This is a genomic window from Pseudomonas retamae, assembly GCF_043496865.1.
Lineage (GTDB): Bacteria > Pseudomonadota > Gammaproteobacteria > Pseudomonadales > Pseudomonadaceae > Aquipseudomonas > Aquipseudomonas retamae.
This window is the reverse complement of record NZ_JBIEIL010000001.1, coordinates 517,314-573,294: the sequence shown is the minus strand read 5'-3', so window position 1 is coordinate 573,294 and position 55,981 is coordinate 517,314. Positions and strand designations below refer to the sequence as shown.

Sequence of the window (55,981 nt, the reverse complement as noted above, 5' to 3'; positions counted from 1 at the left end):
CCAGATAGATCGCGAACTCTTCACCCCCCAGGCGTGCATAGTCGAATTCAGCCATCACGGTTTTGATATCAGCGGCGACGCGTTTGAGTACTTCATCGCCAATGTCGTGGCCATAGGTGTCGTTGACCTTCTTGAAATTGTCGATGTCGATCATCATCAGGAAATGATCGTGTTCCCGCGGTGTCGCTTGCAGGCGCTGCTGCGCATGCGTCATGAAGGCGCGGCGGTTGGGAATCTGCGTCAACGGATCGTTGTACGCTTGATCCAGCAACAACCTGGACATGATGTAGTTGCTGAACCGCGCCTCGCGAAATTTCAAAAACGCGTACAGGGTCAGCGCACAGAGGAACACGCTGTAGCAGGCCGTCAATACGCCGCGCAGTTCACTCAGTTCGGTGCTGGTACCGAGAAACGGGTTAAGGACCAGCCAAATGACAACCTGCACGGCAAAAAACGCCCAGCGCCGCAACGGCAACACCGAGACGCTGTACAGCAGACTCGCAGCAGCGAGCATCAGCCACGAACTGTGCACCGCAGGCGGCAGGCCGTCGACGATCATCCGCACGCCCACCGTCAGGACCAACGCCAACAGCACGGTCAGTACGTCGAAATGTGCAGCTTTGCGGGTAAACCCGAGGACTAGCGTCAGAACACCAAAGGCGCCAAGGAAGACCATCGAGCGCCAGGTGAAGCCTTGTCCCCCCAGGAAACTGACGATCAGGTCGAACAACAACCACATGAATATGTTGACGACATAAATCAACAGGCTGAAGGTTTTCAGCCGCTCGAACTCTCGCTGAAGAAACTCATTCCTCAACGGCGCCGATGCGCTTTCCTTCAGAGCCTGCGCTTCCAGGGTTTCGAACATGCTTGTCCTGCTGCTCGTTTTGTTGGCAGCGGCCATACGCCCCAAAGGCTGTAGCGCTGCGTGTTCGCTCAAGAGCAAAGCAGTCGGATGGGCAGTTGTCCAATCCCGGTTCGTGTGCACGTTTGTCAGTGCTGTTCGGCGCGAGTGAGCTTCCCGCTTATCCGATCAGCCGGTGACGGGCGCGATTAACCATACACAACGACCGCAGCGCCCGGCGCAACCAGACCAGATCATGCTCAGGCTTACGCGCCGCTGCGGCCGGCGCCTTGGTCTTGCCGACATGCCGGGCAAAGTCCTTTGCAAGCGTCTCTTCGGTTCCGATGCCCTTCAGCTTTTTCAGCAACTTGCCATCCTTGTAGAACAGCACCGTGGGTGTGCCGGTGACCAGCGGATGGCGCGGCGACTGGCGGGTGTCGAGCATGTAAACGTTGGCACGGTGGCGGTAGGGTTCGGCAGTCTGGCGAAAAATCGGCCCGGCCCATTCGCACGCGGGGCAGTGCTCGCTGGCAAAATACAGAATGACTGGACGCCAGGTTTTCAGGGCTTTGCGATAAACCGGTGCCAGCGTTGCCGCAGCGGTGGATGCGCTCATTGAAGGCTCCTTTTCAACGACGATGAGGTCTGGCGACGTTAAAGGAGGGTGTGTGATGACGTCTACTGTCAGAAATTACAGGTGCCCTTCAAACATCGCCTGATTATCAAACGCACCGAAATCGCGCGCCCCACCCAATTTGGGAACCTGATACCCGCCTGCAGTAGCGTTCGGTAGCGCAACCGTTCCCATCAGTCCGCCACCCTCAAGCAAGATTTCATTGCATCTCCTTGATTCTAAAAACCTTTAAAACCCGCGCAGATTTCTGATCAAGGCTGTGGCACACTTTCTGCTGTCTATTCCGTAGTAACAAACCGTGTTCCGGTATAGCGGAATAAACATCATTCTGGAGTGCTTGCCATGCATCGCCGTCCTTCGTTGTTCAAAGCGTGTGTTTTCGTTCTTGCAGCTTCATCCACCGTGATGGGCCTGGCCCAGGCTGCCGAGAGCAAGCTCGACAGTGTTCTGGCTCGCGGCAAATTGATTGTCGGCACGGGGAGCACCAATGCGCCGTGGCACTTTCAAGGTGCTGACGGCAAGCTGCAGGGCTTCGATATCGACATCGCCAGGATGGTGGCCAAAGGACTGTTCAACGACCCGAGCAAGGTCGAGTTCGTCGTGCAGTCGTCGGATGCGCGGATTCCCAATCTGCTCACCGACAAGGTCGACATGAGCTGCCAGTTCATCACCGTTACCGCCAGCCGCGCGCAACAAGTGGCGTTCACCTTGCCGTACTACCGCGAAGGTGTTGGCCTGTTGTTGCCGAACAACAGCAAGTACAAGGAAATCGAAGACCTGCAAGCGGCGGGCGACGACGTCACCGTTGCTGTGCTGCAAAACGTCTACGCCGAGGAACTGGTGCATCAGGCGTTGCCCAAAGCCAAGGTCGACCAGTACGACAGCGTCGATCTGATGTATCAGGCAGTGAACTCTGGCCGTGCCGACGCGGCGGCCACCGACCAGTCTTCGGTCAAATACCTGATGGTGCAGAACCCTGGCCGCTATCGCAGCCCGGCGTACGCCTGGAGCCCGCAGACCTACGCCTGCGCGGTGAAACGTGGCGATCAGGACTGGCTGAACTTCGTCAACACCGCGCTGCACGAGGCCATGACCGGGGTTGAATTCCCGACCTACGCTGCGTCGTTCAAGCAGTGGTTCGGCGTTGATCTGCCGTCGCCGGCGATCGGTTTCCCTGTCGAATTCAAATGATCCCGTGAGAGCGGGGCGATTGCCGTCGCCTCGCTCAAGGTACTGCTGACCATGAACTATCAGTTGAACTTTGCCGCCGTGTGGCGCGATTTCGACACCTTGCTGGCGGGGCTCGGTCTGGGCCTGCAGTTGGCGCTGGTGTCGATCGCCATCGGTTGCGTGATCGGCCTGCTGATGGCGTTTGCCTTGCTGTCGAAGCATCGCGCCCTGCGGGTGCTGGCCTCGGTGTACGTCACGGTGGTGCGCAACACGCCGATTCTGGTGTTGATCCTGTTGATCTACTTTGCCTTGCCGAGCCTCGGCATCCGGCTGGACAAGATTCCCTCGTTCATCATCACGCTGTCGCTGTATGCCGGTGCGTATCTGACCGAAGTGTTCCGAGGCGGCTTGCTGAGCATTCCCAAAGGCCAGCGCGAAGCCGGGCTGGCGATCGGGCTGGGCGAGTGGCAGGTCAAGGCCTACGTCACCGTGCCGGTGATGCTGCGCAACGTCTTGCCGGCGCTCTCGAACAACTTCATCTCGCTGTTCAAGGACACTTCGCTGGCGGCTGCGATTGCGGTGCCGGAGCTGACCTATTACGCGCGCAAGATCAACGTCGAAAGCTACCGGGTGATCGAAACCTGGCTGGTGACCACGGCGTTGTATGTCGCGGCCTGTTACCTCATTGCCATGCTGCTGCGTTATCTCGAGCAGCGTCTGGCGATCCGCCGATAGGAGCTTGCGATGTACGAATCACCTAGTTGGCTGCATGAGTTGTGGGTTGCCCGAGAGCCGCTTTTCCAAGGTTTTCTGACCAGTGTGCAAGTGTCGGCATTGGCGATTTTACTCGGTACCTTGCTCGGCGTTGTCGCCGGATTGGTGCTGACTTACGGGCGCTTGTGGATGCGTGCGCCATTTCGTTTTTACGTCGATCTAATTCGCGGTACACCGGTGTTTGTGCTGGTGCTGGCCTGTTTCTACATGGCGCCGGCGCTGGGTTGGCAGATCAGCGCGTTTCAGGCCGGCGCCTTGGGCCTGACGCTGTTCTGCGGCTCGCACGTCGCCGAGATTGTTCGCGGCGCGCTGCAGGCGTTGCCACGCGGGCAGATGGAAGCGGGCAAAGCCATCGGCCTGACGTTTTACCAATCCCTCGGTTACGTGCTGTTGCCTCAGGCATTGCGGCAGATCCTGCCGACCTGGGTCAACTCGTCCACGGAAATCGTCAAGGCCTCGACCTTGCTCTCGGTGATCGGCGTGGCTGAATTGCTGCTCAGCACGCAGCAGGTCATTGCCCGGAATTTCATGACTCTGGAATTCTATCTGTTCGCCGGTTTTCTGTTCTTCGTCATCAACTTCGGTATCGAATTACTCGGCCGGCACATTGAAAAGCGGGTGGCCTTGCCATGACTCAAGCTCAAGTTTCCCCACACGATCAGGCGCTGCTGGACATTCGCGGCCTGCACAAACAGTACGGCGCGGTCGAAGTGCTCAAAGGTGTCGACCTGAGCATGCAGCGCGGCAATGTCGTCACGCTGATCGGCTCCAGCGGTTCGGGCAAGACCACACTGCTGCGCTGCGTGAACATGCTCGAAGAGTTTCAGGGCGGGCAGATTCTGCTCGACGGTGAATCGATCGGTTATGACGAGGTCAATGGCAAGCGCGTGCGTCACGCGGAGAAAGTCATCGCCCGGCATCGCGCGATGACCGGCATGGCGTTCCAGCAATTCAATCTGTTCCCGCATCTGACCGCGTTGCAGAACGTCACCCTGGGCTTGCTCAAGGTGAAGAAGATGCGCAAGGACGAAGCCGTGGCACTCGCCGAGAAATGGCTGGAGCGCGTCGGTCTGCTGGACCGGCGCAATCACTTTCCCGGGCAGTTGTCCGGCGGTCAGCAACAGCGCGTGGCGATTGCCCGGGCAATTGCGATGAACCCGAGCCTGATGCTGTTCGACGAAGTCACCTCGGCCCTCGACCCGGAACTGGTCGGCGAAGTGCTCAACGTCATCAAGGGCCTGGCCGAAGACGGCATGACCATGTTGCTGGTGACCCACGAGATGCGGTTCGCCTTCGAGGTCTCGGACAAGATCGTGTTCATGAATCAGGGGCGGATCGAAGAGCAGGGGCCTCCCAAGGAGCTGTTCGAGCGCCCGCAGTCACCGCGTCTGGCCGAGTTCTTGAAAAACACGCGGTTCTAATTTTCGTTTTGTAATCAGGAGAAACACCCATGAGCATTACTCGTTATGGCACCGGCAGCACTGCCGCCGGCGGTCAGCCGCGTCCCTTCGCACGCGCAGTCGAAGCGGATGGCTGGCTGCACGTCTCCGGCCAGGTGCCAGCGGTGGAGGGCGAGATCATTGTTGGCGGCATCGTCGAGCAGACTCACCAGACCATGAAAAACCTGATCGCGATTCTCACCGAGGCCGGTTATGGGCTGGAAGATGTGGTGCGTGTCGGTGTGTGGCTGGATGATCCGCGGGATTTCAGCAGCTTCAACAAGGTCTTCGGCGAATATTTCAAACCCGAACACGCCCCGGCACGGGCCTGTGTGCAGGCAAGCATGATGGTCGATTGCAAGGTGGAGATTGATTGCATCGCGTACAGGAAGAAGGCCTGAACCACACCGATCGTTCCCACGCTCTGCGTGGGAATGCAGCCCGGGACGCTCTGCGTCCCATTGGAACGCGGAGCGTCCCTTGAGGCATTCCCACGCAGAGCGTGGGAACGATCATTAGCGGTAAACTCCCGGCGACTTTGAATGGGAACCACTGATATGACCGAAGACACCATCAAGCGCCGGGCTCGCGGTCTGGACCGGGCGTTCGATATCCTCGATTTCCTCAAGGAAATCGGCCAGCCGCTGCGCCCGAACGACATCGCCAACGGCATCGGCAGCCCGAAATCCACGGTCTACGAACTGGTTACCGCGTTACTCGAGCGCCGGATTCTCGAGCCGGTGGGCAAGGACGGTCATGTCTACCTGGGCCGGCAACTGTACTTTCTCGGCCAGGCGCATCTGCGCCATTTCGATCTCAGCCGCGAGGCCGATCACGCCTTGCAGGAGATTGTCAGCCAGACCCGCGAAACCGCGCAGATGTGCCTGCTCAACGGGCGCAAATACACGGTGGCACTGATGAAGGAGGGCGAGCGGCATTTTCGTATTTCCTCCGACATCGGCGAGAACGCGCCGATCCCGTGGACTGCCTCGGGGCGCCTGCTGCTCGCGCACCTGAGTGACCAACAGATCATCGACCTGATCGACGAGGACGATTACATCCTGCCTGACGGTGAACGTCTGCCGCTGGAGCGCTTTCTGGCGGAAATCCGTCAGGCCGGCATCGACGGTTTCTTCTCCTTCGACAGTGTCGCCGACACCTTCACCCATTGCTTCGCCGCCCCGGTCAAAGATCCGCAAGGCGTGGCGATTTGTACCTTGTGCATCGTCGCGCCACGGGCCGACGCGAAAACCCATTACGACGACTATCGCCGGGTACTGATCGAGAGCGCCAACAGCCTCGCCCGGCGCATCAACGAATAAGCGCGGCTGCCTGCGGCCGCGAAACGAGGAGTTCGACCATGACGACTGCCAACAATCATGCGGTGCAAAAGGGCGACGCGGCCATCGGCGCGCAGCTGGTGCGCGACGTCAGCCTGCCCGCGCTGGTGCTGCATCGCCAGGCACTGGAGCACAACATTCGCTGGATGCAGAAGTTCGTCAGCGACAGCGGTGCCGAACTGGCGCCCCACGGCAAAACCAGCATGACCCCGGCGCTGTTCAAGCGTCAGCTCGATGCCGGGGCGTGGGGCATTACCCTCGCCAGCGCGACCCAGACCCGTGCCGCCTTCGCCCATGGCGTGCGCCGGGTGTTGATGGCCAACCAGTTGGTCGGCACGCCGAACATGGCGCTGATCGCCGACTTGCTCGCCGATCCGGCATTCGAATTCCATTGCATGGTCGATCACCCGGATAACGTCGCCGACCTCGGCGCGTATTTCGCCTCGCGCGGGCTCACGCTCAACGTGATGATCGAGTACGGCGTCGTCGGCGGACGATGCGGTTGCCGCAGCGAACAGGAGGTCATCGAACTGGCCAAGGCGATCAACGCCCAACCGGCGCTGGCATTGACCGGCATCGAAGGTTACGAAGGGGTGATCCACGGCGACCACGCGGTCAGCGGCATCCGCGAGTTCGCCGCGTCTTTGGTGCGCCTGGCCGTGCAGTTGCAGGACAGTGGCGCGTTTGCCATCGCCAAGCCGATCATCACCGCGTCCGGCTCGGCGTGGTACGACCTGATTGCCGAATCGTTCGAGACGCAAAACGCCGCCGGGCGCTTTCTCAGCGTGCTGCGTCCGGGCAGCTACGTCGCTCACGACCACGGCATCTACAAGGACGCGCAGTGCTGCGTTCTCGACCGACGCAGCGATCTGCACGAAGGTTTGCGCCCGGCGCTGGAAGTCTGGGCGCATGTGCAGTCATTGCCGGAACCGGGTTTTGCGGTGATTGCACTGGGCAAGCGTGATGTGGCCTTCGACGCCGGTTTACCAGTGCCATTGCTACGCTACAAGGCCGGCGTGGTGCCCGTTTCTGGCGATGACGTGAGTGCCTGCAAGGTGACGGCGGTGATGGATCAGCATGCGTTCATGACAGTGGCACCGGGTGTTGAGTTGCGCGTCGGCGATATCATTTCCTTTGGCACCTCGCACCCGTGTTTGACGTTCGACAAGTGGCGGGTGGGGTTGCTGGTGGATGAGCAACTGACGGTGATCGAAAGTATGGAGACGTGTTTCTAAGGCTTCAGACCGAGGCGCGGCCAATCGCGAGCAGGCTCGCTCCCACAGAGGATCGTATTCCCATTGTGGGAGCGAGCCTGCTCGCGAAGGCGTCCGAACCAACACCTCCGAATCATCAGAGACACCACTATGAACACCTTAAGCCCCCTGGGCCCGAACACCCCGCGCATCGCCCTGATCGGCGAATGCATGATCGAACTGCAGCAGCGCGCCGACGGCAGCCTGCAGCAGAGCTTCGGCGGCGACACCCTGAACACCGCGGTGTACCTGTCCCGCGCCATGGGCAATAAGGCCAAAGTCGACTACGTCACCGCATTGGGCGACGACAGTTTCAGCGACGCCATGTGCCGCATCTGGGCTGGCGAAGGCATCCGTCTCGATCTGGTCCAGCGCCTGCCCGGTCGTCTGCCGGGTCTGTATTGCATTCAGACCGACGCCAACGGTGAGCGACGTTTTCTGTACTGGCGCAACGAAGCCGCCGTCCGCGAGTGCTTCACCACACCGGCCGCCGAACCGGTGCTGGCGGCGTTGCCCGATTATGACGTGCTGTATTTCAGCGGTATTACCCTCGCTGTACTCGGTGCAAAGGGCCGGGAAAGACTGATCGAAACCCTGATCAATGCGCGGCAGAACGATGCGCGCATCGTCTTCGACAACAACTACCGGCCGCGGCTGTGGGCCTCTGTCGAAGAGGCACGAGCGGCGTATCGCAGTATTTTGCCTTACGTTGATCTGGCGTTATTGACGGTGGATGACGAGCAGGCGCTGTTCGGCTTCCCGGACTGCGCTGAAGTGTTTACTGCCTACGCGCAGATCGGCACGCCAGAGGTAGTGCTCAAGCGCGGCGCCGAGGCTTGTCTGATTCGCTGCGAGGGTGAGGCATTCGAAGTGCCGGCGCAGAAGGTCGAGACAGTGGTGGATACCACCGCGGCGGGGGATTCGTTCAGTGCGGCGTATCTGGCCAGCCGTTTGTCCGGTGGCAGTCCTGTGGAAGCGGCGCAGGCTGGGCATCTGCTGGCGAGCCGGGTAATTCAGGTGCCGGGGGCTTTGATTCCGAAATAATCGTTTGAATGGCCGCTTGCTGCGCAATCGGTTCGCGAGCAGGCTCGCTCCCACAGGGGACCGCATTTCAGCCTCCACAGGGACTGCATTTCAGTGTCCAGAAGCAATGCATCACACCTAACACAGGTGGAATGCATTTCAACTGTGGGAGCGAGCCTGCTCGCGAAGAGGCCCGCAAGCCAACCACTAATCCCGGTAAAACACCTGCACCAGGTGATAACCAAATTTGCTCTTGATCGGCCCATGCACCGTACGCAGGGGCTTCTTGAAGATCACCGCATCAATCGCACCGACCATCTGCCCCGGTCGCACTTCGCCCAGATCGCCGCCGCGTTTGCCCGACGGGCAGGTGGAAAATTTCTTCGCCAGCACGTCGAACGCCTCACCCTTGGCGATGCGTTGTTTGAGCTGTTCGGCCTCTTCGGCGGTTTTCACCAGAATGTGGCGGGCTTGGGCTTTCATCGGGCGGTCCTGATAACGGGGTGACGGCGGGGCGCGGATTATGCCTCAAGTCACAGGGTTTGGCTGGTCATCGTGCGGATCTTGCTGGCCAGCAACTCGACCGCGAACGGTTTGGCGACCATGTCCATGCCATCCTCGAGAAAGCCCTGGCGCTCGGCGGCTTTCTGCGCGTAGCCAGTCATGAACAGCACCTTGAGGCCCGGCCGATGCTGACGGGCAATCTCCGCCAGCTGCCGGCCGTTCATGCCCGGCAAGCCGACATCGGTGACCAGCAGGTCCACGCGGCGGCTGGATTCGAGCAGGGGCAGGGCGGATTTCGCGTCGACAGCTTCGTAGGTTTGATACCCCAGCTCCCGGAGCAGATCGAGTACCAGCATGCGCACCGCCGGGTCGTCTTCGACCACCATCACGGTTTCCCCGGTGGCGATGGTCGGCGTTTGCTCAAGGGCAGGTTGCGTGGCTTGTTGCGCTTCAACGCCGTGCAGGCGCGGCAGATACAAACGCACGCAAGTGCCCTGGCCCGGCAAGCTGTCGAGGCTGACATGCCCACCGGATTGCTGGGCAAAACCATAAATCATCGACAACCCCAGGCCGGTGCCCTGGCCGATCGGCTTGGTGGTGAAAAACGGATCGAACGCTTTGGCGCGCACCGAGGGGGTCATGCCGGTGCCGTTATCGCTGACCGCCAGCATCAGGTAGTCGCCCGCTTTTACCGGTTCAAGCGTGGTGATGTCGCTGCCGTCGAGATAGACGTTGGCGGTCTCGATCAGCAACTCGCCGCCATCGGGCATCGCATCGCGGGCGTTGATCACCAGGTTGAGCAGGGCGTTTTCCAGTTGGCTGACGTCGGTGCTGACCGGCCACACCCCAGCGGTCAGTTGCAGTTTGAGTTCGATCGGATCGCCCTTGGTCCGGCGGATCAGATCCTCCAGCGATAGCACCAGCACATTGACGTCGAGGGTTTTGCGGTCCAGCGACTGGCGCCGCGAGAACGCCAGCAAGCGGTGAGTCAGTGCCGCCGCGCGGTTGGCCGAAGACACCGCCGCTTCGGTGAACCGCCCGATTTCGTCAGCCCGGCCGTTGGCAATGTAGCGCTGCATCAAGTCGAGGCTGCCGATGATCCCGGTGAGCATGTTGTTGAAGTCGTGGGCGATGCCACCGGTGAGCTGACCGACCGCTTCCATTTTCTGTGCATGGCGCAGGGCATCTTCAGCGCGCTCGCGTTCGAACATTTCGCTCTGCAAACGCTGATTGGCCAACGCCAGTTGCTCGGTGCGGGCGCTGACGCGTTCCTCAAGGGTTTCGTTGAGGTTGCGCAGGGCCTCTTCGGTTTTCTTGCGCTCGGTCTCGTCGATCACAAAGATATAGAAACCGTTGACCGCGCCGTCGGCGCCATAACGCGGCAGATAATTCATCAGCGCGTGGCGGCTGCTGCCGTCGCGGTGCGGCGTATACAGGCTGAAGGAACATGGCCGGCCCGCCAGCGCTTCGGCAATGTACGGCAGGCGCAGGAAATACGCCTCCTCACCAATCACCTCGCGGATCGTTTTCCCGTACAGCTCCTGTGGCGTGAGGCCGTACCAGTCCAGATAAGCCGCGTTGTTCAAGCGGAAGCGTTCTTCGCGATCGACGTAGCTGATCAGGATCGGCATGGCGTTGATGATCAGTTGCAGCTCGGTCTGACTCTGGCGCAATGCCTGTTCGGTGTGCTTGCGCTCGGTCAGGTCCAGCGCCGCACCGAGGAAGCGCGTCGGCCGGCCATGGTGATCCTTGTAACAGCGCCCGCGCGCAAACACCCAGCGCACCTCGCCGTCACTCTGCTGCAAGCGATATTCCTCGGCGTATTCGGTGCCGTGGGTGATGCAGTGTTTGATGCTGCGCGCAACCATGGCGCGGTCTTCGGGATGCACGCCTTGCAGGTAGTCGCTGATCGGCAATTGCCGGGCCTGTGCGGGATCGACCCCGTGCAGCTGAGCGAAATGCGCATCGGCGATAAAGCGGTCTTCGCCGATGTTCCAGTCCCAGGTGCCGACCGCGTCGGTGGCAGCCAGGGCCAGTTGCAGGCGCTCTTCGGTTTCACGTTGTGCCTGCAGGCTTTCTTCTGAGCGGCGCTGTAGCTCTAGCGCAACGCGGCGGCGCTCATTGGTTTCAATGGCGGTGACGAGAATCCCGGCGACTTGCGCGGATTCGTCGCGAATCGGGCTGTAGGTCAGATCAAGCCAGAAGTCGCTGTCCTTGCCGTCACGCTGCAAAGTGAAGCGGCGTTCGCTGTAGGTGCGTACCTGACCCTGCAGGACGGCAGAATAAATCGGGTCGGTAAAGTCGCGAAGCTCCGGCCAGACCTCATGCGCCGGCTGCCCGAAAGCCTGCGGATGCTTCTGCCCGGCAAGCATGGCAAAACCGTTGTTGTAGATCTGCGTTAGCTGCGGGCCCCACAGCAACACCATGGGCATGGGCGAGTGAATGACGATGTCGACCGCGGTGCGCAGGCTCTGCGGCCAGGTTTCGGCAGCGCCCAACGGGCCGCGACTCCAGTCGGTGCGGGTGAGCAGTGCCTGGGCATCATCGGGAATCGGTACAGCGTTCATTACATCGGTCCTGAGCATGGTTCGGTGAGGCGGCGTCTATCATTGTTGCAAACAGGCGTGCGTCAGGTGCAGGCCAATTTCTGTTCATTGAATGCTTCGCGGGTGATTTTTGCCATGGAAATCGATGCACTGTTAGCAATTTTGTCCAATAAAAACGGCTCAGACCTGTTTCTTTCAACAGGTGCAGCGCCCAGCGCGCGGATTGACGGCGTGCTCACGCCGTTGAGTGATCAGCCGTTCAAACTCGGCGATACCGCCGCCATCGCCGCCTCACTGATGGACGCCGAGCAGCAACGGGAGTTCGACCGGGATCTGGAAATGAACCTGGCAATCTCCCGAACGGGCATCGGCCGCTTTCGGGTCAACATTTTCAAGCAGCGCAACGACGTGTCGATCGTCATTCGTAACGTCAAACTGGATATCCCGCGGTTCGCCGATCTGAAGCTGCCGCCAGTGCTGCTCGACACCATCATGCTCAAGCATGGGCTGATTCTGTTCGTCGGCGCGACCAACTCGGGCAAATCGACCTCTCTGGCTGCACTCATCGATCATCGCAACCGCCATAGCACCGGGCACATCATCACCATCGAAGACCCGATCGAGTACATCCATCGGCATCAGCGCTCGATCGTCAATCAGCGAGAGGTCGGCGTCGATACTCGCAGTTTTCACGCGGCGTTGAAAAATACCTTGCGCCAAGCGCCGGATGTGGTGCTGATCGGCGAAATCCGCGACCGCGAAACCATGGAGCATGCCCTGGCGTTTGCCGATACCGGGCATCTGGTGTTGTCGACGCTGCATGCCACCAACGCCAATCAGGCGCTGGACCGAATCATCAATATGTTCCCGGAAGAGCGGCGGCCGCAGTTGTTGCATGCGCTTGGTAATAATCTGAAAGCCTTTGTCTCGCAGCGCTTGGTGCGCACTATTGATGGACATCGAAGAGCGGCGGTGGAGGTGCTTCTGGGGACACCAACAGTGGCGGACCTTATTCGTCAAAATGAACTTGGCGAACTAAAAAACATGATGGAAAAATCCGAAGATGCAGGAATGCAGACATTCGACTTTGCCCTCTACAAACTGGTTGAAGAGGGCGTTATCGATGTTGGCGAAGCATTGAAAAATGCTGATTCACTGAATAATTTAAGATTGCGAATCAAACTGGGTTCAGGCGATAAAAGACAAGAAGCCGCACCGGGAGAATGGGGCTTGATGGAATAATATCTGTTAGCGGAACACGTTTTTTTTCTTCCGATTTGTTGATTCGGAAACGTGAGCTAATAAACGTCTAATTGATTGATGTGCTGTTCTGTTTAAAGTTTGGTTAGCCATGTTGGCCTATAAAACTAAAACAGGATGAGTTGATGAAAATCAGAAATGATAACGCTGTAAGCTCGGTGATTGCCGCGCAAGACAGCAAGTTGTGTATTCAAGGCGACCAAACAGAGCGTGCAAAGATGACGTCGGTGCTCTACGCGTTGTATAAGGCGCGAAGAAGTGCCGTGCTGGTAAGCATGGATTCAATTACGTTGACCTTGCATGAGGGGTCATCGTTTTATTATATGCATAAGCCGCTCAGCAAAAAATTATCAGACTTGTTAAGTTCTTTCCATCCTGACGCGGAAGCAATCGTCACCCACGCTGGACTGGATCTTTGGCTGAATGACGGAAGTCCCGCTGAAACATTGCAACAGAAAATACAGGCTGATCCAGAAGCACAGTCGATCCTTAAAAAAATCATGCAAGCTGCACAGCTCACTGGCGGAGCTGTACGCTCGGTGGCAGACGAGGCCAGCTATGCCCAATGGTTGCAGTTCCATGGGCTGATTATCCCGGCCAGCGTCGAACAACTGGAGCAGTTGCTGAATTTTCTGCAATGGGAGTTTCGTGATCGTGAGCGCATCGACGAATATTGGCAACAAATAAACGGCCATAGTGGCGGCTCAGCTACATTGACCGAAGTGCAGTGCCAGGAAATTCGCGCATTGACCGCAAAATTTATTCCCGCAAACAAGAGTCTGCTGACGGTGCTGTATGAAAACGTCAAGCCGGTTTTACACGATGTTGTCGGTCCGGAAAACGCTGATGACATCCTGAACCAGATCACCCATCACGATTTTTCTTTTCAATTGGCGAAAAAATACATCGATGCCTTGGGATGGTGGGGCTCCGGCGCTGACGAAGTATGTAGTGGGGACGATTACGCCCAGGTTCTCTACACCGCAATTCTTATTCAGCTCGATCCGTTAATTGCTGAGAAGAAACGGCGCAATGTGATCGCCGGGTACGATCTCTATCATCCTGCGGTTGCTGCAGACAAGAAACTGCACGTCATACGAGAGGAGTTTGAAAGGCATCTGATTCGGCAAGGTACAGTCTCCCAGAGGCTAGCCCCTCTGGCGTCACACATGCTGTTATCGTGCGCAGCGCCAGGTCTGTTGATCAGTAACGTTCCGGAATGGCTCACCGCTGGCTCTATCGGTTGGGTCACTTTTTCTCAAGCGGTTGGCATGATTGAGTTGAGCGCCAAGGGGGCTTCACGTTTTGTGGACTACGAGGACGTCATGCTATTCGCCGATATGGGGTCCATCAGCCAGGCCCTGGGTGAACTACAAAGCCTGTCGGCGATTGATGTCATCATTGACTGGGCACTAATCAACGAAGTGATCGCCCATCATGATCTGGAGACTTCCACGACCGCAGCCGCCCAAACCGCTTTGCAGGCTTATCAAAGTCATGTGGGAACGATGGTCAACGGAGTGAAGGCTTTTTCCACGCCAGTACCCAATCGCAAGAAACTGGCGATGGCGGCGCTAAAACAAGTAATGCCTGACTGCGATTTTCTTGAAGAACCGCTGCTGCGCCCAGAACCATTTTCCAGTCTCAGGCAATCCATGCTGGATTTGCACATTCAAGGTGAACTGACTTCTGGAGTATGGGACTGGAATGAAAAGCCTCACATTCTTAGCCGATATCCACAGTTGATGGGTTTGGCTAATAATCAGACGATATTTAAAGCTGATGTGCGTAAGTATCACGGAGATATTCATCGGGCGATAGCTTCGAATATCAAACTCGCCTTGTCCGGAATACCTCGCCAGGATCGCGATATTATCGCTCGAAGCAAAATCACTTTCTTCACTGTGCGTGCACCGGTCACTGAGCTGGTTTACCCATCCAGCAATTACAATCTGATCGGTGTAGCAAACAAGGGGCCTACCTCAGTTGAAGTGCAATCCAAAAAAGATCAGGCAATAGGCCGCTTTGCTGTAATCATGATCGCTTCGTATGAGGGTGGAATACTTTGCTATGAATTATTCAGTCTCTTGGGTGAGTGTCGAAGAAACGACGCTCTGGGGGAGCTGATCATTGAAACGCAAAAAATGAACATGCCTTCGCGGCTGGACTTTAAAGGCAGTCCCAATGATGCTGTTTTTCCACTGCCTGCAACCCACCGAGTTCCAACTGATTTTCAAAGCTATACGCAAGGGTCACGTCCGCGTCCTGATGCGTCCGATATCATGGTCATAGAGAAACTGGGAGTGATTCCTGCGCCTGTGACCGCTGCACAGGAAAAACAAAGCCTCTATCAATTTTTCATGAGCGAGCCGATAAATAACATCGCGCAATTTGTGGTAACCCACCGACCCGTTGGAAGCGTGGAAGAGTTGACTATGGCCTTCACCGAGCTGACGGAGCGAGAGTCGATCGTTAAAAAAACAGAGGAGTGGGTAACATTTACCATTGATCTGCTGGTGCCTTTCAAGAGATGCATCGAGGATATTGCTTCCGGTGAACGTAACAAAGTCGTTGACGGTATCTACGCTTGTACGATGGATGCTATCGGCATCTTCTTCACGGTGTTGGGTGCGCCTGCAAAGATTCTGACCATAGCAGCAAGGACGGTTTCACTGACATCGAAGCTTGCCAGCGTGGTGAAATATTCATTGAAGCTGACAGTGTCTACGTTTAACCCTGTCGATGGCTTGCCAACAGCCGGGTATCTGGCTACCAAGTCACTTTTGAAAAGCGGGCTCGGGTTGACCAGAGAGGGTGTCAGGCTTTTTGACAAGGCTACCTCTCAGTTGCACAGACTGACCGGCAGACGCCAATCCGTAGACTTTATTCAACTGGCGAGTCTACCCCAAACTGGCCAGGGCAAATGGCGACCTCGTGCTGATGCGCTCGACGTATTTAGCGTATGCGCGCTGAACAGGAAAGATCAGTGGTACGCGATCAGCAGTCGGGGGACGCCTTGGGGCAAAAAACTGGCGAATTTCCAGTTCCAGCACACGTATTCTCTGCCTAGCGTCCGTTCTGAGAGTTACACACAACACATCATTAAAAATAGTTTGCCCATTGTCCGGAGTAAGATTGACGCGGCTGAAAAAGTGCTGGGGTATTCACAGCTGAATACCAAGACCGACCTTGCAATAGGTTTGTTTTTAGGCACTACTGCAAAAGGACGAGATGACTTTTCGATACTTTTGCGGGCCATCAGATTGAATGTCTACGATACTTCGTTGAGCAATTTTTTTCTGGATGTCGCAAAAGTTGACGAGCATACCGTTGATGTCATCCAAAGCCAGTACAGTGAGTGGAAGAATGCCGGTTTGCATGAGCGAGGAGAAATTCAATACCTGAACATCAATAGTCAGAATCTCAATCGCCGCTTCAATGATGCCGGCTTCAATTATGGTGAGGTCGCAGATGACCTGCTCCATGAAATGTTTCGTGCAGGTTCTGGCAAGACTGATCTGGTGGCTGCCAAGGCGCGGTTGCACAATCGAGTTCCTATGTTGGATGTGGCGCCGTTGTTGAATTTGGCAGCAGGACGCCTACCGAAATCGGGAGGAGGGTTCCACAGTGCTGCCGAAGCTCGCTCGAACGCGGATTCCCTTGCGCTTCTGACTGCTCTGCTGAGTCTGGTGGAAACAGACCTCGCCGCTTATTTCAGAAATATGGAAGTCCTGAAAGCCGCGGTCGCGGGCAATCCTGATCGCACTATAACTGGTGAGGTTTTGATTGAACTGAACACCGATTGATTTGCGTAAATTGCACTTGAGCGAGCCACTGTCTCACCCGGCCGTGCTCATTCATTGAGCTCCGGCCGATCCCGAAACTGCTCCAGCGCTTCGGGATTGGCCAGCGCATCGGTGTTCTTCACCGGCCGCCCATGCACCACTTCGCGCACCGCCAGTTCGACAATCTTGCCGCTGATGGTGCGCGGAATGTCGGTCACCGCAACGATCTTCGCCGGTACATGTCTTGGGGTGGTATTGGCGCGGATCACTTGGCGGATGCGCTGTTCGAGGTCTTCGTCCAGTTGCAGCCCTCCACGCAATCTCACGAACAACACGACCCGCACGTCATCCTGCCACTGCTGGCCGATGGCGACGCTGTCCATTATTTCGCTGAGCTTTTCGACCTGACGGTAGATCTCCGCCGTGCCGATGCGCACGCCGCCGGGGTTGAGCACAGCATCCGAACGCCCGTGTATCAACATCGCGCCGTGTGACGTTTGCTCGGCGTAATCGCCTTGTGCCCAGACACCGGGAAACAGGCTGAAATACGATTGGCGCAGCTTTGTCCCGTCCGGGTCGTTCCACAAACCGATCGGCATGGCCGGGAAATGCCGGGTGCAGACCAGTTCACCTTTCTCGCCAATGACCGCTTGGCCAGCCTCGTTCCAGACCTCGACTGCCATGCCCAGGCTTTTGCCCATGATTTCACCGCGTCTTACCGGCGACAGCGGATTGCCGTTGACGAAGCACGAGACAATATCGGTGCCGCCGGACATCGACGCCAGACACACATCGCTTTTGATCGCGCGGTAGACGTAATCGTAGCTTTGCGGCGACAGCGCCGAGCCGGTGCACAGCAGGGTTTTCAGGCTGCCCAGGTCATGGCTGTCGCGCGGGCGGGCACCGCTGCTTTCCAGAGTGGCGAGAAATTTCGGGCTGGTGCCGAACACGCTGATGTGCTCATCGTCGATCAAGTCGAGCAAGCGCTGGTGATCCGGTTGAAACGGCGAGCCGTCATAGAGCACCACCGCACTGCCGACTGCCAGTGCAGAGACCAGCCAGTTCCACATCATCCAGCCGCACGTTGTGTAATAAAACAGCCGGTCGCCGGGGCCGAGATCGCAATGCAGACCGTGTTCCTTGACGTGTTGCAGGAGCACGCCGCCGGTGCTGTGGACGATGCATTTCGGCACGCCGGTGGTGCCACTCGAATACAACACGTACAACGGATGGTTGAACGGCACCGGCACGAAATGCGCTTCGCCGCCCGCTGCGTAGAAGTCTTCCCACGCGCTCACTGCAGCTTGTGTCTGGTACACCTCTATGCGCGCTTGTGGATCGGCGTAGGGGACGATGATCAATTGTTTGAGCGTCGGCAGCTGTTCGAGGATGCCGTTGATCTTGTCGGTCTGGTCGATGGTCTTGCCGGCGTAGCGGTAAGCGGCGCACGTCAGCAGCACCTTCGGTTCAATCTGGCCGAAACGGTCGATGACCCCGTGAGTGCCGAAGTCCGGCGAGGAACACGACCAGATCGCCCCGAGGCTGGTGGTCGCAAGCATCGCCACCAGCGTTTGCCAGGTATTGGGCATGCACGCCGCGACCCGGTCACCGAGGCCCACGCCGGCCGCCTGTAAACTGGCCTGGAAACCGGCGACATGCTCGGCCAGTTCGGCCCAGGTCAATTGCTCGCGCTGACCGTTCTCCGCCACGCTGATCACCGCTACGGCGTCGTCGCGACGACGCAGCAAGTGTTCGGCGAAGTTCAGCGTTGCGCCGGGAAACCATTCGGCGCTGGGCATCTGCGCGCCTTCGCGCAGTACTGTGTCGGGCTGGGTATGGAAGCGGATATCGAAAAAATCGACAATTGCCTGCCAGAAATCCGCACGCTGCTCGATGCTCCATTGGTGCAGGGCAGAGTAGTCGTGAATGCTTAGATCGTGGCGTTGATTGATAGCACGGCGAAACGCATCCATGCGTGACTGGGCGATACGGTTGGCGTCGGGTTGCCAGAGGATGTCGGACATTGCTTGCCTCTTTTTATCGAATTGATGGAGCTCCCTGTGGGAGCGAGCCTGCTCGCTCCACAGAGGCGGCGTTATTGCGCGAGCCAGCCGCCATCGATATTCCACGCCGCGCCACGCACTTGACTGCCGGCCTCGCTGCACAGAAACAACACCAGCTCGCCCAGATGCTGCGGTGTGACGAATTCCAGTGACGGTTGCTTCTCGGCCAGCAAGTCATGCTGCGCCTGCTGCGGATCGACACCTTTGGCGGCACGATCGTCGATCTGCTTCTGCACCAGCGGCGTCAGCACCCAGCCCGGGCAAATGGCGTTGCAAGTCACGTTGCTGGTAGCGGTTTCCAGGCCGACCACTTTGGTCAGGCCGATCACGCCGTGCTTGGCCGCCACGTACGCTGCTTTACCGGTCGAACCGACCTGGCCGTGTACCGAGGCGATATTGATGATCCGTCCCCAGTTTTTGCGGCGCATGCCCGGCAGGCTCAGGCGGGTACTGTGGAACACCGAGGACAGGTTGATGGCGATGATCGAGTCCCAACGCTCGACCGGAAACTCCTCGACCGCCGCGACATGCTGAATGCCGGCGTTGTTGACCAGGATATCCACGCCGCCGAACTCGCGCTCGGCGTAGGCGATCATCTCGGCAATTTGCGCGGGGTCACTGACATCCGCCGGATGGTGGCCGACCTTGCCACCAAACTGGCCGACTTCGGCAATCACTGCCGACGCATCGCCAAAGCCGTTGAGAATCAGATTGGCGCCAGCCTTGGCCAGGCTGATTGCGATGCCCAGGCCAATGCCGCTGGTGGAACCGGTAACCAGTGCGGTCTTGCCGGAAAGAGTCGTCATGAGTGCCTCACACAATGCCAGTGGCGTAGAAGGTGCCGATCACTACGAAAACCGCCAGGGTCTTGATCAGCGTAATACAGAAAATGTCTTTATAGGCTTCGCGGTGGGTCAGCCCGGTCACCGCCAACAGGGTAATCACCGCGCCGTTGTGCGGCAGGGTGTCCATGCCGCCGCTGGCCATGGCGGCCACGCGGTGCAGCACTTCCAACGGGATGTTCGCCGCGTTGGCCGCGCTGATGAACTGCTCGGACATCGCCGCCAGCGCAATGCTCATGCCACCCGATGCCGAACCGGTGATGCCGGCCAATAGCGTCACGGTGATGGCTTCGTTGACCAATGGGTTGGGGATCTGTTTGAGCCAGTCCGCCAGCACCAGAAAGCCCGGCAACGAGGCGATCACTGCGCCAAAACCGTATTCGGACGCGGTGTTCATCGCCGCCAGCAGTGCCCCGCTGACCGCGCTCTTGCTGCCTTCGGCGAGCTTGCTGCGAATCGCCTGAAAGCCGAACGCCAATACCATCAGAATGCCGACCAGCAACGCCGCCTGTACTGCCCAGATCGCCGTGAGCTTGGCGATCTCGGTGGTGACCGGCGTGGCCATGCCTGGCAGCGCGAGGCTGTGGGTCTTGCCGTACCACTGCGGAATCCAGTGGGTGAACAGCAGATTCATGATGCCCACCGCGAGCAGCGGCGACAGGGCAAGCCACGGGTTGGGCAGTTTCAGGTCTTCAGCGGTTTCCGGCTCGTTGCGCAGTTCAGTGCCGTAGCCCTCACCCGCGCGCTGGGCCTTGTTGCGCTGACGCTGCAGGAACAGCATGCCGGCGCAAAACACGAAAATCGTGCCGATCACACCCAGCCATGGCGCGGCCCACGCGGTGGTGTTGAAGAACGTACTGGGAATGATGTTTTGAATCTGCGGGGTGCCGGGCAGGGCGTCCATGGTGAAGGAAAACGCGCCGAGGGCGATGGTCGCCGGGATCAGCCGTTTGGGGATATTGCTCTGGCGGAACATCTCCGCGGCAAACGGATACACCGCAAACACCACCACGAACAACGACACGCCGCCGTACGTGAGCAGGGCGCAAACCAGTACGATCACCAGCATGGCCTGGCGAGTGCCGAGCAGGCGAATCGCAGCAGCGACGATCGAACGAGAGAAACCCGACAGCTCGATCAGCTTGCCGAACACTGCGCCGAGCAGGAATACCGGAAAGTACAGTTTGATGAAGCCGACCATTTTTTCCATGAACACCCCGGTGAAGGCAGGCGCGACAGCGGAAGGATCGGTGAGCAGGACCGCGCCGAGCGCGGCAATCGGGGCGAAGAGGATAACGCTGTAGCCACGGTAGGCGGCCAGCATCAGCAGCGCGAGGGCTGCCAAGGCAATGATCACACTCATGGTGTGTCTCTCCAGATTTGTTATTTTTGTGGGTGGAACGGGTGTGGAGAGGTGTTAGCGAGATTTGTGCCAATTGGTTAAGTGGTTGAAATATATGATGTTATTGAGTGAAAGGCGGAAGTTTGAGAACAAGATGTCTCTATTTTGAGATAGCAGTGCATGATCCGGCGTCTTCGCGAGCAGGCTCGCTCCCACATTTGGGGCGCGTTTTATCCGTGGGAGCGAGCCTGCTCGCGAAGCTTTTGCAGTTGTCTCAATAAAGAGACCAGATCTCAAAAGGTGGATCAGGCAATCCCCAACGCCAGCATTTTCTTGTACAGCGTCGACCGCCCAAGTCCCAGTCGGGCCGCTGCTTCCGGCACTTTGCCCGCGCTTTGCGCCAGTGCGGCCTGTATCAATTGCCGGTCGAAGCGCTCCCGCGCCTGCGCGTAGGTTTCTACCGCCGCGGTTTCGGGCACGTGCGCGGACGTACGTTCAACCGGTGTCAAGGTGCCAATCGCTGCCCGCAGATCCTGCTCGGTCAGAATCAGGTCATCACTGAGTAGGGCCGCGCGCTCAAGCACATTACGCAATTCGCGAATGTTCCCCGGCCACGCATGTTGGCCAAGCAACGTCAGCGCATCCCGGTGCAGCTCGTGCTGACTTCGCAGTTCCTCAAGAATCGCCTCGCTGAGCGCCGGCAAATCATCAAGGCGTTCGCTCAGCGGCGGTACCTGGATCGGCAGCACATTAAGCCGATAGTACAAATCGGCGCGAAATTCGCCGCGCTTGATCGCCGCTTGCAGATCGGTCGACGTCGCCGCAATGACTCGTACGTCACTTTGAATCACTTCGTTGGAGCCGACGGGTTCAAACTCCTTTTCCTGCAGAACGCGCAGCAACTTGCTCTGCAGTGGCAGTGGCATGTCGCCGATCTCGTCGAGAAACAGCGTACCGCCCTGAGCGATCTGCAACTTGCCGGTGCGCCCCTTGCGATCAGCACCGGTAAACGCACCGGGAGCCGTGCCGAAAAATTCAGCTTCGAGCAGCGCTTCCGGGATCGCCGCGCTGTTGATGCTGACGAATGCCTTGTGCGCGCGGGGCGATGCGCTGTGGATTGCCTGGGCCAGCAGCTCTTTGCCGGTACCGGTTTCACCGAGCAGCAATACCGGCGATTCGGCACTGGCACTGCGCCGGGCGCGGCGTTTGACTTCGAGGCTGGCGGCGCTGGTGCCGATGAAATGGGCAAAGTTGTATTTGGTCTGCCGGGCGCGCAATAGCGAACGGGTCGAGGCCAGTTCTTCCTGCATGCTCAGGTAGCGCTTGAGCATTGGCGACAGCGTGCGCAACTCATCGAACAGGGCGAAACCGATCGCACCGATCACCGTGCCGGCATCGTCATGGATCGGCAGACGCATCACCACCAACGGCTCTTTTGGCGTGTCTTGCATGTCGAGCAGAATCGGCCGACCGGTGCGTACCACTTCGCGCAACAGACTGCTGGGAATTACGCTTTCGCAGGCCTTGCCGATCGCGCTGGCAGCCGATTCCAGGCCGAAACGCCGGGCATAGCGCTCGTTCATCCAGACGATATTCGCATCCCGATCGACGATCACCGTGCCTTCGCTCGACTGCTCGATGATCTCGAACAGCGAGCGGATCGCCAGCGTGCGAACGCGTTGGTAGTCCTTGAGGCTTTCGGTGGTGTTCATCTGTTGAATGATCCTGATGGTATGTTGCCTGGGCCGGCCCCTTCGCGAGCAGGCTCGCTCCCACAGTGAAACCGGTCGTCACCCAAAGCGTGAGCAGCCGCGAACCTTGTGGGAGCGAGCCTGCTCGCGAAGGCCGCGACGCGGTATCGGGTAGAACACCGATTATGCCTACCCCGGATGCGCCGCCGCCAACAGCTCTTTGGTGTAAGGATGCTGTGGCGCATCGAACACTTCATGGCTGGCGCCACGTTCCACGACTTTACCGTCCTTGATCACAATCATGTCATGGGCCAGCGCGCGTACTACGGCCAAATCATGGCTGATGAACAGGTACGTCAGGCCGTGTTTTTCCTGCAACTGGCGGAGCAGGGCGACCACCTGTTTCTGCACCGTGCGATCCAGCGCCGACGTCGGTTCGTCGAGCAGAATCAGCGCCGGTTTCAATACCAGTGCGCGGGCGATGGCGATGCGCTGGCGCTGACCACCGGAAAACTCGTGGGGATAGCGATGACGACTTTGCGGGTCGAGACCGACCTCCTTGAGCACGCGGATTACTTGCGCATCGCACTCATCCGCGCTCGATTCACAATGCACTTCGAGGCCTTCGCTGATGATCTGCGCGACCGACATTCGCGGGCTGAGGCTGCCGAACGGATCTTGAAACACCACTTGCATCTGCCGGCGCCATGGGCGCATCTGCTTCTGATTGAGCCCGTCGAGCGCTTCTCCCTGAAAACGAATGCTGCCTTCGGATTCGAGCAGTCGCAGAATCGCCTGACCCAGCGTTGACTTGCCTGAGCCGGATTCGCCGACGATACCCAACGTTTTGCCGCGCTGGATATTCATACTGATGCCATCCACCGCGCGCAAGTATTGCTTGCGCTGAAACAGCCCGCCACCGACGGCGAACTCGACCTTCAGATCAGCGACTTCCAGCACATTCTCGCGCTCGTCCCGTGGCAGGGCTTCGCCTTCGGGTTCGGCGTTGAGCAGCACGCAGCTGTAAGGGTGCTTTGGCTCGGTGAACAAGGTTTCGCAAGGTGCCTGCTCGACGATTTCGCCGGCCTTCATTACGCAGACACGTTGGGCGATGCTGCGCACCAGGTTGAGGTCATGGCTGATCAGCAGCAGCGACATGCCGAGGCGTTGCTGCAGGGATTTGAGTAGCAGCAGAATCTTGCGCTGCACCGTGACGTCGAGTGCAGTGGTCGGTTCGTCGGCGATCAACAATTCCGGTTCGCACGCCAAGGCCATGGCGATCATGACCCGCTGCCGTTGCCCGCCGGAGAGTTGGTGCGGGTAGGCTTTCAGCCGCTCTTTGGGTTTCTGGATGCCTACCAGACCAAGCAGTTCGAGAATCCGTTGCTGCGCCGCTTTGCCACCGAGGCCACGGTGCAACAGAAGCGTCTCGCCAATCTGCTTTTCGATGGTGTGCAGTGGATTGAGCGAGGTCATCGGCTCCTGAAAGATCATCGCGATACGGTTGCCGCGCAACTCACGCAATACCTTTGGATCAGCCCCCAGCAGTTCCTGCCCACGATAACGAATGCTGCCGCGGGTGTGCGCTTCGGATTCAGGCAGTAACTGCAGGATCGAATGCGCGGTGACTGACTTGCCCGAGCCGGATTCGCCGACCAGCGCCAGGCATTCGCCCGGCCGAATATCCAGGCACAGGTCACGCACCACGGTCTGGCCATGGAACGCGACATTGAGGTTACGGATTTCAATCAGATTGTCAGTCATGGGCACGCTTCAGGACCTTGGATCGAATGCGTCACGCAACGCTTCGCCGATGAATACCAACAGAGACAGGATCAGCGCCAGGGTAAAAAACGCCGTCAAGCCGAGCCAGGGCGCTTGCAGGTTCTGTTTGCCCTGGCCAATCAACTCACCCAGCGAGGCACTACCGGCGGGCATGCCGAAGCCGAGAAAGTCCAGCGCGGTGAGGGTAGAAATCGCTCCGGTGAGAATGAACGGCAGGTAGCTCAAAGTCGCATTCATCGCGTTGGGCAGTATGTGCCGGAAAATCACTTTGCGGTCGCTGAGCCCCAACGCACGGGCAGCTTTGACGTATTCCAGATTGCGCCCGCGCAGGAACTCGGCGCGCACTACATCCACCAACGCCAACCACGAAAACAGCGCCATGATCCCCAGCAACCACCAGAAATTCGGCTCGACGAAACCGGAAAGAATGATCAGCAGGTACAACACCGGCAACCCCGACCAGACTTCCAGCAGCCGTTGCCCAAGCAAGTCGACCCAGCCGCCGTAGTAGCCCTGCAACGCGCCGGCGGCAATGCCGATCAGTGCGCTGACAAACGTCAGCATCAAGGCAAACAGAATCGACACCCGCGCGCCGAAAATCACCCGCGCCAGCACATCTCGCGACTGATCGTCAGTCCCCAGCCAGTTGACCGATGTAGGCGGGCTGGGCGCGGGTTTATTCAGGTCATAGTTTGGCGTGTCGTCACTGAACGGAATCGGCGGGAATAGCAGCCAGCCGCCGTCCTTGCGAATCAGGTTCTGCACATAGTCGCTGCGATAATCGGCCTGGAACGGCAGCTGCCCGCCGAACTCCTGTTCGGTGTGACGCTTGAACACCGGGAAGTACCACTGGCCCTGATAACTGACCATCAACGGCTTGTCGTTGGCGATCAATTCGCCGCCGAGTGTCAGCAGGAACAGGCCGATGAACAGCCATAGCGACCACCAGCCGCGACGGTTTTTCTTGAAACGCTCGAAACGACGACGACCCAACGGCGAGAGCTTGAACATCAGGCGTTCCTCGCGGCGAAGTCGATACGCGGGTCGACCAGGGTGTAGCAAAGGTCACCAACCAGTTTTATCAGCAGGCCGAACAGGGTGAATATGAACAACGAGCCAAACACCACCGGATAATCCCGCGAAACCGCGGCTTCGTAGCTCATGCGGCCGAGGCCATCGAGCGAAAAAATCACTTCGATCAGCAGGGAGCCGGCGAAGAACACACTGATAAAGGCTTGAGGAATCCCCGATACCACCAACAGCATGGCGTTGCGGAACACGTGGCCATACAGCACACGCCGCTCACTCAAGCCTTTGGCTCGCGCAGTCACCACGTATTGACGGGTGATTTCATTGAGAAAAGAGTTTTTCGTCAGAATCGTCAGCGTCGCGAATCCGCCGATGACCAGCGCCGTCACCGGCAGCACCAGGTGCCAGAAATAGTCGGCGATCTTGCCCAGAGTCGACAGCGATTCGAAATTGTCCGAGACTAGCCCGCGCACCGGAAACCAGTTCAGCGAAGTGCCGCCGGCGAACACCACAATCAGAAACATGGCGAACAGAAACGCCGGCATCGCGTAGCCGATAATGATTGCGGTGCTGCTCCAGACATCGAAATGACTGCCGTGGTGTACGGCCTTGCGAATCCCCAGCGGGATCGACACCAGATAGGTAATCAATGTCGCCCACAAGCCGAGCGAAATGGTCACCGGCATCTTTTCCAGGATCAGATCAGTGACCGTGGCGCCACGGAAGAAACTCTTGCCGAAGTCCAGCTGCGCATAGTTTTTCAGCATCAGCCACAGGCGTTCATGGGCCGGTTTGTCGAAGCCGTATTGTTTCTCGATGTCCTTGATCAATTGCGGGTCGAGGCCACGGCTGGCGCGCGAAGTACCGCCCGTCGTCTCGCTGGCACCGCCACCGACATTCGCACCGCCGATCCCTTGCAGGTGAGCGATGGCTTGTTCCACTGGCCCACCGGGAGCGGCCTGAATGATCACGAAATTGACCAGCAGAATGATCACCAGCGTCGGGATGATCAGCAGCAGACGTCGCAGTATGTAACCCCACATCAATGCGGCCCTCCGGGTCTGCCGCGGGAAATTTTTTCAGCGGTCATCTGCTGGTTGGTCAACGGCGTGCGGCTGATCTCCCACCAGCTCTCGATCGCTTCGTCATTGCTGGCTTGAACAGTCGGTATGCCAAAGCGGTTCCACCATACGGTGGAAGTGCCGGGCGGATAATAATTGGGGATCCAGTAGTAGTTCCATTGCAGAACCCGGTCCAGCGCATGTGCATAGCGCAGCATGTCGGCCTGGGTCGATGCGCGAATCAGGCCGTTGATCAAGGTATCCACCGCCGGGTTTTTCAACACCATGTAGTTGTTGGCGCCGGGATCGTTGGCGGAGGCCGAGCCAAAGTAGTTCAACAGCTCACCGCCGGGGGATGTGGTGACCGGATAGCCCGTGACGATCATGTCGTAATCGCGACTCATCAGCCGGTTGACGTATTGCGACGAATCGATGCGGCGGATATTGAGCTCGATACCGATCTGTTTCAGCGTGCGTTTATACGGTAGCAGCAGACGATCCATGCCGTTCTGGCTGACCAGAAAAGTGAAGCTCAGCGGCTCGCCCTGGGCGTTGACCAATTGATCGCCATCAGGTTTCCAGCCGGCTTGTTCGAGCAGTTCAAGGGCTTGCAGCTGCTTGTCGCGGATCACGCCACTGCCATCGGTTTTCGGCGCTTCGAAGACTTTACTGAACACCTCGTCGGGAATCTGCCCCCGCAACGGTTCAAGGATTTTCAGTTCTTGCGCATCGGGTAACTCGGTCGCAGCGAGCGACGTGTTGGAGAAGTAGCTCTGCTGGCGGATATACAGGCTGCGCATCATCTGCCGGTTGCTCCACTCGAAATCCCAGAGCATCGCCAATGCCTGGCGCACACGCCGGTCGGCGAACATCGGCTTTTGCAGATTGAACACAAACCCCTGGGCCGATTGTGGCGCTTCGGTCGCCAGATGGGCTTTTTGCAGACGGCCGTCGCTCAGTGCGGGGCTGTCATAGCCGATCGAATAACCGGTCGCCGAGAACTCGCGGTTGTAGTCGTAGGCACCGCCGCGCAGCACTTGGCGAGCGACATCGGTGTCGCCGAAATATTCGATGCTGAAATGATCGAAATTGTATAGGCCGCGACTGACCGGCAGGTCCTTGCCCCACCAGTCGGGGTTGCGCTCAAAGGTGATGCTGCGCCCGGAATCGACCTTGCCGACTCGATAGGGACCGCTGCCCAGCGGTGCTTCATAACCGCCCCCGCCAGCGAAATCGCGGGTTTTCCACCAGTGTTCAGGGAACACCGGGAGCGTCGCTATATCGAGGGGCAGGGTGCGGTTTTCGTTGCTCTTGAAATCGAAACGCACGGTCAGCGGCGCTTCCACCTCGACGCCTTTGACGTCGGCGAACTGGGTGCGATAGCGCAGGCTGCCCTGGGTCATCAGAAGGTCATAGGTGTAGCGCACGTCTTCGGCGGTAATCGCTTTGCCGTCGGCGAAGCGAGCCTTGGGATTGATGAAAAAACGCAGCGACAGGCCATCGTCCGAGCGCTCCATCTTTTGCGCGACCAGGCCGTATACGGTGTAAGGCTCGTCCAGCGAGCGCTGGGCCAGCGGCGAATACAACAACCCATCGATCTGCGTGACACCGATGCCTTTGTCTATATAGGGAAGGACATGGTCGAAGTGGCCGATCTCGATGGCCGAGCGGCGCATCGTGCCGCCCTTGGGGGCCTGCAGGTTGGTGTAGTCGAAATGGCTGAAACCGGGAGGGTACCTGGCAGGCTCGCCATAAACGGTCAGAGCATGTTGCGGTGCGGCGTTCGCGCTTGCACCAGCCGTCAGCAGGGCGAGGGCGGCGAGCATCAATGTGGGGAAAACCAGTCGCATTGTCAGCCTTGGGACTTGAATCGATAAGCGCAAGTTGTACGCGAGAGGCGCGTCGCTCGCCAGCCGTATGTGTAACTGAAACACAACGGCCCGCCAGAAGGCGGGCCGTTGCGGGCAGTCGGACGACGAATCAGTCCTGACGGCTGGTGACTTCCAGCAGGTGATAGCCGAACTGGGTCTTCACCGGGCCTTGCACGACATTGATTGGCGCGCTGAACACGACGGTGTCGAATTCCTTGACCATCTGACCAGGACCGAAGGAACCCAGGTCACCGCCCTGACGGCTCGATGGGCAGCTGGAGTTGGCCTTGGCCACTTCGGCGAAATCGGCGCCGCCTTCGATCTGGGCCTTGAGTTCGTTGCACTTGTCTTCGCTGGAAACCAGGATGTGGCGGGCAGTGGCTTTAGCCATGGGAATTTCTCCAAATGTATTTCAGTAAAGTGCGGAGCCTACCGGATTCAGTAAGTGATTTCTCGGCAAAGTTCCGCGACTTTGTCAGTGGTGCCATTCAGAGACTGGCGGCTCGCAGACGCTCGGCATGTTCCACATACAGTTCGATCGGGTCGGGCAGCGCCGTCACCGTGCCGGCCGCACGGCGCAGACTGCCCAGGTGATCCAGCGGATAGTCCGAGCGAATTACCTGGCCCAGGTGAGAGCTGAAACGACCGACGAAACCATCGTTCTGCTCCGTCTCGGTCATGAAGTATTGCGAAAGGGCATGAAAGATACTTTGCGTCGGATCGAATGTCGACGGGTTGTCTGTCGCTATGACGCCGCTCCAGGAGTAATAACGCACCCCGTTGACCTGTTCAGGTCCATGACCACCCCATGTCTTGGGTAAACCCTGCGGGAAGCGGTCATTGAAATTGCCGACCCCCTCGGTCGTCAGTGCATTGAGTGCCGCCAATGCATTCTGTGGCAACGTCAGGTTGCCACTGATCAATGAAAGAAAGTTCGAAAACAAGGTCGCTACGTTCTGTGCCACGGTTTCTGGCAGTCTCCCCGGGACCAGTGCCTTGCGCAGAAAATCCGCCAGTTCCGATCCGTGATTCGGGCCACTGACCGACGTCACCGAAGCGACGGAGTGTGGGGCAAGCGCCGCCGCGTATCGAGCAGCCAATGCTCCCTGACTGTGTCCAACAAGATTGACTTTTTTCGCGCCTGTGCCCCGTAGCACACGATCGATCTGTGCAAGCAACTGCTCACCCCTTGTTTCGTTTTTATGGGTCGCCGAAAGGTGCGGGACAAACACCTGGCTGCCGGCTGTTTTCAGTGCGCTCTTTACGTCATGGAACAGCTCGAAATGGCCGATGCGCTCGAATCCGAACAGGCCGTGTACCAACAGGATGGGATAACGAGTTGAAGCATTCCGTTGCATGTTCTTACCTTTTTCACAGAAGTTCATCGGGGAATTCGGACGCCACTCTAAAACACTCGTCCCGTTGAAGAAGTAGGAAGAGGCATCTCTTGGCCGTTGAATCTGGACTAGAGGTTGTACGAATTTTCAGATACTTGTGAGATCCGAATCGGAAGTTGCCGCCATCTTTCGCATGCTTATTGTCGCTTTCGTACTGTTTGCCTACTCGGCGCGCAGCTTTTACTGGATCTCTGCGGCGAATCGGGCTGACAGCGGAAATTCGCCGAATCCCGTTCAATAGATGCTGTCGACGCCGCTTGCGAAGCGGCGTTTTTCCAAGGAATGGAGCCACTAATGAACACGCACGAAGTCGAGTTTTGCTACCGGATGCGCCACCCCGTTGGACCCTGTCAGCCCAGTGAACTGCTGCCAGCGGTAACCCTGGATTGCGTGGAAGGCACTGTGCTTGATCCTTCCATGAGCAGGGTCGTTGTCCGTATCGCTCCCTATGCTTCCATGGCCTGTGGCGACCGCTTGCTGCTGAGTTGGGACGGGCTGGATATAGAAGGCTTCGCTTACCAGCATGAAATGGTTCGCTATGTCACCGAAACCCAGGTCGGCAAGGATGTTGTCTTCGTCATCAAAGGGCTGCATGTCGCGGCGCTCGACGGCGGTTCGCTGGAGGTCTACTGGACGCGAGTCAGTGCCGGCTCTGCGGAACCCTCAGAGTCGGCGCGTTTGCAATTGTCGGTCGGTGATGCGCGGCCACATTTGCTCGCACCAATCGTAGAAGGCGTGATCAGCGGAACGCTGGACCCAGCGCGAATGCCGGAGGGTACGCTTGTCGTCATGCAACCATATGCACGAATGGCTGCTGGCGATCGGGTGACCTTGTTGTGGGGCGCCGATGCGGTCGCAGCTTCATTCAAGGACAGCTTGAAGGTCGAGGCCTTCGCGGTGGCCGACGCGCTGTCATTCTGGGTTGACGGAGCGTATATCGCCGGCCATTTCGGTGAGCAGGTCGTGGTGCGTTACCGGGTCGAAGACTCTTACGGTGCAGTGCGTGAGTCCGAAGTGACGAAGCTCCTCGTGACACCTTTCGTGCGTGGTGATCTTGACGCCCCCGATGTACTGGAAGCGCAGGATGGCGTGCTGGACAGCGAGGATTCAGTCGATGGCGTGACCATCGTGATCGGCAATGCCCTGACGCAGGAGGGGGAGTTGGTGTACCTCAAATGTGACGGAGAGTTATTCAATCATCGCGACGATCGCGAGATCACTCGCGAAACGGCGGGGAAGCCGCTGATTTTCATCGTGCCGCACCGGTTCTGGCGTGAGCATCATGGCACCACGGTGCGTGTCGCCTACGTGGTTGAACGTCTGGATGACATCAGTCAGGAGTCCACAGCAACTCAGGTACGGGTAGAGGCGTAGCGCTGATGTGGCCAGCCCCCGAGTTCCTATCAAAACCGGGGGCTGGTGAGTCAATCAGTTGCGGGTCTGCGCAGCAAGACGCTTCGCGGCGTCGAGCAGCAAGCGCTCCGTGTCACCGAAGCCGAGGCAACCATCGGTGATCGATACCCCATAGCGTAAAGACCCGCTCAGTGGCTGGCAGCCCTCGAACAGGTGGGATTCCAGCATCATGCCGATCAGAGCTCGGTCTCCCTGCAGCCGTTGTTCAAGTACTTCGTTGAAAACGCCAGGCTGACGCGAAGGGTCTTTCCCGCTGTTGGCGTGACTGCAATCGACCATGATCCGGCTCGGGATGTTAAGCCTGCTCAGATCCGCGTGAATTTTCGTCACGCTATCGCGATCATGATTCGGTCCTTTGTGCCCGCCGCGTAGCACCAGGTGGGTGTCAGGGTTGCCTGGTGTTTGAATGATCGCCGGATGACCTTGGCTGTCGACGCCGAAGTGGCGATGCGGGTGCGCTGCCGAGCGCATCGCGTCGACCGCAATTGCGGCGCCGCCGTCGGTGCCGTTCTTGAAGCCTACCGGCATGCTCAAACCGCTGGCCATCTCGCGGTGGATCTGCGACTCCGTAGTGCGCGCGCCAATCGCTACCCAGCTCAGCAAATCATCGAAGTACCCAGCGGCCATCGGTTGCAGCAGTTCTGTGGCCACCGGCAAGCCGAGCCGGATCATTTCCAGCATCAATTCACGTGACAGCGCAAGGCCGCCGGCCATGTCATCGCTGCCATCCAGGTGAGGGTCATAGGCCAGGCCTTTCCAGCCAACCGTGGTGCGCGGTTTTTCGACGTAGGCACGCATCACCAGAAGCATGTCGTCGCTGACCTGTTCAGCCAGTCGAGCGAGTTTGCCAGCATATTCGAGCGCGGACTGCGGGTCGTGGATAGAGCAGGGGCCGACAATCACCAGGAGGCGCTGGTCCTGGCCGTTGAGAATGGCGCGTACCGCCTGGCGTTGGGCGGCGACTTGCAGGCTTAAGATGTTGCTGAGGGGTAATTGCTGTTTGAGTTGCAACGAACTGGGCAGACGCAACGTCAGCGCTTCGTTGGCAGGGTTCAACGTGGACAGTGGCAGAGCGGAAACGGACGAGTTCATATTCGGTCTTCCTGGGCTGGCGGCGGTTTGTTACCGCGCGCTCGGCCCTACTGGGGTGTTCGACAATTGGCCGGATTGGCTACGTGTGTGTGCTTGCCACCTGAAGGTGACCGATCGGAGGCGGCAGGCTGTCCCGAGCGGAAGCTGGTAAATCGCCAGGCGCTAAAGCTGTCGTAACGGTAATAAGTGGCGTAATTCATGGGTGAGTCCTCAAATGTCTGGTGGTGTGGCTGGAAATTTGTGAAGCCTGAAAAAACAAAACCCCCGGTCGGGGAGCCGACCGGGGGTTGAGAAATCTCTGGTAGGCGACCCGTTTACATGGGCGCCGTCTGGGTATCAGGCGCGCCAGTGGCTAAACCAATACCCAAAATAGAAGCTGACCGGAGCGCAAGCACCCTTAATCCACGCAGCCGTAACCGAGCGCTGTGCGCTGACGGTATGAAGCTGTGAAAAGGCGTTGAGCATGGTCTGTCTCCGTTGAATGAGCCGAGCTTACTCGACGCTGACAGCCGGCAGCAATCAGAAATTGCTATGGCCTGTTCAAGATAACGCCTATTGTCGAAATGCCAGGTAACGTGACACGCGCAACGATAGCTGTTCACCGTGGACGAATTGCGTCGTCAACTGTGCTCGCCCGGGTCTGACAATGCGCAATAGAATGGCAACTGCCCAGATGTGGCGTTACCGGAGAAGGCATGATGAGCTTTGAATTACGTCTCGCCACCACCGATGATTTGACATTCGCCCGCGAATTGACCTGCCGCAACATGTTGCCTTACTACATAGAGCATGAACTGCCATGGCGGGACGATGTATTTGATATCGCGTGGTCGGAACGGCAGAACTGGCTGATAGTGCGCGGAGAAGTTTCTGTCGGGCACATCAGCTTGAGCCGGGATATGAGCGCGCTCTATATTCGCGAATTACAGGTCGATGAAGCGTTTCAGCGCCAAGGCGTCGGTTCCTGGGCAATTGATCAGGTTATCAACATGGCCAGGGGAGAGCGGCGGCGGGCTATCCGGTTGACCGTCTTTGAGAACAACCCAGCGAGAAACCTGTACGAAAGAAAAGACCTACAGGTTAAGGGAAAGGACGAGTGTTTTCTGCGAATGCAGCTTGATATCGGCACACCTGTGCTCTGAAACCCGCAGCCGGCAAGCCCTCAATGATGTATTGAAACTTTTTTAATGCTGCTTTCCGCTAGGTCTGTGTGGCGCTTTTTGCTAAGGTGTCCGGCATCCCAATATGACCATATCGCGAGGTGTCTGCTTGATTAGGGTGCTAGTGGTCGATGACCATGATCTCGTTCGTACGGGCATTACCCGCATGCTGGCCGACATCGACGGCTTGCAGGTGGTCGGCCAGGCCGAGTCCGGGGAAGAGTCCCTGATCAAGGCTCGAGAGTTGAAGCCCGATGTGGTGCTCATGGACGTCAAGATGCCCGGCATCGGTGGCCTTGAAGCCACGCGCAAACTCCTGCGCAGTCACCCGGATATCAAAGTCGTCGCTGTGACGGTGTGTGAAGAGGATCCTTTTCCTACGCGTTTGCTGCAGGCCGGCGCTGCAGGATATCTGACCAAGGGCGCCGGATTGCCGGAAATGGTTCAGGCCATTCGCCTGGTATTCGCCGGTCAGCGCTACATCAGTCCGCAAATCGCTCAGCAACTGGCGATCAAGTCATTCCAGCCGTCCAACGATTCGCCCTTCGATGCGCTGTCCGAGCGGGAGATCCAGATCGCATTGATGATTGTCGGGTGTCAAAAAGTGCAGATCATTTCCGACAAGCTGTGCTTGTCGCCGAAAACCGTGAATACCTACCGCTACCGTATTTTCGAGAAGCTTTCGATCAGCAGCGACGTCGAGTTGACGCTGTTGGCGGTGCGTCACGGCATGGTTGATGCCAGCCTCTGATATGACTGAAACATTCGATTCCAGTGCATTCCTGTCGACCGTCAGCGGACGCCCAGGCGTCTATCGCATGTTCGACAGTGATGCGCGACTGTTATACGTCGGCAAAGCCAAGAACCTGAAGAAACGCCTGGCCAGCTACTTTCGCAAAACCGGCCTGGCGCCTAAGACGGCAGCACTGGTCGGACGCATTGCGCAGGTCGAGACGACCATCACGGCGAACGAGACCGAAGCGCTGTTGCTTGAACAAACGCTGATCAAGGAATGGCGTCCGCCGTACAACATTCTGTTGCGCGACGACAAATCCTACCCCTACGTGTTTCTCTCCGATGGTCAGTTCCCGCGCCTGAGCATTCATCGCGGAGCGAAAAAAGCCAAGGGCAAGTATTTCGGTCCCTATCCGAGTGCCGGGGCCATCCGAGAAAGCCTGAGCCTTCTGCAAAAAACCTTTTTCGTTCGTCAGTGTGAAGACAGCTACTACAAGAACCGTGCGCGTCCGTGCCTGCAATATCAGATCAAGCGTTGCAAGGCGCCTTGTGTGGGGCTGGTCGAGCCAGAGGTGTATGCGGAGGACGTGCGCCACTCGGTGATGTTTCTTGAAGGTCGCAGTCACGCCTTGACCAATGAGCTATCGACGGCAATGGAAGAGGCGGCGATCAATCTGGAGTTCGAGCGAGCCGCCGAACTGCGCGATCAGATCGCACTGCTGAGGCGGGTTCAGGACCAGCAAAGCATGGAGGGCGGCACGGGCGATATCGATGTCATTGCGGCTTTCGTCAACCCCGGTGGCGCCTGCGTGCATCTGATCAGCGTCCGCGGCGGGCGCGTGCTGGGCAGCAAGAATTTCTTCCCGCAAGTGGGCATCGAAGAAGACGTTTCGGAAGTCATGGCGGCGTTTCTGGGCCAATACTTCATCAGCAGTCCCGAGCGCGATTTGCCGAGTGAACTGATCGTCAACGTGGTGCATGAAGACTTTCCGGCGCTGATCGAGGCCATTCATGAGCTGCGCGGCCGCGAGTTGGCGATCAGTCATCGGGTTCGCGGTACGCGTGCACGCTGGCAGCAACTGGCTGTCACCAATGCTGAGCAGGCGTTGGGAGCGCGTCTGGCCAACCGTCAGCACACCGCAGCGCGTTTCGAGGCGTTGGCCGAAGTGCTGAATCTGGATGAGCCGCCGCAGCGTCTGGAATGCTACGACATCAGCCATTCCAGCGGTGAAGCAACGGTGGCTTCCTGCGTGGTGTTCGGCCCTGAAGGCGCAATCAAGTCGGACTACCGGCGCTACAACATCGAAGGCGTCACGGCCGGTGACGATTACGCCGCCATGCACCAGGCACTGACGCGGCGCTTCAGTAGACTCAAGGAAGGCGAGGGCAAGCTACCGGACATCCTTTTGGTGGACGGTGGCAAGGGCCAGCTATCGATGGCGCGCGATGTGCTCAATGAACTGGCTGTGCCGGATCTGATCCTGCTCGGCGTTGCGAAGGGCGCAACCCGCAAGGCCGGCTTCGAAACGTTGTATCTGAATGATGCAGCGCATGAGTTCACCTTGCGCGGTGACTCGCCAGCGCTGCATCTTATTCAGCAGATTCGCGACGAGGCACACCGCTTTGCAATTACCGGTCACCGCGCGCGCCGTGGCAAAACCCGCCGTACGTCTACGCTTGAGGGCGTCGCCGGCGTTGGTCCGACCCGCCGTCGTGACCTGTTGAAACATTTTGGTGGATTGCAGGAGCTGTCTCGTGCAAGCATCGAAGAGATCGCCAAAGCCCCGGGGATCAGTAAAAAGCTCGCAGAGTCGATTTATGCGAACCTGCATAGCGAGTAGAATGCCCCCTCACCTCGTAGCCAGTTGTGCCGATGAATATCCCTAATCTGATTACCGTTCTACGCGTCCTGCTCATTCCGATCTTCATTTTGCTGTTCTATCTGCCTTATCAGTGGAGTTACATGGCCTCTGCCTCGGTGTTTGCCTTCGCGGCAGCGACCGACTGGCTGGACGGTTATCTGGCCCGTCGCCTGGAGCAGAGCACGCCGTTCGGCGCGTTTCTCGATCCGGTAGCCGACAAACTCATGGTTGCCGTGGCGCTGGTGCTGCTGGTACAGGAACATGGCAATCTCTGGCTTACGTTGCCGGCAGCAGTGATCATCGGTCGCGAAATTGTCGTTTCGGCATTGCGTGAGTGGATGGCCGAACTCGGCGCCCGTGCTCATGTGGCCGTTTCCAATCTGGGTAAATGGAAAACCGCTGCACAGATGCTCGCATTGGTGATCCTGTTGGCCAATCCCAAGGACTTCAGCTTCTGGGTCGTATTGGGTTACGCCTTGCTGATGGTCTCTGCGGGCCTGACGTTATGGTCGATGGTTCAATACCTTCGCGCCGCCTGGCCGCATCTGAAGACTGATGTGGAAAAGAAATAAAAGTTTTTTGAATCAAGGGGTTGACGGACCTTCTTAATTCTATAGAATGCGCATCACCAAGCGGGAATAGCTCAGTTGGTAGAGCACGACCTTGCCAAGGTCGGGGTCGCGAGTTCGAGTCTCGTTTCCCGCTCCAAGTTTTACGTATTTGTTGTTGTGCTACTGACAGCAAATGCTTTGAGGCCGAGTAGCAAAATGGTTATGCAGTGGATTGCAAATCCACCTACGCCGGTTCGATTCCGACCTCGGCCTCCACTTTAAACAAGCTCCGTAGATCCATGATTTACGGAGCTTTTTTATTTGCACCGCGCTGCAAGATTCAGTCTTGAAATACAGCCGTTGCAAACTTGCTTCAGCGGGAAGTGATGTATATATTTCCCGCACTGCTTCAGGCGCTGCATCCTGCCAGGATTGTTAGCATGAAGCAGGGCACAGCAGCACCGCGCTACCGCCCGAATGGCGAAACTGGTAGACGCATGGGACTTAAAATCCCCCGCTCGTAAGGGCGTGCCGGTTCGATTCCGGCTTCGGGCACCATGAATATGAAGGGCTTGCATGAGGTATCTCATGCAAGCCCTTTTTTTGCTTATCGGTTATCAGATTGAGCGCGAATTCATCTCTTTGGTGAGTCGAGTGGACTTTATCCTGCGCCTGCGTATCCAGCTCGCGAGCGCATGCAGCGGATGCAGAACCGCCGCAAGCACGCCCGCAACCAGAACTGAAAAAAGCGTAATCAGCGCAATGCTTTCGTGCGAGAACATGGTGGGTAACTCCTGTAGTCACTATGTTGGATCCCGCAGGCTAGACGCTTTCGTTGGTACTTGCGGTGAACGTATGTTCATCTTTGCCTGGCTGGATTGTGCTACGGGAATAACGCGTGGGGCTGGTTGGGAAGTTAAAAGCGATGTCCACCGGCAGGTGGCCGATCAGGAAGGGAAAAAAATCCTCGCACGCAAGCAAGCTGGCGGTGACTGCGGCGTCACCGCTCGTACAGCAAACCCCATGTCCGCTTGCTCAATCGCGGTCATCTGAAGCGAGGCAAGGGTCGATCGACAGGTTTCAACGTCGATAGCGTGTTGCGAATCAGCGGAGCGTCCTTTTCGATGTCGTTGAGCCGGTCGCGGATGCGCAGGGCGGTGGGATGGCCGCCTTGGTGATCGACCCAGTCGGCAATTTCCTTGCAGGCGGCGGCGAGCCGGGCCTGGCGAGCGTCGAGCAGGGTGAGGAGGGTGGTGATGGACTCTTTTTCGGACATGGAACACCTCCGTTCTATGTAGCTGAATGGCAGCAAAAAGCCCGCGTTGGCGAGCCTCATGCCGTGGGGCGCTGCTCCCTCAGCTGGTTTCAGTATAGACCCGCTTTTGATCGATATCAGGCGCAGGGCTGGCGGGGAACTGACGGGGCACTGACAGCGTTAAGCCGACTACATTCGTTTTGGGCGTCGTGCTCTTTGTCGTAGCCATCGCCGATGAAGCCGCCAGTGCGCGTGTCGCGGATTCGAAACCAGCTCTGCGCTTGAGCGGGTGGTTGTTGGCTATCGCCGGCGCGGCGGCCGTGAATGATGATCTTGTTGCAACGCTGCACGACGAAAACGTCTTCCATGGCGCCACCGCAACTGATTCGTGTCATACAACTATAGAAGCCTGTGGCGATTGCGCAAAAAATAGACAATTCAATGTGTCGGCTGCCGGTTCAAGCCAGGCCTCAACAACTGGCGTCCGCCATCTCAATCATCTGTTCAAGAAACATCGCCAGCGCCACTTCTTCGGCCCGCAGGCCCTTGCGTACGCGCGGTTTCGGCAGTTCGGCAAGGGCGCCGAGCATGAATTTTTCAACGACGCCGGGGTGGATGTAGCACTTGCGGCACACCGCCGGGGTATTGCCCAACTGTTTGGCGACGCTTTTCACCATATCCACTACGTGCCGTTTTGCCTCGGCCTCGGATTCCCATTGCAGTTCACGCAATGTCGACAGCGCCAAAGCGCTACCAGCCCAGGTGCGGTAATCCTTGGCGGTGAAATCAGCGCCGGTGAGCGTTTTCAGGTAGGCGTTGACGTCTGACGAGGTGACGGAGTGGCGCTGGCCATTTTCGTCCAGATACTGAAACAGGTTTTGCCCGGGAATCTCCAGGCAGCGCTTGATGATGCGCGCCAGGCGCCGATCCTTGACGGTGATCTGGTGTTCAATGCCGCTCTTGCCGCGAAACTGGAAGAGGATTGCACTGCCGTTGACCTCGACGTGACGGCTGCGCAGGGTGGTCAGCCCGTAAGAACGGTTGTCGCGGGCATATTGCGTGTTGCCGACCCGAATCAGCGTAGCGTCGAGCAAAGTGATGACGGTGGCCATGACCTTGTCGCGGCTGAAGCCGGGCGCCGCCAGCAGCGCTTCGAGTTGCTTGCGCAGCTTTGGCAGTGCCAGACCGAAATCGCGCAGCCGCGAATACTTGTCGGCGTCGCGCACCTCACGCCAGCGCGCATGGTATCGATACTGCTTGCGACCGCGCGCATCGCGGCCGGTGGCTTGCAGATGACCGCACGGGTCCGGGCAGATCCAGACATCGGTGTAGGCCGGCGGCACCGCGAGAGCGTTGATCCGTTTGATTTCATCCGGATCAGTGATGCGCTGGCCCGAGGGCTCGAAGTAGCAGAACTTGCCGCGCAGTTTCTTGCGAGTGATACCGGGCTGGGAGTCATCGACGTAATGCAGGTCGGATGGCAGTGCAGCAGTCAGCTCGGTGTCGGGCATGGCAAGGTCCTTGGGTGGCAGCGGTCAGTAAAATCATTGACCGCACGCCGTTGCCGTCGTGCCAAATGATTCAGGCAAGCACCGCGACCGCTTTGATCTGCGCCCACAACCGCTGACCCGGCTGCACGTTCAATTGGTCTCTGGAGTAACGGGTGATGCGTGCAAGCAGCGGCGTGCCGCCCGCATCAAGACGAATCAGCACGTGAGCGGCGTTGTCGGCTGCTTGCTCGCCTACCACCGTGACGGGCAATCGATTGAGAATGCTGCTGGCTTCGCTGTCATGCAGCGCCAGGCTGATGTCCCGCGCATGCACCTTGCAGCGCAGAGCCTGGCCGAGCGCCATGGGTGCATGCGTGACGCGAATGCTCATTTCGGTGGCCGGCAGTTGCAGACTCAGCAATTGATATTGCACATCGTAAGCGCTGACCTGGCCTTCGATAATCACCCCGGCGTCATCGCCCATTGCCAGCGGCAAATCCAGCCGTGCGAGGGTTTCGCCTATCGGGCCGCTGGCCAACACCTTGCCTTCGCTGAGCAACACCAGGTGATCGGCCAGCCGCACCACTTCGTCCTGGGCATGGCTGACGTACAGCACCGGAATGTCCAATTCGTCATGCAGGCGCTGCAAGTAAGGCACGATTTCGTTTTTGCGCTGGCTGTCGAGAGCGGCCAGCGGTTCGTCCATCAGCAGCAATTTCGGACTGGTGAGCAACGCGCGGGCGATGCCGACACGCTGTCGCTCACCGCCGGACAAATGCTCTGGGTGGCGTTCCAGCAGATGCGCGATGCCCAGCAGTTCGGTGGCTTGCGTTATCTCGACCTGACGCTGCGATTTGGCAATACGTTTGAGGCCGAACTGCAGATTGGCCATGACCGACAGATGCGCGAACAGGCTCGCTTCCTGGAATACATAGCCGATTGCTCGCTTGTGCGGCGGGACGAAAATGCCATTGTCGCTGTCCTGCCAGACCTCGCCGTTAACCTCAACAAAGCCTTGCCCGGCGCGTTCGAGTCCGGCGATACAACGCAGGCAGGAGGTCTTGCCGGAGCCGGAAGGTCCGTAAAGTGCAGTCACGCCGCGGCCCGGCAAGTGCAGGTCGACGTCGAGGCTGAACCCCGGCCAGACGGTTTTCAAACGAGCATCGATCATTACTCAGCTCCAGCCCGCTCGGGTCTTGCGGCTGGAGTACAGCGCCAGCAATACCAGGAACGAAAATATCAGCATTGCCCCCGCCAGCCAGTGGGCCTGGGCGTATTCGAGGGCTTCGACGTGGTCGTAGATCTGCACGGAAACCACACGTGTCTTGTCGGGGATGTTGCCGCCGATCATCAGCACTACGCCGAACTCACCGACGGTATGCGCAAAGCCCAAGATCGCTGCGGTGATAAAACCGGGTCGAGCCAAAGGCATCGTCACGCTGAAAAACGTGTCCCAGGGACCGGCGCGAAGGGTAGCGGCGACTTCGAGTGGACGTTGGCCAATGGCCGAAAAGGCGTTCTGCAGAGGTTGCACCACGAACGGCATGGAATAAATCACTGAACCGATCACCAGTCCCGTGAAGCTGAAAGTCAGCGTGCCCAGGCCCAGCCATTGGGTGAATTGGCCGAGAAAACCGTTCGGACCCATCATCAGCAACAGATAAAAGCCAATCACGGTGGGCGGCAGCACCAGAGGCAGGGCGACGATTGCCCCGATCGGGCCACGCAACCAGGAGCGGGTGCGCGACAACCACAGGGCAATCGGTGTGCCGATCACCAACAGGATCGCCGTGGTGACGGACGCCAGTTTCAGGGTCAGCCAGATCGCTGCGAAATCTGCACTCGTCAGCGCCATTTAGAGTTGGTAACCGTAGGACTTGATCACCGCAGCGGCTTTCGGGCCTTTGAGGTATTCGACCAGTGCCTGGGCGGCGGGATTGTCTTTGCCTTTGTTCAGAATCACCGCGTCCTGTTTGATCGGATCGTGCATGTCGGCAGGCACGACCCATGCCGAACCGCTGCTGACTTTCCCGTCCTTGTAGATCTGCGACAGGGCGACAAAACCCAGTTCGGCATTGCCGGTCGAGACAAATTGATAAGCCTGGGTGATGTTTTGTCCCTCAACCAGTTTGGCTTGGGTGGCTTCGGTCAGTTTCAGTTTTGCCAGTACCTGAGTCGCCGCAAGGCCATAGGGCGCCGCTTTCGGATTGGCAATGGACAGATGCTGGTACTGGTTTTTCTGCAGAACATCGCCTTTTCCATCGACGTAACCTTCTTTAGCCGACCACAGCGCCAGAGTGCCTACAGCATAAGTGAAGCGGGAGCCCTTGACGGTGTCGCCTTCGTTTTCGAGTTTTTCTGGGGTGGTGTCGTCAGCGGAGAGGAACACTTCGAACGGCGCGCCGTTCTTGATTTGCGTATAGAACTGGCCGGTGGCGCCGTAGGCTGCAACCAGTTTATGGCCGGTGTCTTTTTCGAAGTCGGCGGCGATGGCCTGGATCGGCGCGGTGAAATTCGCGGCCACGGCCACCTGGACCTCATCAGCCAAAGCACCACTGCTGGCGAACACTGCGATGAGAGACGCCAGGCAGGCGGGGGCAAAACGTGAGGCACGAATGGTCATGTAACAGCTCCGTTGTTGGCTCGTACGCTCGCAGCACTTTTATTGAGAGCTGCCGCGCGGCGACTGTGAGTTCGCTATATACGGAAATATATAGCGAAATCGAGCCAAACAGGAAATGTTCTGTATCTCGTCAAGGACGCTTGAGTTTAGCCAGTGCGCCTTCAGCCAACTGTCGGGTCAGTTCAGCACTGTCCATGTCCTTGCCGAGTGTGAACGCCTGACCGGCCCAGAGGTTGGCAAACTGTTCTTCTTTCGCCGCGCGCAAAGGCATCAGTGCTCCGCCAGCCAAGGGAAACGCCGGTGCTTGAGCCGACATCGGGCCGAGTTCGCGCATTACCCGATTGAGAATCCCGCGCGCCGGCCGGCCGGTAAAAAGATTAGTGATCGCGGTTTCGCTTTCCTTGGCGGTGTGCAATGCCTTGTGATGACTGGCGCTGATTTTTGCTTCGGGGGTAAACAGGTAAGCGGTGCCGACCTGTACGGCCGAGGCGCCAAGCATGAGTGCCGCCGCCACGCCGCGCGCATCGGCAATCGCGCCTGCGGCGATCACCGGGACTGTTACCGCATCGACCACCTGTGGCACCAAGGCAAACGTGCCGACCTGACTGCTCAAGTCATCGCTTAGAAACATGCCACGATGACCGCCAGCCTCATAGCCCATGGCGATGATCGCATCGCAACCGTGCTGTTCCAGCCAGACAGCTTCATCGACCGTAGTGGCCGATGAAAGGATTTTTGCCCCGGTAGCCTTGACCCGCTCCAGCAGAGATTTTTCTGGCAGGCCGAAATGGAAACTCACCACCTCGGGCCGGAACTCTTCCAGCACTTCGCAAGCTGCCGCATCGAACGGCGCGCGATTGGACACCGGCGTCGGTGCGTCAAAGTCTATGCCCAGTTCGCGGTAGTACGGCTCCAGCAGGTTTTTCCATTCGCGTGCGCGTTGCTCATCGGCCACCGGCGGCTGATGACAGAAAAAATTGACGTTGAATGGCTTGCTCGTGTGCTGGCGAATGGTTTTGAGCTCTTGGCGCAATTGCTCGATGCTCAGCATCGCCGCCGGCATCGATCCCAATCCACCAGCGTTGCACACGGCGATCACCATCGACGAATTCGTCGCGCCGGCCATCGGACCTTGAATGATAGGTAATTCAATGCCGAGCAAATCGATGATGCGAGTGTCTGGCCATTGGCTCATGGGGGAATTTCTCCGAACGAGGAAGCGGGCAGGGACGGCAAAAGCGGTTTGTAACAGCAAAAGCGCGTTTCGAGCCAGTTCGAAATTGAGAACAACCCGTGCAGTTTTTCAGCGCCGATGGAGCCCGCCACCGCCACCGCCAAATGAGCGATTCATCACACGCGATGAGTTGTGAAAATTGTTGGTCCGCTGGTTGCCGAAGTTACGCGCAGCGGAATCCCGGTCGAGGTTCTGTAATTGTGCATTGTTGTGGGTCGCAGGACGTGTCGTGCCGCCCCGGTTCACCGGTTGCCAGCCACCGTCGGTCTTTTTGTAGACGTTGCCGTCGCGCCCCGCATAGACGTTGTCGCCGACGTGCGCGGCCCCGCCATTGCGGCCGCGTACACCACCATATTGTGTGGTGTTGCCGGTGTTGGGGTTGTACACCGCACCGCGATTGGCGGTGACTTGCGTACCATTGCGCGCATTGCCGGCAGTGACCCGTTGGCCAGCAATGGCGCCGCCGTTCGGCCCGACCGCGACACCGCTGCGCCCGGCGGCGTAGTTGCCGGTATAGACGTTGTGTACGGCGCCTCTTTGTCCGGCGGCGGCGACCCCGGTGCGGGAGTTGTAGGAAGCGCCCACCTGACCAGCCCAGCGATTGCCCGTCCACGCGTTATAGCCGGCACCATACCGGCTGACCGTGGCCCGGTCGCCCCATTGATGGTAAATGTTGCCAGTGGTGCCGGCCCAGCCTCCCGGCCCCCACGCTATGGCACTGCCGCGATACCCATACGCCGCGCCGGCCCACGCCAGTGGTGCGGGATACAGATGGGGTCCCCAGGCGTAGCCCCAACCGTAATTGCCCCACCATGGATAGGCGCCCCAGCCCCAACCCATAGCGACGGTACTGCCGCCCCAGCTCCAGCCGAATCCAAAGCCGAAGGTCCAGCCGGTCCACGGCGTATAACGGATCGCAACACCGAAACCGTAGGTCACCGGCGGGCCGTACCAGACGTTGCCGACCCACGGCGTATACGGATAACCGGTGCCATAAACCACCACGCCCGTGGCGGGATCGACATTCGAGCCCTGATAGCCCGGTGTGTAACCAACCACCACCGTATCGCCACTGGATTCGTAGACTTTGACGTAGGTGAGGTAATGCATCGGTGAACTCGGCGGTATCGAGTAGATCACCGCCGGCACCGAGCTGGCGACGACCCAAGGCCCGTTGACCGTGGCCGCGCTGAACCAGATGCCGTTTTCCACCGCGTACCAGTTGTCGTTATCGATGCGAATGATTGGTGTGGCGCTGTTAACGACATACTGCAGCGCAGTGTTGTTGATAGCTTTGAGCTGCGGTTCGCCGTCGAACTGTGGCGCGGTCATTTTCACTGCGCTTTTCTTGATTGCCGAGGTCTGTGGAATGGTGGCGGCAATAGCGGCCTCTTGAGCTTGCGGCGTACCTGCTACTGAGCCTTTGACGTTTTCTTTCGGACTGTCATCGGGGATGTTGGCGAAGTCTGCCGGCAATTTGTCTGCCGGGGTAAATGTCCACGGGCCGTGCATGTCGGTCGCGCGAAACCAGCGTCCAGAGATCAGCACGTAACTGTTCTGGTCGCCGATTTCCTTGAAGATGTGCCCGGTGGTATTGCTGACATACAACAGGCCGGTGCCTTGTATCGGCGTCCACTGTGCGGCGCCGTCAGTGACCAGCAATTCGGTGGGTGCCGTCGCGACGAAAATTTTCGGCTGCGGCGGTTTGGCCAGGCTCGGAATCTTGTCTTTGGGGTCGCTCTGCCCGGTCAGCAGATCCACTTGCCGGGTTTTGATCGCGGCGTGTTTGGCAGCTTCCAGTTCTGCCATTGGCTGGGCGAGGCGTGTATAGGCGCCGCCAATTTGCCCGGCGACCATCCAGCCATCGAAGACGTGCAGGTAATGTTTGCCCTGCGCGTCCTTCAATAGCAACGGGCGGGTGTTGATCACCCGTTGCAGCGAAGTACCCTCAACCGGTCGATAAGCCGGGTCGCCGTCGATATAGACGAGCAGGGCGGGAACATCGGATGTGATGATGTCTGGAGGCGAATTTTCCAGCGGTGCGCTTTCGACCTTCTGCTCGGCCGACAGCACGCCGACAGCCGCTTCGAGCTGATCCAGCGAGATGGTTTTCTTGCGGTTCGCGGCGTCTTTTTGCAGCACGGCAATCCAGGTGTCGGCCTGGATGGCATCGGCGGGGAAATCGGCCTTGATGATTTTGTACTGATCGAGCGCGACCCAGCGTGTGGCCTTGTCGACCAGCGTGTGTGCGCTGAACTGGACGATGCCGTAAGTCGATTTGCCATCGGCCGCCGTGGCCTCGACGGCTGCGCGAGCGTTCAGCGTATAGCCGTCCCAGCTGTCGAGTTGCGGCTGATACACCGTCAGTTTCGCTTTGCCACTGCTGATTACCTGCGGCCATGTCGGCTCGCTCGTGGCGTCGGTGGCAGGTGCCGCCCAGGCATTCCCGAGTGCGGACAGGCAAAGCAGCAACAACACGAAAAACCAGCGCGGATAAGGCATTGTCAGCTCCATCGACAGACCGCTTTCTTGAGAAACAGCAGCGAACCCGCCACCGTCGAAAAAGCATAGTCGCCCGCCATGGAAACACCCGGCAGATTTGCCGTCTGGCCCATGGTCGAATGTGGCAATGTGTTTCGATGTGTTATTCCAGAACACGAACTTCAAAAAACAGTCATGCGAGGCAGTCATGTTCAACGCCATTGTGATCGATAAAGACGACAGCGGTTACCGCGCCAATCTGCAGCAGCTCGACGAAGCGCAATTGCCGGAAGGTGACGTTACGGTAGCTGTCGCCTACAGCACGCTGAACTTCAAGGATGGTCTGGCAATTACCGGCAGCAGCCCTGTCGTGCGCAAGTTTCCGATGGTGCCGGGGATCGATCTGGCCGGCACCGTGGAACACAGCTCCCATGCGGATTACAAGGCCGGTGATCAGGTGCTGCTCAATGGCTGGGGTGTCGGTGAAAGTCACTGGGGTGGTCTGGCGCAGAAAGCGCGGCTGAATGGCGACTGGTTGATTCCATTACCCACGGCTTTTACAGCGGCGCAGGCCATGGCGATTGGAACGGCCGGTTACACCGCGATGCTGTGCATTCTGGCGCTCGAACGCAATGGTGTGACGCCAGCCCAGGGTGAGGTGCTGGTCACCGGCGCCAATGGCGGCGTCGGCAGCTTCGCCATCGCGCTGCTGAGCAAACTTGGTTATCGGGTTGTGGCGTCCACCGGACGCGTGTCCGAGCATGAATATCTGCAGCAATTGGGCGCCAGTGAAATCATCGACCGCGCGACGCTGTCCGAAGCGGGCAAGCCGTTGGCCAAGGAGCGCTGGGCAGCGGTCATCGATTCAGTGGGCAGTCACACCTTGGCCAATGCCTGCGCCAGCACTCGCTCGGAGGGTACCGTCGCTGCCTGCGGACTGGCGCAAGGCATGGATTTCCCGGCATCCGTGGCGCCGTTTATTTTGCGCGGCGTGACCCTTGCCGGCATCAACAGCGTGACCCAGCCGAAAGCGCGACGGGTGCAAGCATGGGAGCGGCTGGCCAAGGATCTGGATTTCTCGCTGCTGAGCTTGATCAGTCGTGAGATCGGCCTGAGTGAAGCCATCGACGCGGCACCGCAGCTGCTGGCCGGGCAACTGCGCGGACGTGTTGTGGTTGATGTCAATCGCTGACATTACCGAGAGCCAGGCGCTAAGGCTGCGTTTCCCGCTCCAGCAACTGCCGCTTGCGCTCAACACCCCAGCGATAGCCTGAAAGGTTGCCATCGCTGCGGACCACGCGGTGGCACGGGATCGCCACCGCCAGGCGGTTGGCCCCACAAGCCTGGGCCACCGCGCGCATCGACGTCGGCGCACCGATGCGTTGAGCGATTTGCGCGTAACTGGCCGTTTGCCCCGGCGGGATTTCCCGCAGCGCTTGCCATACGCGCTCCTGAAAAGCCGTGCCGCGCACGTCAAGCGGTAGGTCCAGGCCCATGGCTGGCGCTTCGACAAACCCGACGACTCTGGCGATCAGTTGCTCGAACCCGGCATCCGCGCCGATCAGGTTGGCCTGGCGAAACTGATCCTGCAGGTCGCACACCAGTTGATGCGGATCATCCCCCAAAAGAATTGCGCAAACCCCCCGTTCGCTTTGCGCGACCAGAATCGCGCCAAGCGAACACTGGCCGACGGCGAAGCGAATATCGTTGTTCTTCCCCGCGGCGCGGTAATCGCCGGGTTTCATCCCGAGTAATTGGTCGGCTGACTCATAAAAGCGGCTATTGGAATTGAATCCTGCGTCGTACAGCGCCTCTGTTACCGAGCCACCGTTTGCCAGGTGCTGACGCAGTTTGCGCGCGCGATGAGCCGCGGCGTAACCCTTGGGCGTCAATCCCGTCGCGGCTTTAAATATGCGATGGAAATGAAATGGACTCAGGCCTGCGGTCCGCGCCAGTTCGCTGAGCCCCGGCAATGTCTCGGCAGCTTCGATATTCCGGCAGGCGATGGCGACAGTCGCTGCGTGCTGGGCGGCAACATCACTCTGATCCTTGCCAGCGCGTTTGCTGGCTCGGTAGCCTGCGGCCTCGGCCTGCTCGGCCGTATCGAAAAACTCGACGTTGTGCGGTTTCGGCAGGCGCGAAAGGCTGCTTGGCCGGCAATAGACACCTGTGGTTTTTACCGCATAGACGAATTGCCCGTCCGCTTTCGAGTCGCGGGCCACCACAGCGGCCCAGCGCGGATCGGTTTCGATGCTGATGGTGTTGGCGAGCGTGTCCATGGGGGTAATCCGTTGACCTGTTTGATTCAGGTTAACTGGTGTCGATTGCCTCGACACTCCGGGCCTTGCGGTCAAACTTTCAGGCGCTGCCGGCGACGCGAAAGGTCAGGTTGATGCGTCGTTCGCCCAAGCGCGGATGATAGCCCGGCTTGATCGGCAACACGCCGTGGAAACGCAAGCGATCAACGCCGCCCCAGATCACCATGTCGCCATGCAGCAGCGGGATTCGCTGGCACTTGTCACTGCGTTCGAAGCCGCCGAACAGAAACATCGCCGGTAAACCCAGCGACAACGAAACGATCGGCGCGGCGTAGGCCTTTTCGTCCTTGTCCTGATGCAATGACATTTTCGCGCCCGGGACATATTGGTTGATCAGGCAGGAATCGGCGGCAAAGTCAGTGAACCCCGCTTGCGTTGCTGCGGTGCGCGCCAGTTCGGCGAATACCGAGGGTAACGCAGGCCAGGTCAAGCCGCTCAGCGGATCGACGCTTGAATAGCGATAACCCTTGCGATCGGTGATCCAGCCCAGGCCGCCGCAGCTGCTGGTGCCGACCGACATGCTGAAGCCGCCGGGTGTGATCATGTGCCGAAGCGGGGCGGCAGCGAGAACACTGTCCAGCGCCGATAGCAGTTGATCAACCTCTGGCAAGGCAAACCCGCGCAACACCCACGCCTGCTCGCCGATCTGCTCGGCTCGGGCCTGCTGGATGGGTTCGTGATCAGCGAAGAGGTCGGGCTGCATGATATCGATTACAGCGCTTTGCTGACCTTGATGTCACTGACCGTTTCGTCTGTGTGCATTTTTTTCAGCGCCGCTTCTGCTTCCTCTTCAGTGCCGCGTTCAAGCTCAGCGAACTCGAAACGTTGCTCCCCGTCGAGCTTGTACTTGATGACGTATTTGGTCTTCTGCGCCACGGTCATGTTTCCTTTTCTGAATAAGGTGCGCGTCTCAGCTCAGTTTAGTGCTGGAGCGACGGATGATCTTGATCGAGTGCGTCAGCGTCGGCTTGCGCGTCACGCTGATCGCGCGGCGGTTGACCGTATCGATAGTGATGTTCCAGAAGCCGGTGCTCGGCGCGGTGATGCGGGCCGGGAACGTATCGAAGGCGCCGCCATGATAAGTGTGGCGGCCGCCATTTTTGAAGCTGCGGAAGTTGGCGTCGTTCATCAAACGAATGTTGCACATTTGCGAGCACTGGATGACGACGATGTCGTCTTCGTTGAGGTGTTCGCGCTGATGGATGAATTTCATGGGCGCCTCCAGAAGGGCTTTTGCTACAAAATCAAAACGATAGCTTGTCGATGAGCGCAGTTTATCAGCCCGCACGGGTTATTATCTGGCCGTCGGGCATCGGTTTGACAATTTTGAACAGATATTCGCAATCGGATGCGGGTTAAATGCAAAAGGCGTCGGAGAAAAACAGCGTTTGTGCTGTCGGACGGTCTTTAACGGAGGTTTTGTATGAAGTGGGGTGTGGTGTGTCTGCCGTTGATATTGGCTGTCGGTGGTTGTGCGAACGTTTCCGAGATCAATGAAACGTTGCCGACCATGAGCGTAATCTCCGGCAAGAAGCCCCAGGAATATGCCGAATGCCTTGCCGAAAAGCTGGCCGACAGCCGCGGCGCGCTGCAAGTGCAGCCGCACAAGGAAGGCGTGCGAGTGATCGTGCCGGGCAAACTGTCCACCGGTCCGGCGGCGGTCTTCGATATCGAAGACCGCTCTGGCGGCAGCAGCATCAAATTGCACGAGCGCATGTCGAATGTGCCAGTGCGTCCGCATGATGTGCAAAAAGCCGCCAACGCCTGTATTTCCGGCTGATAGACTTGTCGTCGTCAGCACCGATGCCGTCGCAGTGATGCTGTGACGGCATTGTCATTTCTGGAGTCGCGATGAAGCGAGAGCACGTTCGGGAGCGCCATGCAGAGGGCCTTATCTCTGCGACCCATGTCATCCAGAACCCGGCCAATCCGGGCGAATGGATCGTGTTTTTCAAGAAAAGCGCCGGCCGCAGTTATTTTCTGGTCGACGATAACGACGAAGTCGAATCGTTCAGCCGTCTCGACGATTTGATCGAGGTTGTCCGCGGGCTCGGGATCAAATTCGCCGAGATTCACATGTAGTGGTTATTTGCATACCACGATGACACTGCGGTTTTTGTAGTTGCCGACGTCTACGCCCAGGGTCTTGTCATCTTCCGTGGGGGCGGGCGTGCCGTCCGTGCCAACGATGCGATAACCGGTGCCGGCACACGACGCATCGGCCTTTTCGTAACACATCGCCCAGGAATTGGCTTCGCCGGAGCAATCGATCGCCAGGCCTTGTTCGCCGTTGTTCAGATAGGCGGGGCGTGAGGTGGCACAGCCGGCCAGGGTCAATACTGCGAGGAGAGACAGCAAGTTTTTCAGGGTCATGTTCAGGTCTTCACGAGAGGGGCTAGTCGCTCTGACAGCGCCGCGTTGAAAAGGTTATAGCGATTGGCCACTTCTTTGCACGCAGGCATGAAAAAGCCCTGCTCGATGGCAGGGCTTGGGGCGTGGCTCGGCCGATCAGTCCTGATCCTTGCCGCGGCGCTTGGCCGACGCTGGCGTGTCGGTGAATACTGACGCCACGTCGGTAGCCATTTGCTCGCTGTCGAAAGGCCCGGCGATGTGCTCGCCATTGGTGGTGGTCAGCGTCCACTTGCCGTCTTTCTTGTCGATCACATACCCGTTGACGATTTTTACCGCAGCCATCTATCTGTCTCGTTCGCTGGTTCAAAGTCGCCATGATACCGGCAAATGCGCACTTTGGGGGCTGATCAGGGTATGGTGATCCGGCTTGTCCGGTTCTTGAGCTACGCTGAGTACGCTGCTGAAAAACCGGATGGAACTATCGGCAAGAATATTTCTCTATCTTGGCATCGGTTAGCCAGTGCGGGGCATTGTAAGGTGCACGCCGCCTGATTAGACTGCGCCGAAACTCGTACACACAGCCTTTTCAAGGACTTATATGATCAAGAAATGCTTGTTCCCAGCAGCCGGTTACGGTACTCGCTTCCTGCCAGCGACTAAAGCCATGCCTAAAGAAATGCTGCCGGTGGTAAACAAGCCACTGATCCAGTACGGCGTTGAAGAAGCGCTGGACGCTGGTCTGACGGAAATCTCCATCGTGACCGGCCGTGGCAAACGTGCTCTGGAAGACCACTTCGACATCAGCTACGAGCTGGAAAACCAGATCAAAGGCACCGACAAAGAGAAATACCTGGTCGGTATCCGCAAGCTGCTCGACGAGTGTTCCTTCTCCTATACCCGTCAGACTGAAATGAAAGGTCTGGGCCACGCGATCCTCACCGGTCGCCCACTGATCGGTGACGAACCGTTCGCCGTGGTGCTGGCGGATGACCTGTGCGTCAACATCGAAGGCGACGGCGTGCTGACCCAGATGGTCAAGCTGTACAAGCAGTTCCGCTGCTCGATCATTGCGATCCAGGAAGTCGACCCGCAGGAAACCAGCAAGTACGGCGTCATCGCCGGCGAAATGATCCGCGACGACATCTACCGCGTACACAGCATGGTCGAGAAGCCAAAGCCGGAAGACGCGCCGTCGAACCTGGCGATCATCGGTCGCTACATCCTGACGCCGGACATCTTCGATCTGATCGAACAGACCGAGCCAGGCAAGGGTGGCGAAATCCAGATCACCGACGCCCTGATGAAGCAAGCCCAGAACGGCTGCGTGATGGCCTACAAGTTCAAAGGCAAGCGTTTCGACTGCGGTGGCGCCGAAGGCTACATCGAAGCGACCAACTTCTGCTTCGAGAACTTCTACAAGACGGGCAAGGCTTACTAAGAGCGCTTGACCGGTCTGCAGGAAAAACCCGCTTCGGCGGGTTTTTTCGTTTTGTGCCCCCATATCATCCGCAATGCTTGCCCAATCAGCGCCTGCGGGTATGCTGAGCGCCTGCCCAGGAGATAGAAATGGCCTACGATTTTGATCTGTATGTGATTGGTGCCGGTTCCGGCGGTGTGCGCGCAGCGCGGTTTGCGGCGGGTTTCGGCGCGAAAGTGGCGGTGGCCGAGAGCCGTTATCTGGGCGGCACCTGCGTCAACGTTGGCTGTGTGCCAAAAAAGCTGTTGGTGTATGGCGCGCACTTCGCCGAAGACTTCGAGCAGGCATCGGGTTTCGGCTGGAACCTGGGCGAAGCGAATTTCGACTGGGCGACGCTGATTGCCAACAAGGATCGCGAGATCAATCGCCTCAACGGCATATATCGCAATCTGCTGGTCAATAGCGGCGTGACGCTGCACGAAGCGCACGCAAAAATCATCGGCCCACATGAGGTCGAGGTGAACGGCGAGCGCTTCACTGCGAAAAACATTCTGATCGCGACCGGCGGCTGGCCGCAGATTCCGGAGATTCCCGGTAGCGAACACGCTATCGGCTCCAACGAGGCATTCTTCCTCAAAGAGGTGCCAAAGCGCGTGCTCGTGGTCGGCGGCGGTTACATCGCGGTCGAGTTCGCGGGGATTTTCCATGGCCTGGGCGCGGATACCACGCTGTTGTATCGCGGCGATCTGTTCCTGCGCGGTTTCGATGGTGCGGTGCGCAAGCACTTGCACGAAGAATTGACCAAGCGCGGCATGGACTTGCAATTCAATGCCGACATCGCGCGGATCGACAAGCAGGCTGACGGCAGTCTGAACGCCACCCTCAAGGATGGTCGCGTTCTGGAGTCCGACTGCGTGTTCTACGCCACAGGTCGTCGTCCGATGCTGGATAATCTGGGCCTGGAAAACACCGGTGTGCAGCTGGACGACAAAGGTTTCATCAAGGTCGACGACGAGTATCAAACCACTGAGCCGTCGATTCTGGCACTGGGCGATGTGATCGGTCGTGTGCAACTGACGCCGGTGGCGCTGGCCGAAGGCATGGCCGTGGCGCGGCGTCTGTTCAAGCCGGAGCATTACCGTCCAGTGGACTACAAGATGATTCCGACGGCGGTGTTCAGCCTGCCGAACATCGGCACGGTCGGCTTGACCGAAGAGCAGGCACGCGAAGCAGGCCATGAGGTGGTGATTTTCGAAAGCCGCTTCCGGCCCATGAAGCTGACGTTGACCGAGTGTCAAGAGAAGACCCTGATGAAGCTGGTCGTCGATGGCAAGACCGACAAGGTCCTCGGTTGCCACATGGTCGGCCCCGATGCCGGCGAAATCGTCCAGGGGCTGGCGATCGCGTTGAAGGCTGGCGCGACCAAACGTGACTTCGACGACACGATCGGGGTGCACCCGACGGCCGCCGAAGAGTTTGTCACCATGCGTACACCGGTCAGCGCTTAAGCGCCTTTCGGTTCTGGGGCTGCCGCAACGGCAGCCGCCAGACGCTGGCTTTCTTCCAGACTGGCCTGGGCCTTCGTCAATTCCTTTTCAAGTGATTGGTTGAGCTGCGTTTGCTCCTCGACGCTCTGCTTGAGTGCCTGGCTCTCCAGCGAGGCGACGCGCAGGCGTTCCTGGAGGAGGGTGCGTTCGCTGTCGACGCGAGTGGCTTGTTCGAGCAACTGATCCTGGCGCAGATTGCTCTGCTTGAGCTGATCCTGCAGCAGGCTCAGTTCGCGCTGGGTGCCACGGTTTTCGGTCAGCAAGCGTTCATTGTCGCGATGCAGTTGCGTGATCTCGTCCTGACGCATCAGCGCGCTTTGTTGTGCCTGACGCAGCTCGGCCTGAATCTGCTGCACCTGACCTTCGTGGCGGTTCTGTTCCTGCTCACGCTGTTCTTTGCTGGCGTTGCGGTAATGCTCCAGCGCATCGCGGGCGTGCAAGTGCTTTTCTTCCAGCGAGCGGATCTGCTCATCCTTGTCCTGCAGGCGCAATTCAAAGTCGGCCAAAGCCTGATTGAGACCGGCATTGCGCGTCTGTTCGGTTTGCAGCATCGAGCGCGTGCTGCTCAGTGATTCGGATTCGCGCTCCAGTGCAGCGCCTTGAATGTCGTGCTCGTGCTCGAGCTTTTCCAGTGCCTGACGCGTCTGCGCAAGCTCTGCTTCCAGTGCTTCCTGCTGCGCCTCGAACTGTTCGCGCGCCTGCTCGATGGGCTCCTGTGCCTGCTCTTTCAAACGTTGCGCGAGGCGAGAGACGAGGGCGGTCAGCTCATCATCGATCGGCTCAGCGGAGGCCTCAGCCGGTTGCGCGCCATCATCCAGCTCTTTCAGATAGCGGTGGATGGTGGTTTTCGAGCCGGTGTTGCCCATTTCGATGCGTACTGCGTCGATGCTCGGGTGTTCGCCGCGCGCCAGAATTGCGGTGCGCGCGATCTGCACCAGTGCTTTGGTAATGCCGCCACGGGCCATGTGAACTCCTACGGTTGCGTACTGTGGTACATGCCACTGATAACCGCAGTGTACCATGCCGAAATAAAAGTGAAATACATCGAAAATTACAGGCGGGATATTCTGGTATTACCCAATGTCACGCGGCAAAATGCTCGCCTGTCTCTTCAAATCAGTACGCCAGCGAGAAAACCGCCCATGAGCGATCTGGATCGCTATCTGCAAGCCGCCACCCGCGACAACACGCGCCGCAGCTATCGCGCGGCCATTGAGCATTTCGAAGTGAAGTGGGGCGGGTTCCTGCCTGCGACCGCTGACAGCGTTGCGCGTTATCTGGTCGCTCACGCTTCTGAGCTATCGATCAATACCTTGAAGCTGCGCTTGTCGGCGTTGGCGCAGTGGCATAACAGTCAGGGCTTCGCCGACCCGACCAAGGCGCCAGTGGTGCGCAAGGTTTTCAAGGGCATTCGCGCGTTGCATCCGGCCCAAGAGAAACAAGCCGAGCCGTTGCAGTTAGAGGATCTGCAGCGGGTCGTCGACTGGCTTGAGCAAGAGGCGCAAACCGCGCGCGAGCAAGAGGATCGGCCGGCACTGCTCAAGGCTTATCGCGACCGCGCGTTGATTCTGCTCGGGTTCTGGCGCGGTTTCCGTAGCGATGAATTGTGCCGCCTGCAGATCGAGCATGTGCAAGCGCACGCGGGTAAAGGCATCACCTTGTATCTGCCGCGCAGCAAGGGCGATCGGGAAAACCTCGGGCAGACCTATCAAGCTCCGGCACTGCTCAAGCTGTGTCCGGTGCAGGCCTATATCGACTGGATCACCGAGGCGGCGCTGGTGCGCGGGCCGGTATTTCGCAGCATCGATCGTTGGGGCAACCTGAACGAAGTGGGGCTGCACGCCAACAGCATCATCCCGTTGCTGCGCCAGGCATTGCAGCGCGCGGGGATCGCCGCCGAGGGTTACACCAGTCACTCGTTGCGACGCGGCTTTGCCACTTGGGCTCATCAAGCGGGTTGGGATCTGAAGTCGCTGATGAGTTACGTCGGCTGGAAGGACATGCAATCGGCGATGCGCTATGTTGAGGTCAGCCCATTCCAGGGAATGGCTCGGATTATGGATAAACCGGATCAACCGTAGAGATCGTTTTCTTCTATTAATACAGTCAGCTAATAGCGAAAACAAATCAGCAGCATCAGGTTTGCCAATGAGCCTTCCGTCGAGTGAGTGGGTAGGATTCACCCATCAACTTCATAACCCCTGACGGAGAGTCATCGATGCCTATCATCAACAGCCAAGTAAAACCGTTCAAAGCTACCGCATTCAAAAACGGCGACTTCGTTCAAGTCTCGGACGCTGACTTGAAAGGCAAGTGGTCCGTAGTGTTCTTCTACCCAGCCGACTTCACCTTCGTTTGCCCAACCGAGCTGGAAGACCTGGCCGACAACTACGCTGAGTTCAAGAAACTGGGCGTGGAAATCTACAGCGTTTCGACCGATACCCACTTTGCCCACGCTGCCTGGCACAACACTTCGCCAGCCATCGGCAAAATCGAATACACCATGATCGGCGACCCGACCCACGTCATCTCGCGCAACTTCGACGTGCTGATCGAAGAAGCTGGCCTGGCTGACCGTGGCACCTTCGTGATCAACCCTGAAGGCCAGATCAAAATCGTTGAACTGAACGATGGCGGCGTTGGCCGTGACGCTTCCGAGCTGCTGCGCAAGATCAAGGCTGCTCAGTACGTCGCTGCACACCCAGGCGAAGTTTGCCCAGCCAAGTGGAAAGAAGGCGAGGCCACTCTGGCTCCGTCCCTGGACCTGGTCGGCAAGATCTAAGTCTGTGACACGCAAC

At 58.5% G+C, this 55,981-nt stretch carries 53 protein-coding genes and 3 tRNA genes (1 of these 56 running past the window's edge); 26 read left to right on the top strand and 30 right to left on the bottom strand.

Features of this window, described 5'->3' with window-relative positions:
- Positions 1-868, bottom strand: partial view of a GGDEF domain-containing protein gene (locus ACGSLL_RS02390; RefSeq protein WP_394502778.1) — the 5' portion only. Its footprint begins 209 nt before the window's first position; 868 of the gene's 1,077 nt are visible here — the first part of the coding sequence; it begins with the start codon at positions 866-868; the stop codon falls past the left edge of the window.
- Positions 869-1,025: 157 nt separating this feature from the next.
- Positions 1,026-1,460: a thioredoxin domain-containing protein gene (locus ACGSLL_RS02385; protein ID WP_394502775.1), complete on the bottom strand. Its 435-nt coding sequence runs from the start codon at positions 1,458-1,460 to the stop codon at positions 1,026-1,028.
- Between the two features lie 360 nt (positions 1,461-1,820).
- Between ACGSLL_RS02385 and ACGSLL_RS02380 the strand changes: the two genes are divergently transcribed.
- The 8 genes from ACGSLL_RS02380 to ACGSLL_RS02345 all read left to right on the top strand — a co-directional run bounded on the left by ACGSLL_RS02380 (position 1,821) and on the right by ACGSLL_RS02345 (position 8,498).
- Positions 1,821-2,669 (top strand): transporter substrate-binding domain-containing protein, encoded by an 849-nt coding sequence (locus tag ACGSLL_RS02380; protein ID WP_093101834.1) that lies wholly within the window; start codon positions 1,821-1,823, stop codon positions 2,667-2,669.
- A gap of 51 nt (positions 2,670-2,720) precedes the next feature.
- On the top strand, positions 2,721-3,383 hold the full coding sequence (locus ACGSLL_RS02375) for an amino acid ABC transporter permease (RefSeq protein WP_024012746.1): 663 nt from the start codon (positions 2,721-2,723) through the stop codon (positions 3,381-3,383).
- Positions 3,384-3,392: 9 nt separating this feature from the next.
- Positions 3,393-4,055, top strand: coding sequence for an amino acid ABC transporter permease (locus tag ACGSLL_RS02370; protein ID WP_394502772.1), 663 nt, complete (start codon positions 3,393-3,395; stop codon positions 4,053-4,055).
- Complete coding sequence (locus ACGSLL_RS02365; protein ID WP_394502770.1) at positions 4,052-4,843, top strand: amino acid ABC transporter ATP-binding protein; 792 nt, start codon at positions 4,052-4,054, stop codon at positions 4,841-4,843. Before ACGSLL_RS02370 ends, ACGSLL_RS02365 begins: the two co-directional genes overlap by 4 nt.
- Before the next feature lie 29 nt (positions 4,844-4,872).
- Positions 4,873-5,262: a RidA family protein gene (locus tag ACGSLL_RS02360; protein ID WP_208937640.1), complete on the top strand. Its 390-nt coding sequence runs from the start codon at positions 4,873-4,875 to the stop codon at positions 5,260-5,262.
- A 156-nt stretch (positions 5,263-5,418) separates the two neighbouring features.
- Positions 5,419-6,183: an IclR family transcriptional regulator gene (locus tag ACGSLL_RS02355; RefSeq protein WP_394503086.1), complete on the top strand. Its 765-nt coding sequence runs from the start codon at positions 5,419-5,421 to the stop codon at positions 6,181-6,183.
- 38 nt (positions 6,184-6,221) lie between these two features.
- The gene (locus ACGSLL_RS02350) at positions 6,222-7,436 is read left to right on the top strand and encodes an amino acid deaminase (RefSeq protein WP_394502767.1); all 1,215 of its coding nucleotides are present in this window, start codon (positions 6,222-6,224) and stop codon (positions 7,434-7,436) included.
- Between the two features lie 129 nt (positions 7,437-7,565).
- Positions 7,566-8,498 (top strand): sugar kinase, encoded by a 933-nt coding sequence (locus ACGSLL_RS02345; protein WP_394502765.1) that lies wholly within the window; start codon positions 7,566-7,568, stop codon positions 8,496-8,498.
- Positions 8,499-8,684: 186 nt separating this feature from the next.
- Here the strand turns inward: ACGSLL_RS02345 and ACGSLL_RS02340 are convergent, their stop codons facing one another.
- Together ACGSLL_RS02340 and ACGSLL_RS02335 are read right to left on the bottom strand one after the other, a co-directional pair.
- The gene (locus ACGSLL_RS02340; RefSeq protein WP_007912322.1) at positions 8,685-8,960 is read right to left on the bottom strand and encodes a peptidylprolyl isomerase; all 276 of its coding nucleotides are present in this window, start codon (positions 8,958-8,960) and stop codon (positions 8,685-8,687) included.
- A gap of 50 nt (positions 8,961-9,010) precedes the next feature.
- On the bottom strand, positions 9,011-11,548 hold the full coding sequence (locus ACGSLL_RS02335) for a PAS domain-containing hybrid sensor histidine kinase/response regulator (RefSeq protein WP_394502762.1): 2,538 nt from the start codon (positions 11,546-11,548) through the stop codon (positions 9,011-9,013).
- Positions 11,549-11,662: 114 nt separating this feature from the next.
- On the opposite strand from ACGSLL_RS02335, the gene ACGSLL_RS02330 reads away from it, so the two are divergent.
- Positions 11,663-12,769 carry a PilT/PilU family type 4a pilus ATPase gene (locus ACGSLL_RS02330; protein ID WP_394503084.1) on the top strand — a complete coding sequence of 369 codons (1,107 nt, stop codon included), beginning with the start codon at positions 11,663-11,665 and terminating at the stop codon, positions 12,767-12,769.
- Between the two features lie 143 nt (positions 12,770-12,912).
- Positions 12,913-16,593 (top strand): hypothetical protein, encoded by a 3,681-nt coding sequence (locus tag ACGSLL_RS02325; RefSeq protein ID WP_394502760.1) that lies wholly within the window; start codon positions 12,913-12,915, stop codon positions 16,591-16,593.
- 47 nt (positions 16,594-16,640) lie between these two features.
- Here the strand turns inward: ACGSLL_RS02325 and ACGSLL_RS02320 are convergent, their stop codons facing one another.
- The 10 genes from ACGSLL_RS02320 to ACGSLL_RS02275 form a co-directional block, all read right to left on the bottom strand.
- Entirely contained in the window at positions 16,641-18,596 is a 1,956-nt protein-coding gene (locus tag ACGSLL_RS02320; RefSeq protein ID WP_394502758.1) for an acetoacetate--CoA ligase, read from the bottom strand.
- A 71-nt stretch (positions 18,597-18,667) separates the two neighbouring features.
- Positions 18,668-19,441 carry a 3-hydroxybutyrate dehydrogenase gene (hbdH, locus tag ACGSLL_RS02315; protein ID WP_394502756.1) on the bottom strand — a complete coding sequence of 258 codons (774 nt, stop codon included), beginning with the start codon at positions 19,439-19,441 and terminating at the stop codon, positions 18,668-18,670.
- A 7-nt stretch (positions 19,442-19,448) separates the two neighbouring features.
- Positions 19,449-20,840 (bottom strand): GntP family permease, encoded by a 1,392-nt coding sequence (locus tag ACGSLL_RS02310; RefSeq protein ID WP_394502754.1) that lies wholly within the window; start codon positions 20,838-20,840, stop codon positions 19,449-19,451.
- 284 nt (positions 20,841-21,124) lie between these two features.
- Positions 21,125-22,531 carry a sigma-54 interaction domain-containing protein gene (locus ACGSLL_RS02305; protein WP_394502752.1) on the bottom strand — a complete coding sequence of 469 codons (1,407 nt, stop codon included), beginning with the start codon at positions 22,529-22,531 and terminating at the stop codon, positions 21,125-21,127.
- Between the two features lie 168 nt (positions 22,532-22,699).
- Positions 22,700-24,274, bottom strand: a complete 1,575-nt coding sequence (locus ACGSLL_RS02300) for an ABC transporter ATP-binding protein (RefSeq protein WP_394502750.1) — start codon at positions 24,272-24,274, stop codon at positions 22,700-22,702.
- A 9-nt stretch (positions 24,275-24,283) separates the two neighbouring features.
- Positions 24,284-25,306, bottom strand: a complete 1,023-nt coding sequence (locus ACGSLL_RS02295; protein WP_394502748.1) for an ABC transporter permease — start codon at positions 25,304-25,306, stop codon at positions 24,284-24,286.
- Positions 25,306-26,367 carry a microcin C ABC transporter permease YejB gene (locus ACGSLL_RS02290; RefSeq protein WP_394502746.1) on the bottom strand — a complete coding sequence of 354 codons (1,062 nt, stop codon included), beginning with the start codon at positions 26,365-26,367 and terminating at the stop codon, positions 25,306-25,308. The genes ACGSLL_RS02295 and ACGSLL_RS02290 overlap by 1 nt, the downstream gene beginning before the upstream one ends.
- The gene (locus tag ACGSLL_RS02285; RefSeq protein WP_394502744.1) at positions 26,367-28,235 is read right to left on the bottom strand and encodes an extracellular solute-binding protein; all 1,869 of its coding nucleotides are present in this window, start codon (positions 28,233-28,235) and stop codon (positions 26,367-26,369) included. The genes ACGSLL_RS02290 and ACGSLL_RS02285 overlap by 1 nt, the downstream gene beginning before the upstream one ends.
- A gap of 130 nt (positions 28,236-28,365) precedes the next feature.
- Complete coding sequence (locus ACGSLL_RS02280) at positions 28,366-28,647, bottom strand: peptidylprolyl isomerase (protein ID WP_039758565.1); 282 nt, start codon at positions 28,645-28,647, stop codon at positions 28,366-28,368.
- Between the two features lie 97 nt (positions 28,648-28,744).
- Complete coding sequence (locus tag ACGSLL_RS02275) at positions 28,745-29,614, bottom strand: esterase/lipase family protein (RefSeq protein ID WP_394503082.1); 870 nt, start codon at positions 29,612-29,614, stop codon at positions 28,745-28,747.
- Between the two features lie 333 nt (positions 29,615-29,947).
- Here ACGSLL_RS02275 and ACGSLL_RS02270 point away from each other — a divergent pair, with 333 nt between their 5' ends.
- On the top strand, positions 29,948-31,027 hold the full coding sequence (locus tag ACGSLL_RS02270; protein WP_394502741.1) for a hypothetical protein: 1,080 nt from the start codon (positions 29,948-29,950) through the stop codon (positions 31,025-31,027).
- A gap of 54 nt (positions 31,028-31,081) precedes the next feature.
- Here ACGSLL_RS02270 and ACGSLL_RS02265 read toward each other — a convergent pair whose 3' ends face one another.
- Positions 31,082-32,158, bottom strand: a complete 1,077-nt coding sequence (locus tag ACGSLL_RS02265) for a 3-deoxy-7-phosphoheptulonate synthase (RefSeq protein WP_394502739.1) — start codon at positions 32,156-32,158, stop codon at positions 31,082-31,084.
- A 698-nt stretch (positions 32,159-32,856) separates the two neighbouring features.
- Between ACGSLL_RS02265 and ACGSLL_RS02260 the strand changes: the two genes are divergently transcribed.
- From ACGSLL_RS02260 to ACGSLL_RS02225, 8 genes are all read left to right on the top strand, one after another.
- Positions 32,857-33,300 (top strand): GNAT family N-acetyltransferase, encoded by a 444-nt coding sequence (locus tag ACGSLL_RS02260; protein ID WP_394503080.1) that lies wholly within the window; start codon positions 32,857-32,859, stop codon positions 33,298-33,300.
- Between the two features lie 127 nt (positions 33,301-33,427).
- Complete coding sequence (gene gacA, locus ACGSLL_RS02255; protein WP_016984198.1) at positions 33,428-34,069, top strand: response regulator transcription factor GacA; 642 nt, start codon at positions 33,428-33,430, stop codon at positions 34,067-34,069.
- A 1-nt stretch (position 34,070) separates the two neighbouring features.
- A complete protein-coding gene (uvrC, locus tag ACGSLL_RS02250; RefSeq protein WP_090283252.1) occupies positions 34,071-35,894 on the top strand; it encodes an excinuclease ABC subunit UvrC in 1,824 nt (607 codons plus the stop codon).
- Positions 35,895-35,926: 32 nt separating this feature from the next.
- Positions 35,927-36,487: a CDP-diacylglycerol--glycerol-3-phosphate 3-phosphatidyltransferase gene (pgsA, locus tag ACGSLL_RS02245; protein WP_016984200.1), complete on the top strand. Its 561-nt coding sequence runs from the start codon at positions 35,927-35,929 to the stop codon at positions 36,485-36,487.
- A gap of 60 nt (positions 36,488-36,547) precedes the next feature.
- Positions 36,548-36,623, top strand: a tRNA-Gly gene (locus ACGSLL_RS02240).
- Between the two features lie 45 nt (positions 36,624-36,668).
- Positions 36,669-36,742 (top strand) — tRNA-Cys (locus ACGSLL_RS02235).
- A gap of 195 nt (positions 36,743-36,937) precedes the next feature.
- Positions 36,938-37,024, top strand: a tRNA-Leu gene (locus ACGSLL_RS02230).
- A gap of 30 nt (positions 37,025-37,054) precedes the next feature.
- Entirely contained in the window at positions 37,055-37,519 is a 465-nt protein-coding gene (locus ACGSLL_RS02225) for a hypothetical protein (protein ID WP_394502735.1), read from the top strand.
- Here the strand turns inward: ACGSLL_RS02225 and ACGSLL_RS02220 are convergent.
- From ACGSLL_RS02220 to ACGSLL_RS02185, 8 genes are all read right to left on the bottom strand, one after another.
- The gene (locus ACGSLL_RS02220; RefSeq protein ID WP_394502733.1) at positions 37,512-37,742 is read right to left on the bottom strand and encodes a hypothetical protein; all 231 of its coding nucleotides are present in this window, start codon (positions 37,740-37,742) and stop codon (positions 37,512-37,514) included. The two genes, ACGSLL_RS02225 and ACGSLL_RS02220, sit on opposite strands and share 8 nt — an antisense overlap.
- A gap of 116 nt (positions 37,743-37,858) precedes the next feature.
- The gene (locus ACGSLL_RS02215; RefSeq protein ID WP_394502731.1) at positions 37,859-38,089 is read right to left on the bottom strand and encodes a hypothetical protein; all 231 of its coding nucleotides are present in this window, start codon (positions 38,087-38,089) and stop codon (positions 37,859-37,861) included.
- Between the two features lie 102 nt (positions 38,090-38,191).
- Entirely contained in the window at positions 38,192-39,232 is a 1,041-nt protein-coding gene (locus ACGSLL_RS02210) for a DNA topoisomerase IB (RefSeq protein ID WP_394502729.1), read from the bottom strand.
- 70 nt (positions 39,233-39,302) lie between these two features.
- Complete coding sequence (modC, locus tag ACGSLL_RS02205) at positions 39,303-40,382, bottom strand: molybdenum ABC transporter ATP-binding protein (protein WP_394502727.1); 1,080 nt, start codon at positions 40,380-40,382, stop codon at positions 39,303-39,305.
- Between the two features lie 3 nt (positions 40,383-40,385).
- Complete coding sequence (gene modB / locus ACGSLL_RS02200; protein WP_394502725.1) at positions 40,386-41,066, bottom strand: molybdate ABC transporter permease subunit; 681 nt, start codon at positions 41,064-41,066, stop codon at positions 40,386-40,388.
- Positions 41,067-41,834 (bottom strand): molybdate ABC transporter substrate-binding protein, encoded by a 768-nt coding sequence (modA, locus tag ACGSLL_RS02195; RefSeq protein WP_394502722.1) that lies wholly within the window; start codon positions 41,832-41,834, stop codon positions 41,067-41,069.
- 130 nt (positions 41,835-41,964) lie between these two features.
- A complete protein-coding gene (locus ACGSLL_RS02190) occupies positions 41,965-43,029 on the bottom strand; it encodes an NAD(P)H-dependent flavin oxidoreductase (protein WP_394502720.1) in 1,065 nt (354 codons plus the stop codon).
- Positions 43,030-43,137: 108 nt separating this feature from the next.
- Positions 43,138-45,570: an autotransporter gene (locus ACGSLL_RS02185; RefSeq protein ID WP_394502718.1), complete on the bottom strand. Its 2,433-nt coding sequence runs from the start codon at positions 45,568-45,570 to the stop codon at positions 43,138-43,140.
- Positions 45,571-45,757: 187 nt separating this feature from the next.
- Here ACGSLL_RS02185 and acuI point away from each other — a divergent pair, with 187 nt between their 5' ends.
- Positions 45,758-46,741: an acrylyl-CoA reductase (NADPH) gene (gene acuI / locus ACGSLL_RS02180; protein WP_394502716.1), complete on the top strand. Its 984-nt coding sequence runs from the start codon at positions 45,758-45,760 to the stop codon at positions 46,739-46,741.
- A 19-nt stretch (positions 46,742-46,760) separates the two neighbouring features.
- On the opposite strand, the gene ada is transcribed toward acuI, so the two are convergent.
- The 4 genes from ada to ACGSLL_RS02160 form a co-directional block, all read right to left on the bottom strand.
- Entirely contained in the window at positions 46,761-47,828 is a 1,068-nt protein-coding gene (ada, locus tag ACGSLL_RS02175; protein WP_394502714.1) for a bifunctional DNA-binding transcriptional regulator/O6-methylguanine-DNA methyltransferase Ada, read from the bottom strand.
- Between the two features lie 79 nt (positions 47,829-47,907).
- On the bottom strand, positions 47,908-48,570 hold the full coding sequence (gene alkB / locus ACGSLL_RS02170; RefSeq protein WP_394502712.1) for a DNA oxidative demethylase AlkB: 663 nt from the start codon (positions 48,568-48,570) through the stop codon (positions 47,908-47,910).
- Between the two features lie 8 nt (positions 48,571-48,578).
- Positions 48,579-48,749 carry a hypothetical protein gene (locus tag ACGSLL_RS02165; RefSeq protein WP_394502711.1) on the bottom strand — a complete coding sequence of 57 codons (171 nt, stop codon included), beginning with the start codon at positions 48,747-48,749 and terminating at the stop codon, positions 48,579-48,581.
- A 28-nt stretch (positions 48,750-48,777) separates the two neighbouring features.
- Positions 48,778-49,080: a DUF1883 domain-containing protein gene (locus tag ACGSLL_RS02160; RefSeq protein WP_007912251.1), complete on the bottom strand. Its 303-nt coding sequence runs from the start codon at positions 49,078-49,080 to the stop codon at positions 48,778-48,780.
- A gap of 210 nt (positions 49,081-49,290) precedes the next feature.
- Between ACGSLL_RS02160 and ACGSLL_RS02155 the strand changes: the two genes are divergently transcribed.
- Together ACGSLL_RS02155 and ACGSLL_RS02150 are read left to right on the top strand one after the other, a co-directional pair.
- On the top strand, positions 49,291-49,647 hold the full coding sequence (locus ACGSLL_RS02155; protein ID WP_090283264.1) for a hypothetical protein: 357 nt from the start codon (positions 49,291-49,293) through the stop codon (positions 49,645-49,647).
- Positions 49,648-49,718: 71 nt separating this feature from the next.
- Positions 49,719-49,949 (top strand): hypothetical protein, encoded by a 231-nt coding sequence (locus ACGSLL_RS02150; protein ID WP_039762740.1) that lies wholly within the window; start codon positions 49,719-49,721, stop codon positions 49,947-49,949.
- 3 nt (positions 49,950-49,952) lie between these two features.
- Here the strand turns inward: ACGSLL_RS02150 and ACGSLL_RS02145 are convergent, their stop codons facing one another.
- Both ACGSLL_RS02145 and ACGSLL_RS02140 read right to left on the bottom strand, forming a co-directional pair.
- On the bottom strand, positions 49,953-50,240 hold the full coding sequence (locus ACGSLL_RS02145; protein WP_394502707.1) for a hypothetical protein: 288 nt from the start codon (positions 50,238-50,240) through the stop codon (positions 49,953-49,955).
- 135 nt (positions 50,241-50,375) lie between these two features.
- Entirely contained in the window at positions 50,376-50,561 is a 186-nt protein-coding gene (locus tag ACGSLL_RS02140; protein WP_008082671.1) for a hypothetical protein, read from the bottom strand.
- Positions 50,562-50,817: 256 nt separating this feature from the next.
- Between ACGSLL_RS02140 and galU the strand changes: the two genes are divergently transcribed.
- Positions 50,818-51,657: a UTP--glucose-1-phosphate uridylyltransferase GalU gene (gene galU / locus ACGSLL_RS02135; RefSeq protein ID WP_394502704.1), complete on the top strand. Its 840-nt coding sequence runs from the start codon at positions 50,818-50,820 to the stop codon at positions 51,655-51,657.
- A gap of 128 nt (positions 51,658-51,785) precedes the next feature.
- Positions 51,786-53,144, top strand: a complete 1,359-nt coding sequence (gene gorA, locus ACGSLL_RS02130; RefSeq protein WP_394502702.1) for a glutathione-disulfide reductase — start codon at positions 51,786-51,788, stop codon at positions 53,142-53,144.
- On the opposite strand, the gene ACGSLL_RS02125 is transcribed toward gorA, so the two are convergent.
- Entirely contained in the window at positions 53,141-54,148 is a 1,008-nt protein-coding gene (locus ACGSLL_RS02125; RefSeq protein WP_394502700.1) for a DNA-binding protein, read from the bottom strand. The two genes, gorA and ACGSLL_RS02125, sit on opposite strands and share 4 nt — an antisense overlap.
- 177 nt (positions 54,149-54,325) lie before the next feature.
- On the opposite strand from ACGSLL_RS02125, the gene ACGSLL_RS02120 reads away from it, so the two are divergent.
- Both ACGSLL_RS02120 and ahpC read left to right on the top strand, forming a co-directional pair.
- Complete coding sequence (locus ACGSLL_RS02120) at positions 54,326-55,264, top strand: site-specific integrase (RefSeq protein WP_394502698.1); 939 nt, start codon at positions 54,326-54,328, stop codon at positions 55,262-55,264.
- Between the two features lie 137 nt (positions 55,265-55,401).
- Positions 55,402-55,965 (top strand): alkyl hydroperoxide reductase subunit C, encoded by a 564-nt coding sequence (gene ahpC, locus ACGSLL_RS02115; RefSeq protein ID WP_016774916.1) that lies wholly within the window; start codon positions 55,402-55,404, stop codon positions 55,963-55,965.
- The last annotated feature ends 16 nt before the right edge of the window (positions 55,966-55,981 follow it).

Excerpts from the sequence above, each read along its gene's own strand:
- ACGSLL_RS02305 (WP_394502752.1), bottom strand. The coding sequence starts at position 22,531 with ATGAACACCACCGAAAGCCTCAAGGACTACCAACGCGTTCGCACGCTG.
- ACGSLL_RS02300 (WP_394502750.1), bottom strand. The coding sequence starts at position 24,274 with ATGACTGACAATCTGATTGAAATCCGTAACCTCAATGTCGCGTTCCAT.
- ACGSLL_RS02265 (WP_394502739.1), bottom strand. The coding sequence starts at position 32,158 with ATGAACTCGTCCGTTTCCGCTCTGCCACTGTCCACGTTGAACCCTGCC.
- ACGSLL_RS02280 (WP_039758565.1), bottom strand. The coding sequence starts at position 28,647 with ATGGCTAAAGCCACTGCCCGCCACATCCTGGTTTCCAGCGAAGACAAG.
- ACGSLL_RS02215 (WP_394502731.1), bottom strand. The coding sequence starts at position 38,089 with ATGGAAGACGTTTTCGTCGTGCAGCGTTGCAACAAGATCATCATTCAC.
- ACGSLL_RS02125 (WP_394502700.1), bottom strand. The coding sequence starts at position 54,148 with ATGGCCCGTGGCGGCATTACCAAAGCACTGGTGCAGATCGCGCGCACC.
- ACGSLL_RS02355 (WP_394503086.1), top strand. The coding sequence starts at position 5,419 with ATGACCGAAGACACCATCAAGCGCCGGGCTCGCGGTCTGGACCGGGCG.
- ACGSLL_RS02140 (WP_008082671.1), bottom strand. The coding sequence starts at position 50,561 with ATGGCTGCGGTAAAAATCGTCAACGGGTATGTGATCGACAAGAAAGAC.
- pgsA (WP_016984200.1), top strand. The coding sequence starts at position 35,927 with ATGAATATCCCTAATCTGATTACCGTTCTACGCGTCCTGCTCATTCCG.
- acuI (WP_394502716.1), top strand. The coding sequence starts at position 45,758 with ATGTTCAACGCCATTGTGATCGATAAAGACGACAGCGGTTACCGCGCC.
- ACGSLL_RS02325 (WP_394502760.1), top strand. The coding sequence starts at position 12,913 with ATGAAAATCAGAAATGATAACGCTGTAAGCTCGGTGATTGCCGCGCAA.
- ACGSLL_RS02145 (WP_394502707.1), bottom strand. The coding sequence starts at position 50,240 with ATGACCCTGAAAAACTTGCTGTCTCTCCTCGCAGTATTGACCCTGGCC.
- ACGSLL_RS02225 (WP_394502735.1), top strand. The coding sequence starts at position 37,055 with ATGCAAGCCCTTTTTTTGCTTATCGGTTATCAGATTGAGCGCGAATTC.
- modB (WP_394502725.1), bottom strand. The coding sequence starts at position 41,066 with ATGGCGCTGACGAGTGCAGATTTCGCAGCGATCTGGCTGACCCTGAAA.
- ACGSLL_RS02190 (WP_394502720.1), bottom strand. The coding sequence starts at position 43,029 with ATGAGCCAATGGCCAGACACTCGCATCATCGATTTGCTCGGCATTGAA.
- ACGSLL_RS02275 (WP_394503082.1), bottom strand. The coding sequence starts at position 29,614 with ATGCAACGGAATGCTTCAACTCGTTATCCCATCCTGTTGGTACACGGC.
- ACGSLL_RS02385 (WP_394502775.1), bottom strand. The coding sequence starts at position 1,460 with ATGAGCGCATCCACCGCTGCGGCAACGCTGGCACCGGTTTATCGCAAA.
- ACGSLL_RS02290 (WP_394502746.1), bottom strand. The coding sequence starts at position 26,367 with ATGTGGGGTTACATACTGCGACGTCTGCTGCTGATCATCCCGACGCTG.
- ada (WP_394502714.1), bottom strand. The coding sequence starts at position 47,828 with ATGGACACGCTCGCCAACACCATCAGCATCGAAACCGATCCGCGCTGG.
- ACGSLL_RS02380 (WP_093101834.1), top strand. The coding sequence starts at position 1,821 with ATGCATCGCCGTCCTTCGTTGTTCAAAGCGTGTGTTTTCGTTCTTGCA.
- ACGSLL_RS02335 (WP_394502762.1), bottom strand. The coding sequence starts at position 11,548 with ATGAACGCTGTACCGATTCCCGATGATGCCCAGGCACTGCTCACCCGC.
- ACGSLL_RS02270 (WP_394502741.1), top strand. The coding sequence starts at position 29,948 with ATGAACACGCACGAAGTCGAGTTTTGCTACCGGATGCGCCACCCCGTT.
- hbdH (WP_394502756.1), bottom strand. The coding sequence starts at position 19,441 with ATGACGACTCTTTCCGGCAAGACCGCACTGGTTACCGGTTCCACCAGC.
- ACGSLL_RS02120 (WP_394502698.1), top strand. The coding sequence starts at position 54,326 with ATGAGCGATCTGGATCGCTATCTGCAAGCCGCCACCCGCGACAACACG.
- ACGSLL_RS02340 (WP_007912322.1), bottom strand. The coding sequence starts at position 8,960 with ATGAAAGCCCAAGCCCGCCACATTCTGGTGAAAACCGCCGAAGAGGCC.
- ACGSLL_RS02375 (WP_024012746.1), top strand. The coding sequence starts at position 2,721 with ATGAACTATCAGTTGAACTTTGCCGCCGTGTGGCGCGATTTCGACACC.
- ACGSLL_RS02295 (WP_394502748.1), bottom strand. The coding sequence starts at position 25,306 with ATGTTCAAGCTCTCGCCGTTGGGTCGTCGTCGTTTCGAGCGTTTCAAG.
- modC (WP_394502727.1), bottom strand. The coding sequence starts at position 40,382 with ATGATCGATGCTCGTTTGAAAACCGTCTGGCCGGGGTTCAGCCTCGAC.
- modA (WP_394502722.1), bottom strand. The coding sequence starts at position 41,834 with ATGACCATTCGTGCCTCACGTTTTGCCCCCGCCTGCCTGGCGTCTCTC.
- ACGSLL_RS02350 (WP_394502767.1), top strand. The coding sequence starts at position 6,222 with ATGACGACTGCCAACAATCATGCGGTGCAAAAGGGCGACGCGGCCATC.
- ACGSLL_RS02220 (WP_394502733.1), bottom strand. The coding sequence starts at position 37,742 with ATGTCCGAAAAAGAGTCCATCACCACCCTCCTCACCCTGCTCGACGCT.
- ACGSLL_RS02150 (WP_039762740.1), top strand. The coding sequence starts at position 49,719 with ATGAAGCGAGAGCACGTTCGGGAGCGCCATGCAGAGGGCCTTATCTCT.
- ACGSLL_RS02310 (WP_394502754.1), bottom strand. The coding sequence starts at position 20,840 with ATGAGTGTGATCATTGCCTTGGCAGCCCTCGCGCTGCTGATGCTGGCC.
- uvrC (WP_090283252.1), top strand. The coding sequence starts at position 34,071 with ATGACTGAAACATTCGATTCCAGTGCATTCCTGTCGACCGTCAGCGGA.
- ACGSLL_RS02330 (WP_394503084.1), top strand. The coding sequence starts at position 11,663 with ATGGAAATCGATGCACTGTTAGCAATTTTGTCCAATAAAAACGGCTCA.
- alkB (WP_394502712.1), bottom strand. The coding sequence starts at position 48,570 with ATGCAGCCCGACCTCTTCGCTGATCACGAACCCATCCAGCAGGCCCGA.
- ACGSLL_RS02360 (WP_208937640.1), top strand. The coding sequence starts at position 4,873 with ATGAGCATTACTCGTTATGGCACCGGCAGCACTGCCGCCGGCGGTCAG.
- ahpC (WP_016774916.1), top strand. The coding sequence starts at position 55,402 with ATGCCTATCATCAACAGCCAAGTAAAACCGTTCAAAGCTACCGCATTC.
- ACGSLL_RS02365 (WP_394502770.1), top strand. The coding sequence starts at position 4,052 with ATGACTCAAGCTCAAGTTTCCCCACACGATCAGGCGCTGCTGGACATT.
- galU (WP_394502704.1), top strand. The coding sequence starts at position 50,818 with ATGATCAAGAAATGCTTGTTCCCAGCAGCCGGTTACGGTACTCGCTTC.
- ACGSLL_RS02185 (WP_394502718.1), bottom strand. The coding sequence starts at position 45,570 with ATGCCTTATCCGCGCTGGTTTTTCGTGTTGTTGCTGCTTTGCCTGTCC.
- ACGSLL_RS02285 (WP_394502744.1), bottom strand. The coding sequence starts at position 28,235 with ATGCGACTGGTTTTCCCCACATTGATGCTCGCCGCCCTCGCCCTGCTG.
- ACGSLL_RS02345 (WP_394502765.1), top strand. The coding sequence starts at position 7,566 with ATGAACACCTTAAGCCCCCTGGGCCCGAACACCCCGCGCATCGCCCTG.
- ACGSLL_RS02155 (WP_090283264.1), top strand. The coding sequence starts at position 49,291 with ATGAAGTGGGGTGTGGTGTGTCTGCCGTTGATATTGGCTGTCGGTGGT.
- ACGSLL_RS02165 (WP_394502711.1), bottom strand. The coding sequence starts at position 48,749 with ATGACCGTGGCGCAGAAGACCAAATACGTCATCAAGTACAAGCTCGAC.
- gorA (WP_394502702.1), top strand. The coding sequence starts at position 51,786 with ATGGCCTACGATTTTGATCTGTATGTGATTGGTGCCGGTTCCGGCGGT.
- ACGSLL_RS02210 (WP_394502729.1), bottom strand. The coding sequence starts at position 39,232 with ATGCCCGACACCGAGCTGACTGCTGCACTGCCATCCGACCTGCATTAC.
- ACGSLL_RS02160 (WP_007912251.1), bottom strand. The coding sequence starts at position 49,080 with ATGAAATTCATCCATCAGCGCGAACACCTCAACGAAGACGACATCGTC.
- ACGSLL_RS02260 (WP_394503080.1), top strand. The coding sequence starts at position 32,857 with ATGAGCTTTGAATTACGTCTCGCCACCACCGATGATTTGACATTCGCC.
- ACGSLL_RS02370 (WP_394502772.1), top strand. The coding sequence starts at position 3,393 with ATGTACGAATCACCTAGTTGGCTGCATGAGTTGTGGGTTGCCCGAGAG.
- ACGSLL_RS02320 (WP_394502758.1), bottom strand. The coding sequence starts at position 18,596 with ATGTCCGACATCCTCTGGCAACCCGACGCCAACCGTATCGCCCAGTCA.